Origin of the sequence: Streptomyces sp. NPDC093261, from assembly GCF_044753645.1 — a bacterium.
Taxonomy (GTDB): domain Bacteria; phylum Actinomycetota; class Actinomycetes; order Streptomycetales; family Streptomycetaceae; genus Streptomyces.
Map to the genome: position 1 here is coordinate 57,672 of NZ_JBIVNO010000025.1, position 56,239 is coordinate 113,910.

A 56,239-nucleotide genomic window follows, 5' to 3' on the forward strand; every position below is an offset into this window, starting at 1 on the left:
ATCACCGGTCCGGGTACATTCCGCTCCTCGCTGCTGCTTTGTGGGCTTCGGAGCAACCGGGGCCCGGTGGTGACCCGGCAGATGCCACAGCTTGGCAAAACGGCCGTCTTCGTCGAAGACGACAAACGTGTCGTCGGTCGGGCCGAAGGACACCATTCCGGTGGAGGAAGGTAGCGGTATCTCGGTTGACGCGCCGGAGGCAGCGTCGCGCACCTCCCACCTGTCCGGGGTACGGATCAGCAGCCGCCGCGCGTCGGGGGACGCCTCCATCAGGCGGTCGTCCTTACCGATGGACAGCCTACGCAGCAGGCGGCGGGTGGTCAGGTCCCACAGCCGTGCGCGTCCCGTGCCGCCCGTCACCAGCGTGCTGCCGTCGGAGCTCAAGAAGGGGACCGAGGCGTCCTCGCCGGCCGCGCCTGGTTCGGCGAAGGCATCTTGCTCGGGCTGAGTGGAGGCGCCCCAGAGAGCCGCCCTGGCTTCCAGCGTGGGGCTGATGCGCCATGCGGCCACGCTAAGGCGTAGAGCGGTGAGCGGGTCGGCGTACCGCATACTTTCCGCCAGCGCCGCGACGCGCTGGGATGCCGCGTCGGCGAGGCGCCGTTGCTCCATGCGGTCCCGCTGCCACGCCACCAGGCCGGCCACCATCGCCAAGGCCGCGACCGCGGAGACGGCCACCCGCAGTCGCCGAAGCCGTCGGGCCGTTCGCCACGCCACGCGCTGTTCCTGTTCGCGTGCGGCGATGCTGGCGTCGAGGAAGGCCCACTCGAGTGGGATCAGTTCCGCGCGACGCCCGGCGAAGCACTCCTCAGCCGCGGCCAGCCGCGTGCCGCGGTACAAGGCCCCCGGGTCTTGGCCGAGGGTCTTCCACGTGCGGGCGGCTTCGGTCAGCTGGTGGTGGACACGGAGGCGCTCCCGGGCATCGTCGATCCATTTCCGCAGCCTGGGCCAGCCCGTGATGAGGGCTTCGTGCGCCAGGTGGACGGTTTCGCCGTCGAGCGTGACCAGTCGTGCTCTCACCAGCCGCTCAAGCGTGTCGCCGGTGTACGGAGAGCGGGCGGCGCCCAGTTCCCCACGGTTTGCCGGGCGCCCTGTGTCCTGCGCCCCTTCACCTGGAGTGATCAGGCGCAGCAGGATCCTTCGCGCGCAGACTGCCTGGTCTGCGGACAGCTGGGTGTAGAGCTCTTCGGCGGTACGGGACAGGGCCCCCTGAACGCCGCCCGCCGCCTCGTAGGCGGACAGGGTCAAGGCGCGGCCTCTGCGACGACGCCAGGTCTCCAGCAGGGCGTGGGACATCAAGGGCAGCCCGCCGGGTTTCTCAGCGACCTCCTCGACGATCCTCCTGGTCAGTTCCCGCTCGACGATCAAACCCGCGGTCATCGCCGGCTTGACGATGGCCTCTCGAAGTTCTGCTGGGCTCATCGGGCCTACGAGCACGGTGGCCTCACGCAGCGCCGCGGCCAGTGCGTGGTGTTCGGCGCAGCGGCCGAAGAAGTCGGCGCGCACCGCGAGCAGGACCCGGACTCTGTGCTCGGGTTCCAGCGCGGTCTGGAGCAGTTCGATGTAGGCCTCGCGTTCAACTGGGTCGGCGCACAGGGTGAACAGTTCCTCCAACTGGTCGACCACGACGACCGTGTCCCCGGGCTCCTGGCTCGCCCTCATCACAGCGGCTTGGGCGGACATGGGCCGGGGGCCTGGGGTGAGGATGCGGATGGCCGCCGGCCGCCGGTCCGGGGACTCCTCGTTCTGGAGGAGGGGGATCAACCCGGCCCGCAGCAGTGAGGACTTGCCACTGCCCGAGGGGCCCACCACGGCGACCAGGCGGTGGCCATGGACTCGCTCGGCGAGCTGAGCCGTGAGCTGGTCCCGGCCGAAGAATACGTCCTGATCGCCGGTCTCGAAGCGGGCCAGACCTCGGTACGGCGACCGCGCGTCGTCGGCATGCGTCGCACCGGCGGCCGTTGCCTCGGCCGCCGCGTGCCAGCGTTGTTCCCACTTTGCGGCGTCACCGCCGCAGGCTTGCGCATAGGCGAGTGCCACCGCGAGGGACGGCAACTGCTCACCTGCGGCCGCCCGTGACAGCGTGGCCGCCGAGTACGACGTGCGCTGCGCCATGGCTCGGTAGGTGAGACCTCCCGCGTCCCGGCGCAGCTTGCGTAGCTCGAAGGCGAAGGCGTGAGTCGGGCCTGACGCCGGGTCCAGTTCCCCTTCACGGCGGCCCATTTCCGCCTCGCCTCCCCGTCCGTACATCGCGGCGGGCCACAACCTACGCGCGGTTTTCGCGCGGCTACAGGCCTGTTGACCTGTGTTTTTCAGCCAACTGCTCCTGTGATCAGCGGGCTTGGGATTTTGGTGCACGCGATGGAACGGGGGTGCGCAACAACCGGGCGACCCGGAAGCCTGATGCCTGGCCGGCGACGGACAGCGTTTCGGGGGGCGACGTCGGCCATCCACGCCCGTTTCCCCGTCCGGGCCCCGACGCCTGCGCTCGGGTGCCCGGCCTCTCCCATCGGAGGTACGCATGCCCTCGTTGCGCTCTCGCACCGCACTGCTCACCAGCGCCGTCCTTCTGGGCGGCGGCGGCCTGATCGCCACCGCCCCGGCGGCTACCGCCGCCCCGGCCCAGCCCTATCACTTCACCTGCACCTACACCACTGCCGAGCCTCAACTCTCCGTCGGCTCCACCGGTGCTGCGGTCAAGCAAGCCCAGTGCCAGCTCAATAGCGTCCTGGACCGCCGGGTCGTCGTGGACGGCACCTTCGGCTCAGCCACCAAGAGCGCCACCATCGCGTTCCAGCAGTGCGCCGGCCTCAGCGCCGACGGCATCATCGGCCCGAACACCTGGTCCGCGCTCGACCGGTGGTGGCTGAACGACATCGACTGCCACAAGTGACCGGTGGTGCCGGGCCGGAAGCGGACAGCGCTCCGGCCCGGCACTCTCCGTCCGGATGGCCAGGACCGGGCACGCCGCAGCCCTCGCGCCCGGTGTCGGCGTGCCCGGCCCCATACAGGCATCGCGGTGCATTCCGCCATGCCACCGCACCGGCCCGTCTCAAGACAGGAGTCTGACCTTGGCCGCACAGCACCGCGCCCTGCTGACCTTGACCGTGCTGTTTCTCGTCGGCGGAGTTGCCGCCGCGCAGTCATCCGCAGCCGCACCGGCACCCACACCCCCCGCAGCAACCAGGAGTGTCGCCGGCTGTGACTACTACTCCGGCATCGGACCGGTACAGTCCGGAAAGACCTATCCAGACCGGCGGATAGCCGAAGTGCAGTGCCTGATCGACACCAACACCAGCTACCGCCCGCCCCTGCCCGTCGACGGCATCTACAGCCCCCAGACCGTACGCGCGGTCATCGTGGTCCAACAGCACGCCGGGCTCGCCCCCGACGGCATCGTGGGCCCCGCCACCTGGGCGGCCCTGCGAGCCGGCGTCTACTGGTGACAGCGGCGTGATCTGCGCGAGCCGGACGGCAGGGCGGAGCAGCGCATGGTATCCGGCGCATCGACCAGCTCATCAACCATGCCCCGACCGCTGCCTGGCGGCAGCTGTCCTGCGGGAACGAGGCAGTCGGAGGCGGGCCTACATTGGTAAGCCTGTCCGCTGCCCACCCGTCCCGTCGCATCCCAGCCGCGCTTCACGCACGACACCGTCCCAGCAGGTCAGCGGGCGGGACGTCCCGCGAAGTCCTCAAATCCAGCGCGGTTCCTGGCATCTGACTCCGGTTCCCCTGCAACCTCGGTGATGCAAGCCGGGCAGCGGGGACCACCCCGCGCCGCCCTCACCACCAAGGCTTCGATGTCATGGACCGACCTGTACCTCCCGCCTGAGCGGGTGAACTTGGGAGAGAGCATGCAACAGCTGATCAGGCGTTGTGCGGGTGTTGTTGGGACACTCGGCATCGCGGCCGCGATGATGAGTGGCGCGGCGCCTGCCGAGGCGACCACCCCGTCTGCGGCACCGCACGTGGCTGTCCAGCCGATGACCAGCCGCTCCACCACGCTGTGGCTGCCGGACGGTCGCCGCACGGCGACCGTGTGGAAGAGCTGGTACAAGAAGTCCAACGGTAAGTACCACGGCCACTACGGCTTTACCTCGGCCAGTAAGGATGTCGAGGTCTTTGTCGTTTTGTGGACCAGCGACAAGACCCGGTACCTGCCCACCGAGGGCAAGAGCTACGCGTATTCGAACGAGTCCAATGTGCAGCTCTTCGCGTGCTACCGGTACACCGTGAACGGCGAGGACTGCACCGCTACGTGGTAACGCGCTGGCCATCGTGCCTGGCGATACGGCCTGAGGCCACCTCGCCTACCCGGGCCGCCGACGCCGTCGGCGGCCCCGCCGCGCGGCACTGATCAGTGTCACCTGCACGAGCGGCACGGCGGCGGCGAAGTAGGCGGCGGCGACGCAGGAGTGGCGTGGGCCGGGCCCGAGTTCGGCGGCCAGGTAGTCCTGGGCGAGTTGGCGGCTGCCGCCCACGCGGCGCAGGGCCTGGCCCGTGCCGACGTCCCGGCCGGCGGCCAGGAGGTTGGCACGGACGTCGCGCCGGGTGGTGATGCGGCTGCGTCGCGGCAGGTCAGGGGGTTGTCTTGGCCCTGCCCGGATGCGGGTCGGCGATCCGGCGCATCGTCAGGCCCGGCAGGTAGGCGACCTGGCAGCCCCTTTCGCACGCGACCGCCGGCGGCATCACCTACTCCTGAACTGCCGTATCAGACCCGCGGTTGGGGTGACGGGCCCGCGGTTGGGGTGGCCGGTGCCGTGGACAGGCCTGTGGCCAGAGCATGTCGCCACTTTGACTCTGACGTCACCTTCAACGAGCCCAGCCCCGCTCAGCGCAGAACACACAGAACCAGCGCACACACCCTGCCCCCTGCCCGGCCCCCTCGTCTCGCCTCTCCACGGACCAGCAACACACCGGGTCAGCCATCACCCCGCACACCAACCACACCAACCACCACCCCTGCGAGCGTCACGTCCGACTCGCCTCGCAGCGACAGCAAGGAGCGCACGGTGTCGTAGCGCAGAGCCAGCTTTTCGCCGTCGCCGCCTCGGCCGAGCCGCGGGGCAACCCTGCAGACCGCCGGCGGAGCCGCAGGGTACTCGCAGGCGGCCGGTCAGCGTGGAAGGAGCGGGCTGCATTCACCCTTGGCAGCCGGGAGGAATGACAGGGCTGCCAGCGCAGTTGGTCGGCCTGTTGTCGAAGATGGCCGTACCGGTCGTGTCGATGAACTGCGTGTTCGTCCAGACACCGCCCGGAGCGATGGTGGAGGAATTACGGAAGATGGTGGTACGACGAAGACTGACGGTTCCGCCGTTGTTGTACAGTCCGCCGGCGAACGCGCCGCTCATCTGCGCCTGGTTGGCGGAAATCCTGGAATGGCTGACGTTCAGCGTCGAGCCGATGTCGTTGTAGACGCCGCCTCCTACGGCCCCCGGACCGCTGGTGGTGTTGCGGATGACCTTGGTGCCCGTGACCGTCAGCGAGCCGTGGTTGTAGAGGCCGCCCGCACCCCGTACCCGGGCGAGGTTGTCCGCAACGACGCTCGCTCCGAGAGTCGTGGTTCCGCTGTCGAACTCCGCACCACCACCGAGTTGACCGGCAGTGTTGCGCGTGATGTCGGTGCCGCTGATGCGACCGGTACCCGACTCGACGTCGATGCCTGCACCGAACTCGGCCGTGTTGCTTCTTACGGTGGTTTTGGTGACGGTCAGGCTGCCGGAACTGTCGATGCCGCCGCCGCTGGCGAATCCGGTCGTCCCGGCGTGGTTGTCCCAGACGGAGGAAGACGCGATCACCGCGGTTCCGCCGCTCCTTACGCTGATACCGCCGCCGGAGTGGTCGCCTGTGACGGTGTTGCCGCGGATGACACTGTCGCGGGTGATGAGAGTGCCACCGTTGTCCACGAGAATCGCGCCGCCGTCGTCGGCGACGCGGCCGCTGGTCAGCGTCACACTGCGCAGCGTCAGTCGGCCTCCGGTCGCGACCTCCGCGATGCGGAAGTCGGTCGTGGCCGACGGCGCACGGCGAATGGTTGTCCGCTTGCCTTCGAGTGTGATGCGGCTGGTGATCAGCGGGAGCCCGTTTTCGCCGCTGGCCGCCTTATAGAGCGTGTAGGTGCAATGCGCGGCGAGGCGCAAAGTTCCGCCACCAGCCGCATTGGCCGCGCTGATCGCCGATACCAGCGCCTTGCCTCTGCAGGGAATACGCGCGCCCGCATAAGCGGGAGTCGTGACAGCCGGCAGGGAAGCCATGGTGGCGATCAGGGCCGCTGCGACCGCCGCCTGCGGCGCCCTTACGTTGCAATCAGACATAAAGGGTCCTCCAGTCGATCCGCGTATGGACGAGTTCCGTTCGCAGCGTGTGGTGCGCAGGCCTGGCGTGGCGGGTGCCCCGGGCTGCCCCACAGCGCGGTTCCACAAGCACCCGACAGTCTGCTTGAACTGATAACCCGTCAACGGAAGCAAGGTGCTGTTCAGAGAAAAAATGCCCTCGTACGGCGGATTCGGCGTGGTTCCCGATCCGGCCGCCGAGCGCAGAGTTGGCTGCGGCAGCCTGGGCACCCTCAGAGCCGGATGTGGACCTGGGACACGGCCTGAGGCGACTGCCGTTCACGGCGGCACTCGCAGCGTTGCGCCACAATGGCGCGACGCTGCCTGACGACGCGCCGGCCTAGCCCGGACATTAGGCATATTTATGTCCCGGCCGCCCCGCGCTACTGCTGCCAGGCGGCGGCGCTCTGGTCGAAGTCCTCCTTGCAGGCACGGCGCTGGGTCAGGTCGGATTCGGTCAGCTGCGGGTGTACCGGCGGCTGCTGGAGGGCCTCAGAGTGGGATCAGGTGACTTTGGCCGCGGTCGCCGACGCCGGGCTCGAGGTCTGCGGTGCGGCAGTACAGGCGCATCCGGATCCACGCCAGCACGTGGTCGGTGGGCAACTGGAGCGGGCCGTCTTCCGGTTCGGCTTCCTCGAAGCCTCCGCTGCCGAGGATGTGGATGACGGGGGTCTCCTCGGTTGCGTGCAGGCTCATCTCTTCCGCGCGCCTCCAGACTGTACTCGCTGATGCAGGTCGTGGCCGGGCAACTAGGTCCTGTCCGGCGGATCATGTTCGGCCAGGGCTCGGTAGGTTGGCTGCATGTCTTCTGCACTTGTTGTTGGTTACGACCCGCAAGCGATACCTGGCGTCGACGGAGAGGCTCTTCGTGCGGCGCTTGATGCGGAGCTGGCCCGGTTCGGTGACCACGGCATCGACGCGGCCATGACGCTGATCGTGTTCGACGAATCAGCCGAGCCCACCCTCGTCGCATCGTTGACCAAGCAGCCGTGGGATGTCGTGGTCGTCGGCGGCGGGATCCGCAAGGCTGAGCCGCTGCTTCCGCTCTTCGAACAGCTCGTGAACCTGATCCGGCGCCATGCGCCCCAGGCCGCGATTGCGTTCAACACCAGTGGCGGGGACAGCGTCGAGGCGGCACAGCGGTGGCTCTGAATCCCGGCCACCCCATCATGTCCTGAGCCACAGTCGGAGCGCGGCAACGGTGGCGGTGCCGTGGAAGACGTAGGCGCGCTTGCCGAACCTCGTGGCCGCATCCCGGACAAGTGGTGAAGCCTGCCGTCGCCCCCATCGGACGGTGGCTCGCGGCCGTCAGCGCCCGCAACGTGCTCGCCGTCGTGGACACGGCTCACCCGACCTCCTCCGTCATCCCGCTGCGGCATCCTGACCGCCTCTACGACGGCATCGAGGCTCTACGTTCCGATGACGCCGGACCAGCTCGCCACCGATCCCACCGGCAGCCGCGTCGCCGCGCAAACGGACCAGATCGGCATCTACGATCTCCGCGGCGGCGGCCCCCGCGCTGGGCACTGGCTGGCCATGAGATACGAGTGTTCCGGTGCCGACGACGTCGCCTTCATCGGCACCAAGTTCGTCGCGGCGTTCGACTCCTGCGTGAACGTCTGGACGCACCCACCCGCGCATGGAGCGCCACGTCTTCTTCCCCAGCACCGGCTACACCGTTGGTCGGTCACGCTCGCATTCTCTACGGGACGTTCCGCCGCTGATCACCGGCTACTGCCCGCCGCCCAACGACACCGACTCCAACTCCCAGGGAGGAATCGGGTGTACCGGCGCCGGATACACGACTACCCCTCGCCCTGAGCGACTGCCCCACCACCTCGAGAGGCTGCCCCGGCACTTGGCCCATGGGGCGGAACGAGGACACGTTCGCGGCCCCTCAGTCGATACAGAACTCGTTGCCCTCGATGTCCTGCATCGGGATGCACGAATCATTGCCGTCAAACAGCGTTCGCACGTGTACCGCGCCGAGCGGGACCAGTCGTGCGCATTCGGCCTCAAGTGCGGCGAGGCGCTCTTCACCCACGAGTCCGGTGCCGACCCGCACGTCAAGATGCAGCCGGTTCTTGGCGGCCTTCCCCTCGGGGACGCGCTGGAAGTACAGTCGCGGGCCCACACCTGAGGGGTCACTGCAGGCGAACCATGAATCCCGCAGCTCAGGTGGCTGCGAGCGGTTGAAGTCGTCCCAAGTGGCAAACCCCTCCGGGGGCGGCGGTACGACGTACCCCAACACCTCGCACCAGAAACGAGCGAGGCGCTCAGGTTCCGCGCAGTCGAAGGTGACTTGGAACTTCTTGATCGACGTCATCGGTCCACCATATGGGCGCGTGCTGTTCGCCGAAACCCTGGGGTTTCAGCGCCGTGCGGGTCGAGCTCTCGTGTGACATGGCACCAACGGACCAGATCGCCTGAGACGAAGAGCAAACCGGACCAGATCACCCGAGCGGGTCTCAGGTTTCGTGGCGGGATATCACGGCTGGTGCCGGACGGAAGTCGGATCCGACGTGGCGCTGAGACATGCCGGTCGCGCCTGTACCTCGTTCGCGTTGAACGCCGACACCTGGAAGGCCAATCGGCCGCGCCGGGAACAGCCGGTACCGCCGGCACGGTTGCATCGACCGAGGGACCGGCGTCGCACGGGCGGGGAACACGGAGACCACAAGGTCGTCCGCCCCACCACGATCCGGGGCCTCGGGATCGCGGTATGCCCGCCGCGCACTCGGACCAGGACGTATTTCTGCAGGAGGACTGTTTCATGACTGACCGGCCCTTGACGCTCATGGCAGTACACGCTCATCCCGACGACGAGGCCACCGGAACCGGAGGTGTCCTCGCGCGGTACGCGGCCGAAGGCATCCGCACGGTTCTCGTGACGTGTACCGACGGCGGTTGCGGTGACGGACCGGGGGGTGTCAAGCCGGGCGAGCCCGGGCACGATCCGGCGGCGGTCGCCTTGATGCGCCGTCAAGAACTTGAGGCGAGCTGTGACGTCCTGAAGGTCAGCGATCTGGAGATGCTGGACTATGCCGACTCCGGGATGATGGGCTGGCCGAGCAACGACGCCGCCGGATCGTTCTGGCGGACCCCCGTGCAGGAAGGCGCGGCCCGAGTCGCGGAACTCATGCGTCACTACCGACCTGATGTGGTCGTCACCTACGACGAGAACGGCTTCTACGGCCACCCCGACCACATCCAGGCCCACCGCATCACGATGGCGGCCCTGGAGATGACCGCGCTGGCACCGAAGGTGTACTGGACCACGATGCCCCGCTCCATGATGCAGCGGTTCGGCGAGATCATGCGCGAGTTCCATGAGGACATGCCGGAGCCGGATCCTGCCGAGGCCGCCGCGATGGCCGAGATCGGCCTCCCCGACGATGAGATCACCACGTGGGTGGACACCACCGCGTTCAGCGGTCAGAAGTTCGACGCGTTGGCCGCGCACGCCAGTCAGGGCGAGAACATCTTCTTCCTCAAGATGGGCAAGGAGAGGTTCGGCGAGTTGATGGGCATGGAGACCTTCGTACGTGTCCAGGACGCCACCGGCGCGGCCATACCCGAGAACGATCTCTTCGCCGGACTTCGCTGATGCGTCCGTCCGACCAGCCGGGAAAGCGCATCGACCACACGGCGCGATCGAGCGGGTCACACACCCGGGAGGCTTGTCCACGCGAGTTCCGCTCCGGCAGCCCGCGTCCAGGTCCTGGCCGGCGGCGTCGACGGGTGCCCGCGCTTCCGACCGGCACCGCGCTCGTTCCCAAACCACCAGGCAACGCACAGGAGGGAGACCTGCGGGCTGCTGACTCGGAGGGTGCGCGACAGCCCAGGTCACAAGCCCGGCGGTCTGCTCCGATCAAGACAGACCGCCGAGGAAGCGACACGAAGCTGAGGCTGCGATGTCCGGCACGCCGTGAGGCAACGGAAGAAGCAGCAGGTGACGAGGGCGGTCTCCGACGCCAACCGCGAGACCCTGCAGCAGTGAAGCCAGTCGCCCTGGCATCCAATCGAGGCGTTTGACACCGAGCCGAGGCGTCCACGCCTCACGCCGCCCCGACCGCCCGGTACCGCCGTTGGCCGCTACCGCCGCGATCGGGGCGGTTGTGCATCTGCCCGGCGCCGTCATCGAGGAGGGCCGGGGCCTGTCCCCGATGACGGCATCGTGGCCGACGCCGCTTACCGTCTGCCGCCGGCCTGACGGCCCGGCCTCACTTCAGGTGTCGGCCGAAGAACCGGTCCCCGTCCTCCACCTCGAACCATGGGGTACCGACGTGTCCGCCCAGATTGGCGTGCAGCGTCTTCTCCTTGCTGCCGAAGGCGTCGAACAGGTCCAGGGCCCGCTGCCGGGGGTTCCCTTCGTCGTCCCACTGCAGCAGGAACAGCAGCGGAACGGTGACCTGCCGGGCCTCCTCGCGCTGGGCGCGGGGCACGTAACCCCCGGCGAAGAAACCGGCGGCCGCGATGCGCGGCTCGACCACGGCCAGCCGAATGCCGACGGCGGTCCACCCCGAGTACCCGACCGGGCCGCCGATCTCGGGCAGCGCAAGGAAGGCGTCCAGGGTGGTCTGCCATTCCGGGACGACCTTTTCGACCAGCGGGCCGATGAAGGACTCGAAGATCTCATCGACCGGCTCGCCGGCCTGCATCGCCCGGCGGAGGTCGGCACGAGCCTGCTCATCGAGGGCGGAACGGGGCCGGTCACCGCACCCGGGGGCGTCGATGGAGGCCACCGCGTAGCCGTACGCCGCGGAGTGCCGGGCCCGGGCCACCAGCCGGGGTTCCCCCTTGGGCAGGCCGTTGTTGTGGGCCATCAGGATCAGCGGGGCCGGTGCGGGGGATTCAGGCGTCCACAGCGTACCGGGGATCTCGCCGAGGGTGAATTCGCGCTCGAGGACGCCGTCGTCGAGGCGCTGTTCAGAAGTGAACTGCATGGTCGTGCCTTTCGGGAGTGCTCTTGAACGGCGCTCCCGGACGACCTATCGCCCGACCGTGACCCCGGAGGAGAGCACCCATGTCAATACGTTCACGGGTACCACCTCCTCGTTCTCTCGCACGGCCTCCCGAAAGTTAGCAGCGGTCGCCGTGGTCCGCCAAGCGGGTTCTGCGGAGGCACTGTGGCCGGACGCCACGGAGCCACGCGCCTGAGAACTCCTGACAAAATGATCTCCGAGCTGATGGGATCCCCCTGGCCTGTTGATGTGGCGGTGTGAGGTGGCGCGGCCGAAGCCATGGGGCGTCCACGATGAGCCGGCAAGCACCATCTGATCACCGACGCCACCGGTATTCCGCTCGCAGTCACTCTGACCGGTGGCAACCGCAACGACGTCACCCAGTCACGCGAACGGCGCCAGAGCACCGTGCCGCCATGGCGATCGCGCAGCGCCACACCGACGGGCACACCGTGCCTGGTCGCCGCCGCGGCGGCGACCAGGCTGAACACGGCGACGGCTACGGCCGAGCAGCGTACCGGGACGGGAACCAGGGGCAGGCGCTGGGTGGGTGCCGGGACAGCCAGCGCAGGGCCCAGCCGCCTTGGTACCACTCGACCTGGACGCGGTCCGGGTGTTCGGCAGCGACCGCCTGCAGGAATGCTTCGCGGTCGTCCCAGTCGACGATCGAGCCCTCAGCGCCGCCCCGCACAGTCGGCTCCGGTCGGCCCGGACGCGGTTGCGGGATGGTGTCGATGCGAGGACGGTCGCGGTCTGGGTGCGTGGTCGCCAGATCGTCCAGCAGGCCCTGCAGCCCGGCCAGCAGCAGTTCGAGCTTTTCTGCCGGCGGCCGTTGGTCCTCCAACCACTGAAGGGCGCGCTCACTCGCGCGGACCCGCACGCTGAAGCTGTCGCCGCTGCCGTGGAAGTCGGAGCCCGGGACGCATCCGTAGTCGGCGAGCTCTTCGGTGGCCGCCTTGATGACACGGGCATCCCTCTCGACTGGCGAGCCGGCCGCAACCGTGGCGGGTACGGTGAAGCTCAGCGTGTCCACGTAGGTGGCGTTACCCGGCAGGCCCAGATCGTCGTACAGCTCGATGGTGTACTCCCCCGGGCCGACGTTGGTGATGTAGGCGCTCACCCATCCGTAGACGCCGCGAGTGTCCTCGCCGTCGTCCTGGTCATCGCCTTCGCCGTCGCTTCCGTCGTCCGCCTCTCCGTCGTCCTCATCCCCTTCGTCCAAGGGACTGTCCACGTGGTCCTCTGCCCACGCCTCCCAGGCCGCCTCCGGATTGCCGCCCACCACTTGCAGATAGTGGTTGGGGTCGGCCAGATCGTGAAAGACGACGGCGGAAGCGAAACCCACGGCGTCGCGGGCATGTGTGCCGACGATGTCAGGATCGATACCCGCGCTCACCAGGGTGTCGGCGTCATCGGGACTGCATCCCAGCTGAAGGAACCTCGTCCTGGCCGCTTCCTCGTCGTACACGTGCACGGTCTCCTTGTCTGGTGCGCGCCCTGTGGGTGGCCTCATGAACCGGCATCCGCTCGGCAGGCCAAGCTGCCCCTGGCCGCGAGGCTGACTGACGGACGTCTCGTGCCCGAGGCGCCGGCAGGGCCGAAGGTCTGCTCACGTCAGCTGTGCAGGCACGACCCCTGCGCCTCGACGCTGTCGGGTCGGATGCAGGACGTACCCGCGGTGTATTTGCGGCCCCGGTCGAAGACCTGGATGACCGATGGCTCATCGATCTGCCACCATGCGGCGAACGCTTGGGCGATGTACTGGGACTGCTCTTCGAGAGCGAGAGTCTTGTCGACGGCGTCGTGCGCCTCGTAGTCGACCCGGGTTACGCGGCCGGCGATGGGGCCGGCCGGTGGGATGGCGGCGCAAGCAGGGTGGCGTGCCAGTCGGTGATGACCGTGTCGTGGGCCACCTCGGCGCAGTCCAGCAATCGCCATGAGGCCGGCGACCATGCGAACACGGCGTCCTGGCCGAACCTGCGGCCCAGTGCCCGGGCCTGAGCGTCGTCCAGGCCGGCCACGGCTGCGCTGATTTCGGCATGGGTTCCGGCCGGGTCGCCTCCAACAGCCGGCCACCACCGTAGGCCGCGAAGACCGAGGATCCGCAGCAGCTCGTGCTGTGCCCGGAGGTTGGCATACGCGGTGGCTTGACGTCCGCCGGGGTTGAAGGCAGTGACGATGTGGACCGTGTGCCCGCCGACGAGCGGGGACGCAAGGCCCGGCGCGCCGTCCCCGGGGCCCGGTGTGACGCGGATGCTGTGCGTAGCGAAGGCGATGTCCACGACCGCGTCCAGATAGTGCGACCACGGTGCGGACTTGGTGCAATGAGAAACGGCAGGCACAGGAGTCTCCTTCGAAAGGGGACCCCCTTACCTGCCGGCAGGGAGATCTATAGGGCCCGCTGATGCGGGACTGTAGAACAACTACCAGGTTTCGAACACCTGATGGCTGACATGCTGCCACGTGAGCATGGTCGAAGTCCAGTGACTGCGCGGGAATTTGTCCGTCACCGGTCCATGCTTGCGGCCATCGCGTCTGGCGCGTCCGGCAGGACACTCGGGCCGGTTCTCCACGACACCGCACTCCCTGGTTGGAAGTCACCCTTGTCGGCGCATCCGCCCGGCCTGGACCAGGCCACAGCCGACCGACTTGTGCAGGCCACACACCAGGTATGCCCATACCTCAACGCCACCCTCGGGAACATCTCCGTCTCCCTCGACGTGACGGTCTGAGCCGGCGCGGGCCTCCTCACGGATGATCAGCGAGCCACTCGCGAGGAGGCCGTCAGCCTCACGCTCCGCTACCACCGAAAGTGAGCCAGGTCCGTTCACCGGACAGACCCCAACGCCGCGTCGCCATGGCCCGACCTGGCGGTAGGCGAGATGCTGCTCCACCGGATCCGGCGGCGGCCCCCGTCCGCGGTTGGCGCGGGCAGAGGCCGTCCGGCCGGTCGCCTGAACCGCTTGATCAGGTCACCGGCCGGGGACGCACCGGTACAGCGTCTGTGCGGTGGCTTCTCCCCCAGCCGCGCCGGATGAGTCCGCGCCTCCGTAGGCAGTGTCGGGGACGTGGGTGCAGGTGGACCGCACCCAGTTGGTGATCTGCGTGCCGGCCGTCGTCCCGCCGCCGAACAGTGGGCCCATACCGCGGTCGCCGCCCACCAGTATGTACTTGAGCTTGCCGGAGTTGACCAACTGCCGAAACTGCGACTCGGTCGGGAACGGTACCTTGCCGCTGAACCCACCGAGCGGCAGGACATGGGCGCCGGCGCCGAGGATGTAGGGAGATGCGCTGTTCCAGCTGGTGGTGGCGAAGACATAGGCGGCCGAACCCTGGCGTGCGGTGGTGTAGTCGAGCAGCCTTCGTTGGCTCGCGGTGAGTTTGCCGTTCTCGCTGAAGCCGCCCATGCTTCGGCGGCCCGCGCCGATGCTCCGCGCCGTGCCGCCGCCCCAGGGCATCCGGCCGATCCGCGGGGCCGCCGAAGTCACCGAGCGGTGGCCGCCGTTCGCGCGGGAGGGACCGACCGCACCCATGCCGGAGCTTCCGTACGAGGGGTTGAAGATCTGCACTGCCCACGCGCTCGGCGCTATCAGTACGGCCGCGAGGGACGCGGCCAGTCCGGCGCGGGCCAGCCGCCCGCCGAAAGCGGCGCGACCGGGACGGGACAGCACCAGCAGGACGACGGCGACGAGACCGAGCACGCCCACCGCCGGCGCCAGCCACGGCAGGAACGACGGGAACTCGCCGGCCAGGTACGCGCTCCACGTCGCCGTCGCCGCCACCGCGGCCGGCAGCACCCAGGCGCGTCGGCCGCCGGCCCGGTGGGCGCGCCACATCAGCGCGACGCCGCTCCCGGTAAGCGCGGCGAGCGGCACCGCGATCACGCCCATGTAGTACGTGTGGCCGCCGACGCTGCCCGCGCTGAAGACGATGAAGTATGTGGTCAGCCAGGTGCCCCACAGCACGAACCCGGAGCGGACCCGGTCGGTGCGCGGCTTGCCCCGGCGCCAGAGCAGACCGCAGACCAGGGCGATGGCGGCGATCGGGTACAGCCAACCGGTCTGCGAAGCGAGCGACGTGCCGAACATCTTGGACCAGCCGTTCTGGCCCCCGCCCAGGCCGCCACCGCCGCCGGCCTGGCCTGTGGCGCTCGCCCAGGATCCGCCGGCCTGACCGGCAGCTCGGCCCTGGGTGGCCTGGTTGCCCTGAGCGCCGGCCACATCCGTGTGACGGTGGTGGGTGCCGCGCTTGGCTCCGGTGCCGGTCTTCTGGTCAGTCGGCTGGAGGGCTCCGCCGTGCCGGCCGCTGCCGCTGTACCGGCCGGCACCGGACTGACCGTTCAGGCTGTACTGCTCTGCCGGGCCGCCCTGTCCCATCCGGTCGGCGCCCGCGGCCCCGTTCAGTCCGCCGTGGCCGCCCCCGCCGCCCTGCGTCGCGGTGACACTGCCCGTGGAAGCGGCGCTGATGCCGAGCGACGAGAAGCGATTCAGGAAGTTGTAGCCGACCACCATGCTGAACGCGGAGTTGTTGGTGGTGCCGTCCACGTAGGGTCGGTCCTTGGCCGGGGTGAGCGTGACGGCGAGCATCCAGGACGCCGACACAGCGGTCATCACCAGGGCCGACAAGCCCAGATGCGCGAGCCGCTTCCGCAGCGCGACCGGCGCCGCCATCAGGTAGACCAGAGCGAGTGCGGGAAGCACTGCCCACGCCTCCAGCATCTTGGCCTGGAAGCCGAGCCCGACCCACGCACCGGCGAGCATCAGCGGGCGCAGTCGGCCGTCCCGGGCCGCGCGTTGCGTGGCCTCAGCCGCCAGCAGCACACACAGCGTGAAGGCAGGGTCCTCGACCGCGGTCCGGAAGAGTCCCACGGCGACCGGCGTCAGCAGAAACGCCGTACTGGCGATCAGCGCCGCGGGTACGCCGGCCCAACGGCGCACCAAACGATGCAGGACCAGCAAGCTCGCCACTCCCTCAATGACCTGAGGCAGAGTCAGCGCCCACGGATGAAATCCGAAGATGCGAGCGGACAGTGCTTGCGGCCACAGGAATCCCGGCAATTTGTCCAGCGTGATGGAATTGCCAGGGTCGAAAGAGCCGTAGAAGAAAGCCTTCCAGCTCTCCGTCATGCTGCGAACGGCGTCCGCGTAGAACGTGTGGTACTGACTGTGCTCGATCCCCCAGGTGTAGAGCACGGCCGCGAGCACGGTGATGACCAGCAGCGCCGGGCGCGCGTACACGGGTTGGCCCACCGGCGATCTCCAGGGCGCGCGACGATCGGCACTGGCAGGGCGGGCGGACAGGTCGAGGACAGTCGTTGCCATGCCCAGCAGTCTTCGATACCAGGCGAGCCCGCCACACCAAAGAGGCCAATCTCAAGAAAATTCTTGTGAGATTCAGGGAAACCCTTTGACTGGCCTGGGCAAGATTTCAATCTTCGCAGCACAGTTCATTACCTGCCCCACGACCCGCCGAACACAGCAATTACACAGTGAAGACACAGCTCATGTCCTGCGAACAGAGGGAGTGGCGAGTCCGGGTGATGGGCCGCACATCGCGTTTCGCGCGATGCCGGGCGACAGACCGCGGCTCCCGTCGGACCCGCTGCCCGAACCCCTCGAGTGGACCCACGACTGCACATGCGTTACGAGCGCAGAGCGGCCATCCACCAAGCCCTGCTGGAACTGGCCCGCAGCATGATCTGCCTTCGCCGCCTCCGCAGATCCCGTCACAGAAGCATCAGTAGAGCGGTGACAGGACGCCGATAGGGTGGTCCGTCATGGACACGGGGGCAGGAAACGAGATGGTTGAGGTCCCACTGGGACGGGTGACGCTGTCGGACCGGCGGACGCAACGCAGTTGGCCGGTCGAGGTCGCGCCGTTCCTGATGGCGGCGTTCCCGGTCACGCAGTCGTTATACGCCCAGGTCACCGGTCAGCGGCCGAGTACCGCCCAAGGCGATCGACTGCCCGTTGAGAGCGTTTCATGGTGGGACGCCGTCTGGTTCTGCAACGCGTTGTCCCAGCGCGAGGGGCTGACGCCCGCATATCACGCCCATGCTGACACCGAGACGGTCGAATGGGACACCCGTGCAGAGGGGTACCGGTTGCCGACTGAGGCCGAATGGGAGCACGCCTGTCGTGCGGGCACCACCGGCCCGCAGTACGGCCGGCTCGACGAGGTCGCCTGGTACGAAGGCAACTCGCAAGGGCGGATACACCGTGTGGGCCGCAAGCAGCCCAATACCTGGGGCTTGTACGACATGCTGGGCAACGTCTGGAACTGGTGCTGGGACATCTACGACGCCGAGGTATACGGCACCTATCGGGTACTTCGCGGCGGTGGATGGGCCGACGAGCACTGGAGCTGCCGGGCCTCGGTGCGGCGGCGCAGCCACCCGACCTTCCGGATTGACGACGTGGGATTCCGCATCGCGCGCTCACCGCTGTCTGGGCCGTGACAGCCCATTCTGGAACGATCAGCTATTGCAGAACGGAATTCAGCCGAAAGGTATTCGCTTCCGCCGGTCGCTGTGCGTGATGCAACCGGGGTCAGGCCAGGGCTTCGGCAGAGTCGCGTGACGTCCGTTTCATCATCATGTGAATCCGAGGTGGGCGAGCGGTCGGCTGGCGTCGCGGGCGTTGTGCCGAAGCCCGGCGGCGATGCTGCTCTTCCCGGCGAGGCGAGCGGCGCCGATGGCGAGATTGCGCCAGGTCGCCCAAGCGACTACGGCGAAGCCCTGGCTGCCCGCCCGACGACGAACCCCCGCCCTTCCGCGCTGGAAGAACGGGGGTGTGCGGTGGGGAGGCCGCGTTCGCAGGTCGCGATCGTCGACAGGACGATGCTGTGCGGGTCAACCTGAATCCACCCAACGGGGTCGGAACGGTGCTGCGGGTGATCAGCGATCCACGTCCATGCGGTCCACGTGCCGTATCAGGCTGGTGGTGCCAGGCCTTTTCACGCCCGCCCTGGGGCACGTCATCCGCCCGCGGCGTCCTCGGCCTCCCAGCGCAGCAGGTCGCCCGGCTGGCACTTGAGCACCTCGCAGAGCGCGGCGAGCGTCGCGAAGCGCACCGCCTTGGCGCGGCCGTTCTTGAGTACCGCCAGGTTGGCGGGCGTGATCCCAACGCGGTCCGCGAGCTCGCCCACGGACATCTTCCGCCTGGCCAGCATCACGTCGATGTCGACGGCGATCGGCATCAGATCACCTCGTCCAACTCGGCCCGCATCTGCGCCGCTTCGGCGTCGCGCGCGACAGCCTGGGCGAGCAGCATCCGCAGCACAAGCACGATGAGCGCGACCCCCAGGATGGCCAGGCCAACCCCGCCCATGATGACGCTGACGCCCGGGTCGTCCCGCTGGCCCGGCGCATTGACGGCCGTGACGGCGAACCACAGGAGAGCAGCCGCCACGATCGCGCCGATCACGGCGTCCACGTACCGGAAGGCGGCATGGGAGAACACGGTTCCACGTCGCACCATCGCCACCAGCCGCCAGACGCTGACCAGGGCGACCTGGGCCGCCACCATGCCCAGGATCGTGATCACGCGCAGCGGGGTCAGCGGGAGCGACCCGTCCTCCGGGTCGCTCCCGCTGACCAACACCCACACCATCCCTGCCTGCACCAACACGGTGCCGGCGAGCACCACCACGAGCACGGCGCGAAGCGCACGCACCGCCAGCTTTCCCATGACCCACCCTTCCATCGATTTTCGATGGAAATCTATTGAATCTCGATAGGTTAAGCAAGGGCTGAGGCGGAGGCAGGGCGGTGGTGTCGCACCGTGGCGGGACGCCGTCGCCCCCTCTCATGGCGTGGCGATCGCGTGAACCGTATTGATCTTGTGGAAGTCGGCCTCGCTTGAGCACAAAGTCGGACGGCACCGGAGTACGCCGAAGCCCTGGGCTCCAGGCCGCCGCGGCCATGGGCCATCCGCAGCGCGTCGACCACCGGCTCGGCGCGCTGGTGGTCGGCCATCGCGTAGCCGACGATTCTCGGGTCAGCGAGCCAGCAGACAGGCCCCGGCACCGGCCACGGTGGAGCCGACGATCAGGAGGCACGCACACACGGCGTGCCGTCTGAGCAAAGTGCGACGCAAGGCGGCGTAGCGGGTCTCGTATTCTTCGCGCAGGCGCTTGGCCCTGTCGGCAGTGGCCTGCAGCACTTGCCGTGTCAGACAAAGGCGCTGCTCGGTGTAATGGTGGACCAGATCCTCGGCCTGCTCACTGGTGAGCCAGGGCAGACGCGCGCAGAGGGCTTCGGCGTCGCGCTGGGCCTGCTCTCGCTCTGCTTGCAGGAGGAGGTAGCCCTCGACCTCGTTGGCGAGTGTGCCCCTGCGTCGGTCCGGCAAGGACCCGTGACGGCTCGATGATGTCAAGGCCGCCCCCTTTTGCGCCCCGGCGCTTCAACCGCGGCGTGTCTGCCGAGGTAATCCTGGTAGTCGAGTTGGGCAAGGTCTGGGTGGTGCAGGTCGAAGGCGGGGGATTCGGTGCGAATCCGCGGCAGCGTGAGGAAGTTGTGTCGTGGCGGCGGACAGGAGGTCGCCCACTCCAGCGAACGGCCGTAGCCCCACGGGTCGTCCTCGCCCACCGGCTTGCCGTACTTCGCCGTCTTCCACACGTTGTAAAGGAACGGAAGCATGGACAGCCCCAGCAAGAACGATCCGATGGTGGAGACCGTGTTCAGCCAGGTGAAGCCGTCGGCGGCCAGGTAGTCGGCGTAGCGGCGTGGCATGCCCTCGGCGCCCAGCCAGTGCTGGACCAGGAACGTCGTGTGGAACCCGACGAACAGCGTCCAGAAGGTGATCTTGCCGAGGCGCTCATCGAGCATCTTGCCGGTGAACTTGGGCCACCAGAAGTGGAATCCGGCGAACATCGCGAAGACGACGGTGCCGAACACGACGTAGTGAAAGTGCGCCACCACGAAGTAGCTGTCGGAGACGTGGAAGTCCAGCGGCGGCGACGCCAGGAGGACACCGGTCAGACCGCCGAAGACAAAGGTGACCAGAAAGCCCGCCGCCCACAGCATCGGGGTCTCGAAGGACAGCGATCCCTTCCACATGGTGCCGATCCAGTTGAAGAACTTCACACCGGTCGGAACCGCGATCAGGAACGACATGAAGGAGAAGAACGGCAGCAGCACACCACCGGTCACGAACATGTGGTGCGCCCACACCGTGACCGACAGGCCCGTGATGGCGATCGTCGCGCCGACCAGGCCCATGTAGCCGAACACCGGCTTGCGCGCGAAGACCGGAATGACCTCCGTCACGATGCCGAAGAAGGGCAACGCGATGATGTAGACCTCGGGGTGGCCGAAGAACCAGAACAGGTGCTGCCACAACAAGGCACCGCCGTTGGTCGCGTCGAAGATGTGGGCACCGAACTTGCGGTCCGCCTCCAGTGCCAGAAGCGCCGCGGCCAGAACCGGGAAGGCAAACAGCACCAGGACACTGGTGAGCAGCACGTTCCAGGTGAAGATCGGCATGCGGAACATGGTCATGCCGGGGCAGCGCATGCAGACGACCGTGGTGATGAAGTTGACGGCGCCCAGGATGGTGCCGAAGCCAGACAGCGACAGTCCCATGATCCACAGGTCGCTCCCGATGCCGACCGAGTGCTCAGCGTCCGAGAGCGGGGAGTAGGCGAACCAGCCGAAGTCGGCCGCACCCTGCGGGGTGAGGAAGCCGCCGAGGACGATCAGCGCGCCGAACAGGTACAGCCAGTAGGCAAACATGTTCAGGCGGGGGAAGGCCACGTCCGGGGCGCCGATCTGCAGCGGCATGATCCAGTTCGTGAAGCCGGCGAACAGTGGCGTGGCGAACAACAGCAGCATGACCGTGCCGTGCAGCGTGAACGCCTGGTTGTACTGCTCCTTCGAGATGATCTGCAGCCCCGGACGGGCCAGCTCGGCACGCATCAGCAGCGCCATCACGCCGCCGATCAAGAAGAACGCGAACGACGTGGTCAGATACAGCGTTCCGATGGTCTTGTGGTCAGTCGTCGTCGCCCACTTCACCACGACATTGCCGGGTCGCCTGCGCCGGACCGGCAGCTCGTTCGCGTGTGACTCCGCAGCCGCCTCGGCACCGGAGGGTTCGTTGAGGATGCTCACAAGTGGGTGTCTCCCGATGCTCGCGGTTCGCGTCGTCAGTCAGCCGCCATCCTTGCTGCGCCAGGGGCAGGGCTGCCGTCCTGATCGGCCAGAATGCGGCCACTGGCATGACGATCGGACCCCAATGGAGCAGCCGCGGCGTGTCGCCGCCAGCCCTACGCGCCGGAGCCTGTCAGGCGTTGCAGCGGTCGGTGGCGCTTTCGTTGCGGCGTCGGCCGAGCGGGTGAGGGCCTTACGAACCGGTCGCGCCGTTTGGGCTTGCCTTGACCGGCCCCTCGACGAGGCGGTCACGGATCCGGCGGCTGGGCACAAGGGCGGGTACACCGGTGTGCCGGCCCGCCCCAAGGGCAGGCGCGGACCGCCTCGCATCCTCATTGCCGGCCGCTCAAAGCGGGGCCTGGTACCCGGCGGTGTGCTGGGGCCGTCCTGGCGCCCTCAATGGCCGCACGCCCGGCACGGGGAGCCTGTGCGAAGCGAGCCGTGACCCGAGCCTGGCCGAAGAGGCACGGCGGCTTGACGAAGGCGCTCAGATCGACAGCGGCCCGGGTGGTGTGGCGAGACGATGGACAATCACTGCTCGGGCTGTTATCCAAATGATCATAGGAAATCGATCACCCGGGGGATACTCGTGCACTCAGCCGCAGCCGCGCGTCGCGCAGCGCCGATACTGCTGGTGGCCGCCCTGCTGGCGGCCTGCTCGCCCGGGCACGACAGCACTTCCCGGCACGGCGGTACTACGGCGGCGACCGCCAGCGGTGCCCCTTCCTCGACCGCGCCGAGCCCCTCTGCGAGCAGCGACCCCACGCATCCCGGGTCGTCGGCGGCAGCCCCTCCGGGGCGTCGGCCTACCCAACCACAGAGGCCGCGCCGGGAGCGTCGGTGCCCCAGGTCCGGGATGCCTTCGCCGTGCTCCAGGCCACCTACAACGACGGCTGCACCACTCCGGGGAACTGCGAGTACTTCCTCACCCGGGTGCTGAACAATCTCGACGACCTGTACGACTCGATGAAATCCAGCCCGAAGGGAAACGGGCACTTCGCCGCTCCCCTCACCTGGATCGACGCGATGCAGGAAGCCCTCGGAGGCGACTTCACCTTCCCGAACCTCAAGCGGCACCAGAAACTCCTGCTGAACACCCGGGACAAGGTCAACACCTGGATGCAGTCCCACCCCGACGACTACCGGTAGGGCCCCCACAGCGACGAGGTCGGCCCAGGTCGACCGCTCGCTGGTGATCCCTTCGCCGCCGCTTCGGCCATGCCTCACCAGCTACGCCCATTGCCGGTTTGGACAGGTTTCCGTGCGGGGCACGGCAAGGACAACGCGGTCTCCTGGGAGCCGATGAGGGCGATAAGCGGTGTCGCTGGTTCCGCATGGTGCGTGCCCTGAGAATGAAGGACCCCTGTGGCGGCCGAGCACGACCTGCGGTCGAATTTCGTCCAGCGGCGCCGCCCGGAATCGGTCAGTGCGTCAGATCCACCACAGCCGTACAGTGCGGATCGTCCTCCGGCTCCCCGAACAGCTCGCGCTCCTGCGCCCGGGAGAGCACCTCCGAGATCACTGCCGGTCCTGCCTCCGCAAGCCTCACATCGCAGGCCCACCACATCGGGACCACCCTGATGCCGCACGTAGAGCCAACGATACGGCGGTGCGTATGTTGTGGTTGCCGGAGAAGTGGGCCCAACCGAGTTCGCTGTTGCCGACGCGGGTGGGTATGTTCCGGCCGGCCACGTCCTTCTGGTGGCACTTGATCTCTTGTTCCAGTGCGAAGCGTCGGCCTGCGCGGCTCCGGTCTGGGCCGGGGCCACGACGCCAGCCGAAAGAGTGACAAGCGAGACTTTCGCGATCTTCTTCGTCGTCCCGCCCCTGCTCACGACCGGCTGCGTGCGAAGGTCCGCATGAGGCTGGAGTGGGACGCGGAGCCGACCGCAGGGTGATCGACTCGCAGTCCGTCAAGGCGGACGCCGTCGTCCTCGAGTGACAGCCGCGGCTTCGACGCTGGCCAGCTCGTCAACGGGCACAAGCGTCATGTCGTCGTTGACACGCTCGGTCTGCTGCTGGGGGTGATGGTCACCGCTGCGGACATCGGCGATCGTTCCGCCGCTCGGGTCCTGCCGGGGCGGGTGGCCGACGCACACCACCGTCTCGCCCTCGTGGGCCGACGGCGGCTACGCCGGCAGCCTCGTCGAGCACTGCCTGGCGGCGTTCGCCCTCGTTCTGGCGATCGTCAAGCGCAGCGGCGACCAGCAGGGGTTCGTGGTGCCGCCCAAGCGGTGGATCGTTGAACGGTCCTTCGCCACCTGATGCGCACCCGCCGCCTGACCCGGCCACACCCCCGGCGAGGGTGAATCGACCCCGCGGCTGCTCGGCCGGCCAGCCGCGGGCGACCAGGCGCTTCGCCGTCGACCGCAGTACCTCCACCCGCGCCGGCACCACGTCCATGCCGAACAAGGCGGCCATCTCCTGTCAGGTCAGCGGTCCCGCCCAAGCCGGACACGGTCGGCGAGAACCTGCAGGATGCGCTGGTAGTCGATCGACAGTGCCGACCACCTCAGCCCTGACGCCACACCGGCACCTGCGACTTCGGCTTCGCCGCATCCCCGGGCGCCGCTGGCGCGTCCGCATTCTCTGGGTCCGGGGTGACTGCCATGGCGGCGGTGTTGCCGACGTCCGGGGCCAGCACCGCACGACCCGCCTGCGGCGATCGCCCACTCCTGCCATTCCTTCTCGGCCGCGGCCAACTCGGCCTGAATCCGGTCGGCCTCCTCCCGAAGCCCGTCGACTCGACGACGAGCGGCGAGCTCGTGCTGCCCCAACAGTCCGACCACCGACGGCATCCGCGGCTTCCCCCGGAGCGAGGACACGATAGGCCACCGCTCCCCCACGACCGGCTGGCGGGCATCGGCCGGAACCATCGATCCCATGCCTGACCAGCGAAAACGCCGCCCCCGGATTCGGTACGACAACAGCTACTTAAGGTGACGGTCGCCCGCCGGGTTGCTCAACTTACATCTTGAGCGAGAACTGCTGGTTGGTTCCGTTGCTGCAATCCCATTGAAGCAACACGGCTCCATCGCGCTGGTCACCGTCTGCGACGGTCAGGCACTTGTCGCTGTGCCGAGCCTTCAAGGTGTAGAAACCGTCAGGTGCTTGCTTGACGTCCCAACTCTGGTTGGCCCCACTATTACAGTCCCATAGGAGTACGAAGGCGCCGTTATTCCTGCTAGCGTTGGCGACGGTCGCGCACTTACCACTGCTGGTGGCGCGCAGCTGGTAATGTCCGCCGGTCGTCTTATACAAAATGAACTTACTATTCTGGTTGCCGCCACACGTCCATTGAATCAAAGGCGTCCCGTTCTTGAAGATTCCGTCACGGACCGTCACGCACTTACCGCTGTTACGAGCCTTCACTGCGGTGGCAGTACCTGTGACGGCCGAGGCATGCGCACTAACAAATAGGCATGCGACGGCACCAGCCATGACTGCGCGGCCAATTCGGAAACGCATGAATCACCCCTTTGACAGAGCCTGATGAGACATCACTTTTCTAGCACGAGCCAGCCAAATTTTCTCTTGCCGCCGGGCTCGAAAGGTCAGGCGTTTGGGTGAATCTTGGAGCTAAATGCGTTTGGCTTATTTACCCGAAAATGCTGGAGTTCTGATTCATCGATCGCCACGTGAATTAACCTCGAACTTGCATGACGGTCCGCCGACGGAGCCGGCGGACCGTTCGTGTTCTGCGGCTGATGCTGGGAAGGTCAGTGGCCCGGCTGACGTGCCGGGTGAACGCCGGGTTCCGCTGCTCCGGGACCGTCGTGTTGCTCGTCGGCGGGGAAATCTGCCGGGCGGCCGGGATTTGGCAGCATGAGGAAGCGGCGGCGGCCGGTGGTGATGTGTTGGCCGGCCGTGGTGAACGGGCGCGGGAACCGCAGGCGGCGGGGTTTCCAGAGCCGTGCTGTGCCGGTGACTGACGCTCGGTGCAGCACTGTTGGCGGTCAGGCCAGTACGGCTGCCAGCAGCGTGGCGGTATCGGCGACCAGCGGTTCGTCCGCGGGTGCGGCGGAATCATGCTTGGTGGACAGGAGTGCCATCACGATCGGTCCCCGGCCGGGCGGCCAGGTGACGCCCACATCGTTGGTGGTGCCGTAGTCGCCGGTACCGGTTTTGTCCGCGACCGTCCACTCCTTGGGCAGTCCGGCACGGAAGCGGTTGCCACTGGTCGTGTTGGCCAGCAGCCACCCGGTCAGCCGCTCCCGGTCCCGCGCTTCAAGAGCGTCTCCCAGGGCGAGGCGGGCGTAGGACCGGCCGATCGCGCGGGGACTCGAGGTGTCACTCACCCGCCCAGGCTCCGCAGAGTTCAGCTCGGGCTCCCACCGGTCGAGCCGGGTGACATCGTCTCCGATCGAGCGGCAGAAGCGGGTGACTGCACTCGGGCCGCCGAGCTCGCGCAGCAGGAGGTTCCCTGCGGTGTTGTCGCTGTAGTCGATGGCGGCCGCGCACAAGTCGGCGACGGTCATGCCGTCGGCGAGGTTCTCGGGCAGGCCCGTGATCGGCGCGTAGCCCGACTTGGTGACGTCCGTCTCCGTGTACCGGATGCGCTTGGCGAGGAACTCGCCATCCCGGTCGAGGTCCCTCAGGACCGCGGCCACGGCGATCGTCTTGAACGTCGAGCACATCGGGAACAGCTCGTCCGCGCGGTACAGCACGGTCCTTCCCGTGACCGTGTCACACGCGAAGACCCCCAGCCGCGCGGAATGCGCCCGCTCAAGAGCACGCAGCTGCCCAGCGATCCCCTCATCGTCCGTGCCCTGCGCGAACGCCGTACTTCCGGTGGGGAGAACAACAGTGAGAGCCGTCGCGGCGCCCCCGGCAAGAACCCCGCGCCGACTCGGACGTAATTCCATGGCCATGTTCCTCTGCTCGTGCGGTCGCCGGACATGACGGCCGTCCCTTTCAGGTCACCCAAACTCATTCTTCCCTTCTGAGGACGCGGCTCCGCACCTTCCCGTTCCCGCCGGCTGCCACATACCACCGATCCGTGCAGTCGGTCACCACCCCCGCGCGACCGCGGAGCCCGCGGCCCGCCCTCCTTCCGCGTCCGCCGCCACCGCTGCACCGACCGGTCACTGACCCACAGGTCCTTGGCCATCACCGCACGCGCCTCACCCAGGACGAACCGATCCGCAGCCTGGAGCCGTAACCCCGCGCGGAACTCCTGCCGTTCGACGGTCAGCCCGCCCCCTCGTCGATACCTCATGCCATGCCCGGGTGATACCGGCGATACCCCCCGGAAGGTGATCACCCGTCAGCTTCCACGACGCCACGAGTTCCACTCGTTAATTGTTGGAATGGGACAATCTCTCGCTTTCGAATCGGTCGACTCCTACCCTGATTTCCCTTCTGAACGCTGGCATGATCACCATGAGGGCAAGTCAGGCACTATGTAGCATCTACACAATTCAAGGAGGATCGTGTGACCCGTAACGGTCGTGTGCTGGTGACAGGCGTCGGCGCGATGACGCCACTGGGAGCCGATGCGCCGTCGTCGTGGTCGGGGCTGCTGGACGGTAAGTCGGGGGTGCGTTTCCTGGAGGAGGAGTGGGCCGCGGACCTGCCCGTGCACGTTGCGGCCGGGCTCACGGTGGACCCTGCCTCCCTGCTTCCGAGGGCCGAGGCCAGGAAGCTGGACCGCGGTGAGCAGGTCGCCATCCTCACTGCGCGCGAAGCTTGGCAGGACGCCGGCGCTCCGCAGGTCGAGCCGGAACGATTCGCCGTCGTCATCGGTACGGGGACCGGTGGTGTCCTCACCACGCTGGGGCAGGACGACGTCTTCGAACGCGCCGGGATTCGACGGCTGTCGCCGTTCGCGGTCCCCATGCTGATGCCCAACGGGCCGGCTGCTCGGGTGAGCATGGACCTGCGCGCCAAGGCAGGCGCCAGGACTCCGGTGAGTGCCTGTGCGTCCGGGGCAGAGGCCCTCGCCCTGGGGCAGGATCTGATCCGCAGCGGGCGAGCGGACGTGGTCGTCGCAGGTGGGGTGGAGGCATGCCTGCACCCCTTCACCATCGCGGCGTTCGCCCAGATGAAGGCCCTGTCGACGCAGTCCGTGGACCCAGAGACCGTGTCCCGGCCGTTCGACGTCAAGCGGTCCGGGTTCGTCATGGGCGAGGGCGCGGGGATGATGGTGCTCGAACGCGCCGAGTTCGCCCAGGCCCGTGGAGCACGTGCCTACGGCACACTGGCCGGCAGTGCCGTGAGTTCGAGCGCGAACCACATCACGGCCTCCGACGCGGAAGGCCAGGCCTTCGCCATGGAACTGGCGCTGCGCGACGCCGGCCTGACCCCGGCGGATATCGGAGTCGTGCACGCCCACGCCACTTCGACGGAGTCCGGTGACCTGGCGGAGGCCGAGGCGATCGGCCGAGTAGTCGGCAGCCACTCTGCGGTGACGGCGACGAAGTCGATGACAGGTCACATGATGGGCGCCTCCGGAACGGTCGGCGCTATGGCCGCTCTGTTCGCGCTCAAGGACGGCACGGTGCCGGCCACGCGCAACCTCGACGAACTCGACCCGCGTGTGGAACTGGACGTGGTGCGCGGTGAGCGGCGCACCGGTCAGTGGTCTGCTGCGCTGGCCAACTCTTTCGGGTTCGGCGGACACAACGTCACTCTTGTCTTCACCACATGACGACGAGACCCTGACCGCCACGCTGGGCGGCATGTGCCCCCAGGCCCGGTTGCCGCCCACTCGTGATGTCGTGTCGTTGCTCAGACCGGCCGGTCCATCAGGCCGGTCACGACATCACGAGTTCAACCTCGGTAGCCACCAAAAGCGGAGAGGGTCAGCCGGCGATGTCGTCGGCGACGCCGGCGAACATGTGCGCGGGTAGACGTCGGCGCCGGCCACCGGGAACGTGTCAGGAACAGGCCGTGTGGCGGCGGCATCGTCGACCACGGTCCGGATCCCGTTGGACGAGGTGGCATCGGCACCGGTCGGTGACACCAGCACGATTTCGTCGTCGGCACCGAGGCAGGGCTTCGTCAGAGTTCTACCTTGCCCTTTGTGTCCGCATCTCGCTATCGCGACACCTCGCTCGTGCTGTTCAGCCCCGGGGTGTCCAATCGTTCGAGAGGAGGCCAAGGACGGCTTCGTCTGCGTATGTGCCGTACACCCATGCGGAGCGCCGCAGTGTTCCCTCCCGCGTGAACCCGACCCTGGTTGCCGCCGCGAGCATAGGGCTGTTGTCCGTGAGGGTCTCGATCTGCAGCCGCTGTAGTCCGCGTACGGCGAATCCGTACTCGCACAGTGTGTGCAGGACATCCACGCTGAGCCCGCAGCCGCGGAATGTGGGGCGCAGGGCGATGCCGATGTGAGCCGTCCGGTTGTGCGTGTCGATGCCCCAGAGGAGGGCCTCGCCGGCCAGCTCATGCGACTCCAGCTCGACGACGGAGAAGCACGCTGCCTCGTCCGATGGCTCGGTCACGGCGAAGGGCGAGTGGCCCAAACCTGGTGAGATGGGTCGCCACGGGCGAGAGTCGGCGCGTGACCGTGTGGGCACATCGTCGTACAGCTCGGAGTGGAGAACTGGGACGTCGCTCTCGTGCCGGGCACGCAGCCCGATCTTTTCGCCACGTATCACAGGGCATTGCTATACGAGGGGCCCCAGCCGATCAACCAAGTTTCCCCGCCTGATCCACAGGTGGCAGTCAGGAGAGCCCGAGGAGTGCGAACGGTCGCCGGGAGTCGCGAGCGTTGCGGCTGACGGCTGACGGCTGACGGCTGACGGCTGACGGCTGACGGAAGGGGGAGCCCCGCGGCGCTCAGCGCGAACGCGCTTGTGAGACCGGTTGTGTTCCTCCTTCCAGGCTGGAAGTTCCTCACTCTTGGCCCGCCGGTGCGGGATGACGAGTCCGGTGCCCTGGTAGCCACCGTCCGCGATGGTCATGGTGTGGCCGACGGCGGCCTTGGCACCGGATTCTTCCCAGCCGCGGGAGTCGTGCCGGTTGCCGGGCAGAGGCCGACCGGCCACGACGACCAGGCGGGTATCGGCATCGATGACGACCCGATGAGCCGTGGCATAGCGATAATTCTTCGACTGCTCGGCGATCGTGCAGTCGCGAGTGGGCACCAGGGTGCCGTCCCCGATGAGTACGGCGTCCTTCGCGAACCGCTTGCGCGGCTGAAGCGCCGGCAAGGGCTCGAGATGGACGATGACCCGATCGGCTGCGGACTTCCAGATGCCGAACCGCGGAGCCAACTGGCACAGCGTCAAGGTTGTGGGCCAGTACGCAGTGACCAACAGGACCCGATCTTCAAGCGGCAGTCCCCATGGTCGTCCTCGCTGAGTCGTCCTCACCGACTCACGGCGCACAGCGGCTACCAACTTGGCGAAGCAGCGCGGGCTCAGCCCGGTGAACGGACCTATCCAGGACGGCACCGACGCCGTGATGACACCAGCCACACCGAGATCGTCTCAGCTGTGGTCACCTGCTACGGGACAGGCTATAGGCAGGCCGCTCCCCCAACTACCGTTGCTACACATGACGGCCACCGAGATGGACATCACAGAGGACCTGATCCGGGATCTGCTGCGCGAGCAGCACCCCGACCTGGCGGATCGCCCCCTGAAGCTCGGAGCGCTCGGCTGGGACAACCAAGTGTGGCGGCTCGGCGATGACCTCGCCGTCCGGTTGCCTTGGGCGACGCAGTCCGCGGACGCGCTGCTACGCAAGGAACACGCCTGGCTGCCCCTCCTCGCCCCGCACCTTCCTCTGCGGATTCCCGTGCCGCAGCGCCTCGGTGAGCCCTCCGAACGGTTTCCGCGGCCCTGGCTCGTCACCACCTGGGTACCGGGCGAGCCCGCCGACCGCGCCCCCGCGACGCGCGCGGCGGAGGCGGCCGTCAGCCTCGCCGCCTTCCTGACCGCTCTTCACCGCCCGGCGCCCGACGGGGCGCCGGCGGGCCGAGACCGCGGTGGACCACTGGCCGACACCGCCGAACACTTCGCCCAAGGGCTCGCCTCGGCCACCGAACTGGGGCTGATCGGCGACCCGGACGCTGTCCGCGCGGTCTGGGAAGACGCCGCCGCCGCGCCGGACTGGGCAGGCCCACGTCTCTGGCTCCACGGCGATCTGCACCCAGCCAACATCCTGACCACGAACGGCACTTTCTCCGGCGTGATCGACTTCGGCGACCTCTTCGCCGGCGACCCGGCCTGCGACCTCGCCGCCGCTTGGATCCTGCTGCCGGACGGCGCCATCGACCGCTTCCACGAGACCTACCAGCCAAGCCCGGACGCCGCGACCCGACGCCGCGCGCGGCTGGGCGGTGCTGAAAGCCCTCGCCTGCATCCGCATCGGAGACGCCGGCGTCCACGGCCGCCCCGGAGGCAAGCCCACCTGGGGCCCACCTGCCCATGCCGCACTCCAACGCCTCACCGCAACAGTCCACCAATGACCAAATCCCGGTCGACTGGATCGGCGCGAGCGGCCTGACCGCCGAGGACACCGACGGCATTCGCGCCCTACTCCTGGGCGAGTACGCCCACTGGTCGCCCCGCATGCGCCAGATGATCACCGAAAACGACGGACCCTACGTCGACCGCCGGATCTTCGCTCTCCCGGTCCCGCATACCTGGGAACACGATGCGACGGTGACCCTGCTCGGCGACGCCGCCCACCTCATGCCCCCGCTCGCGGCCGGCGTCAACCTCGCCATGCTCGACGCCGGCGAACTCGCCCTCGCTCTCCCGAACGCCGCCACCGTCGACGACGCCATCCGCACCTACGAGAAGACCATGGTCCCCCGCTCCACCGAGACGGCCAAGGGCCTCGAAGGCCGCGCCGGGCACCTGCTGTCCACCGGCGTACCGACTTCGGCAGCGACAACGACGCCCGGCCCCAAGGGCTGGGATCCCGCTCACGTCTTCAGCCGTCGCCTGGCTCGCCACCCTGTCCGGCTACACCCGTCCGGTCGCCTTCAGGTGGGCCGTGGCGAGCACGGTGCCGTCCGACGACGTGAGCCGGACTCCGGAGACCGACGAGGGGTCGACAGGAGCGGGGCCGCCCCAGTAGCCATAGCCGCCGTGCAGGGTGAAGCTGCCGATACGGAGCGTGCTGCCGTCGCTGCGCTCGAGCAGACAGGAGACCTCACCGTTGTACGGAGTACCGACGTCGGCGAGGTCGACGGTCATGTACACCCAGCCCGGGGACCCTGGATGGGCGTAGATCTCACCGCTCTGCTTCCCGGGAGCATGAGGCGAGGCCAGCCCTCCCCACAGCATGCCCTTCCCGGCCTCGGCGGAGAGCGAGGGGCCGGCCGTCATGCTCTCGATCGCCGTGCCGATCGCCCAGCCGCCGAACCCGAAAGCGAGGGCGAGTGCGGCCGCCGCGGCGGCGACCCGCAGCCGTATGCGGCCCCCGAGCGTCATGCGCGGGACCCCGAGGCCGTGAACGTACGGGTGCCGCCCCACGCGCGCCGATGCCTCCCGCGTCAGCGACCGCGCCACCCTGGTCTCGAACCCCACCGGCGGCTCACTGCCCGGCAGCAGTCCGATCAGGTGGTCGCCCACGAGGGTCATCTGCTCGATGTACTCCCGGCAGTCCGCGCACCGATCCAGATGGGCGACCGCCTCGGCCCGCTCACGGCCCGGCAGCACGCCGAGAGCCAGCTCGGCGCCGATCTCCCGGAGAGTTTCGCAGGTCACGTCATTGGACATGGTCGCCTCGCTTCGGAGATGCGAGTGTGGTGCGCAGCTTCCCCATCGCGGTCCTGATGCGTGTCTTGGCGGTGCCCAGCGGGATCTTCTCCCAGTCCGCGATCTGCTGGGCCGTCATTCCGTAGATTCCCGCCATCACCAGCGCACGGCCTTGTTCGCGCGGGAGTTCCGCCACGGCGGCCCGCAGCCGGGACGATGCCTCATCGGCCAGGGCATACTGCTCGGGTGTCTCACTGACGACGCCCAGGACCGCGTCGAGTTCTTCGGGCGCCACGGGCTCCGGCCGCCGTGTGCGAACGGCGTCGATGGCCAGGTTGTGCGCGATGGTCGTCAGCCAGGTCGTCACCGAACCGCGGCGGGAGTCGTAGATCTGCGCGTGGCGCCACGCACGCTCGAACGTCTGCTGGGCGATGTCCTCGGCAAGCTGTGGATCCCCGGTGACGGCGACGGCGACGCCGAAGACCGTGTGCTGGAACCTCCGTACGAAGGTGACGGCAAGCTCCGGGTCCCCGGTGGCCAGTCCGGACAGCAGTGCCTCATCCGGGACGCGACCGACGGGGAACCGGTACCTCTGCATACCTCTATGTACGGTCTGTCCCGGCCAGGGGATTGCACGGCCCCTTCGGGAGATCACACTCCGATTCTCTCCCGACTCCGCCCCGGCGGTCATGCCGAGGCCGCGGAGTAGCCCCCGCGCCGAGCCCGCGTACGCCGTTCCGTTCACCTGGCGAGACGAATGTCCACCTAACGAAAAAAGCTCCGATTATCCAATACATTCAGCTGGGCGCTTCGTATACACGCTATGACGTCAGAACCGAGGCTCGCGGGCCGTGTGGGATCTCCGCGGACTTCCCAGTCGCCTCGTTGTGGTGAGCCGGTCGAATCCCTTGAGCACGCTCTCGCGGAGGTGCTGGCGGACGTCGTAGGCATGGAGCAGGTGCCGGTCGACCGTCACTTCTTCGACGACCTGGGTGCCGATTCCCTCGTGATGGCGCATTTCTGCGCGCGGCTTCGCAAGAGGGCGGATCTGCCCTCGGTGTCGATGAAGGAGGTTTACCAACATCCCACCATCAGGGAGCTGGCGGCAGCGGTACCGGGGACCGCACCGCCGCGCGTCACGCTCCCGCAGACTCCGGGCCGGGAGCGGGAGGCGCGGGCCGCGGGGCCGCCACCTGGTTCCACGGCGGGCGTGACGGAGTATGTGTTGTGCGGATGCCTTCAAGCCCTCGCCTTTCTCGGCTACACCTATCTGGCGGCGATGGCCACCGCATGGGGGTATGACTGGATCTCCGCCGGGTCGGGCATGGCCGATGTGTATATGAGGTCGGTGTTGTTCGGCGGGGCCTGCTTCGTGGGGCTGTGCGTCGTTCCGATCCTCGTGAAGTGGGCGCTCGTAGGTCGGTGGAAGCCGGGGCAGATCCGCATTTGGTCCCTGGCATACGTCCGCTTCTGGGTGGTCAGGACGCTGATCCGCTCGGATCCGCTGGTGTTGTTCGTCGGCTCGCCGCTGTACGTGCTCTATCTACGGGGGCTGGGCGCCCGCATCGGGCGGGGCGTCGTGATCCTTTCGCGCAACGTGCCTGTGTGCACCGATTTGCTCACTGTCGGTGAGAGAACCGTCATCCGGAAGGACTCCTTCTTCGCCTGTTATCGGGCACACGGGGGCGTGATCCAGCAGGGCCCGGTCAGCATCGGGAAGTCGGTGCTCGTCAGCGAGGCCACGGTGCTCGACATCAGGACGGCGCTGGGCGACGGAGCCCAGCTCGGCCATGCCTCCTCGCTGCACAGCGGACAGGCGGTGCCCGCCGGCGAGCGCTGGCACGGATCCCCGGCGCAGCCGGCCGAGGCGAACTTCCAGGTCGTGGGCGAGCTGCCCCACGCCACCGTGCGCAGAACCCTGCACAGTGTCCTGCAGCTGGCGACCGCATTCTTTGCGTACGTGCCGTTCGCGGTCGGTGGCGCGGTCATCCTCTTGGTCGCGGTTCCGCAACTGAGAATGGTCGTCGAGCCGGGGCCCGCGGTCCTGGCCAGCGGCACGTTCTACCGTGATGTCGCGGTGGCTGCCGCCGTTCTGGTCTTCGGCGGTGTGCCGCTCGGCCTGTTGCTCATCGGCGTGATGCCCCGTGTGCTCCGGCGGGTCGTCGTTCCGGGCCGCGACTATCCCTTGTACGGATGGCGCCACTCGGTTCACCGGGCTGTTGCGCGGCTGACCAACAGGAGATTCCTCACCCGTCTGTTCGGTGACAGCTCCTGCATCGTCCACTATTTGCGCAGCATCGGCTACGACTTCTCGTCCCTTGAGCAGACGGGGTCGAATTTCGGTACGGAAGTGAGGCACGAGACCCCGTTCCTCAGCTCCGTCGGCAGCGGAACGATGGTGGCCGACGGGCTGTCGATCGTGAATGCCGACTTCTCCAGTACCGCGTTCCGGGTGTCCCGGGCATCGATCGGGGCGCACAGCTTCCTGGGCAACCGGATCGCCTATCCGGCGCGGTCCCGTACGGGTGACAACTGCCTTCTGGCGACGAAGGTCATGGTCCCTGTCGACGGCGAGATCCGGGAAGGCGTGGGGCTGCTGGGCTCACCCAGCTTCGAGATCCCGCGGTCGGTCCTGCGCGACAGCCGGTTCGGCCGGCTGAGGAGCGGCGAGGGTCTTCGCCGTGGTCTCGCCGCGAAGAACAGGCACAACGCGGCCACCATGGGCTGGTATCTGCTGGTGCGATGGATCTACGTCATGGGTGCCGTCCTGCTCGCCGCTGGGGCGGCCGACCCCTATACCCTGCTCGGCGCGCTCGCTGTCGCGCTGGCCGATGTGCTCGTCCTGGTCTTCACCGCGGTGTATTTCGTGCTGGTGGAGCGTGTCGTCATCGCGGTGCGCCGCCCAGGAGCGCTGTACTGCTCGATCTACGACCCTCGGTTCTGGTGGCGCGAGCGTTACTGGAAGGTGCCGTCGGAGACGTATCTGCGCGTCTTCAACGGCACTCCGTTCAAGAACGTGATCTGGCGCCTCCTGGGTGTCCGGATCGGGCGCAGGGTGTTCGACGACGGCTGCTACGTGACCGAGCGGTCGATGGTGGCCATCGGCGACGCGTGCGCGCTGAACGCGGGGAGCATCATCCAGTGCCACTCGCAGGAGGACGGCACGTTCAAGTCCGACGGCACCACGCTCGGCCGCGGCTGCACGCTCGGAGTCGGCGCCCTGGTCCACTACGGCGTGACAGTGGGCGACGGTGCGGTGCTCGCCGCGGACTCGTTCCTCATGAAGGGCGAGGCGGTTCCACCGCGTTCCCGGTGGGGCGGGAATCCGGCTCGGGAGCTGGATCGGGGCCGTGACGAGGCGAGGAGGTGCGGCCGATGACCGTCGCACCCCACGTGCCGGTGTCCCAGCCCGACGACGAGGACTTCTGGAGTTCCTCGGCCGCGGGGACAGCCAGGTCAAGATCCGCGGCTGCCGTGTCGAGACCGAGGAGGTCGAGGACGCTCTGCTGTACGTTCCCGGCGTGCACGCCGGCGCGGTCGCGGTCGCGCGGGGCGATCGAGGCCGGCGTCGCGTCGTCCTCTCCCGTTTTGTGAACCGCCACCGGAGGCGATGCGCGATGTCGTCCTCATTCACCACACGTCCGGTCGGACCGGCGCTGCGAGTCGGCCCCCTACCGGTGCTGACCACCGGCCCGACCGGTGATCCACCCCGCTGGGCGGCCGAACACCGGGACCTGCTGCGGAACCTTGTCACCGAGCACGGCGCCGTCATGGTGCGCGGTCTCGGCCTGCACGACCCTTCCGAGACCGCCTCCGTCTTCGCACGGCTGGCTACCGGCCTGATGATCGAAAAGGAGGCATTCGCCACACGGCGCTCCTACGGCGGCGGCGTCTACTCGTCGTCGAAGTGGCCGCCCAACCAGCCGATGTGCATGCACCACGAACTCAGCTACGCCCTCCGGTTCCCGGGCATGATGCAATTCGCCTGCCTGAGTGCGCCCACCAGGGGCGGCGCGACCGCCCTCGCCGACTCGCCGACGGTACTCGACGCACTGCCCGGCGACCTCGTCGAGCGGTTCGAACACGAAGGCTGGCTGCTCACCCGGAACTACATCGACGACATCGGCGCCTCCTGGGCGGAGGCGTTCGGCACCGACGACCGCGCGGCCGTCGAAGACTACTGTCGCGCCGCAGCCATCGAGTTCGCCTGGCGCCCCGACGGCGGTCTGGGCACCAGGCAACGCCGCAGCGCCGTGGTCCAGCACCCCCGCACGGGGCGGCGCTGCTGGTTCAACCAGATCGCGTTCCTCAGCGAGTGGACACTGGATCCGGAAATACGGGAGTACCTGGTGGATGTCTACGGCGCCGACGGGCTGCCGTTCAACACCCGTTACGGCAATGGCGACGCCCTCTCACAGAAGACGGTCGACCTCATCAACCAGGTCTACCAGGCCCACACCGTACGCGAGCCGTGGCAGGACGGCGACCTGCTGCTCGTCGACAACCTGCGCACCGCACACAGCAGAGAGGCCTACGAAGGAGCGCGCAACGTCCTGGCCGCCCTGGCCGACGCGGTGCAACTGACCGACTGCTCACCGACCGTGGAGGTGATCACTCCATGACCACCACCTACTCCCCCTCCCCCGTCACCCGGCTCACAGCGTCCGGGGCACAGCGAGTGCCTCCCTTCGCCGTCATCTCCGGCGCACAGGTGCAGCGCGCGCTGCTGGGACAGGAACGGCACATCGTGGAGCTGGTCGAAGCCGCCTACCGACTGCACGCCGCGGGACACTCGGTGAACCCGCCCTCCTGTTTCCTGCGTTTCGACGATCGTCCGTCATCCCGGATCATCGCGCTGCCCGCGTCGCTCGGAGGCGAGACACGGGTCGACGGCCTCAAGTGGATCTCGAGTTTCCCGCAGAACGTGACGGCCGGCATTCCCCGGGCATCGGCGGTGCTCATCCTCAACGACCATGACACCGGCTATCCGTTCGCATGCCTCGAAAGTTCGATCATCAGCGCCTCCCGGACCGCGGCGTCGGCCGCGCTGGCCGCCGACTGGCTCAGTCGACACCGGCCGCGCCCGACCCGCCTCGGCTTTGTGGGAACGGGGCTGATCGCCCGTTACATCCACACGTTCCTGGCCCGCACCGGCTGGTCGTTCGAGAACATCGGCGTGTTCGACCTGTCGCCGGACAACGCGGCGGCCTTCCGCTGTTGCCTGGAGCAGTCCGGGGCCATGGGGCCCGTCACCGTGCACGACAACGCCGAGCAGGTGATCCGCCTGAGCGACCTGGTGGTCTTCGCCACGGTCGCCGCCCGTCCGCACGTCCACGACCCGGAATGGTTCGCGCACGGTCCGCTCGTGCTCCACATATCGCTGCGCGACCTGGCACCCACGGTGCTGCTCGCCTCGGCCAACTTCGTCGATGACATCGAGCATTGTCTGCGAGCCGACACATCCCCGCACCTGACCGAACAGGTAAGCGGCGGTCGGCAGTTCCTCGACGGCACTCTGGAAGACGTCATGGCCGGGCGCGTCATACCGCCACCGGGCCGTCCTGTGGTCTTCTCACCCTTCGGCCTGGGGGTACTCGATCTGGCCGTCGGCAAGTACGTCTACGACCAGGTCGCCGAGTCCGGTGACCTGCAGGTCGTCGGCGACTTCTTCCACGAGCTGAACCGCTACGGATGAGTGGCCTGCGGCACCACCGGGCACCGAGCCGCTCTGCAACCCACGGAGGCCATCGTGCCAGTCATTTCCGACCCCTACAGCTTCAACGAGGAGGACCTCTACGTCGACCTGCGGTCGATCTTCGGGCAGCCGCTGTTCCTGAAGTGCGAAGGCTTCAACTTCGCCGGCTCTATCAAGCTGAAGCCGGCCACGGAGATGGTCGAGGCCGCAGCGCGGGCAGGGGTCATGACGCCCGATTCGGTCCTGGTGGAGTCCTCGTCGGGCAACATGGGCGTGGCCCTGAGCGTGGTAGCGGCCAGCAAGGGCTACCGGTTCCTGTGTGTCACGGACTCGCGCTGCAACCTGTCGACCCGGTTGTTGATGGGGGCGCTCGGCGCCCAGGTCCACGTCGTCACCGAGCCCAGCCCGCACGGTGGTTTCCTCGGCGCGCGTCTCGACTACGTCCGTAGGCAATGCGCACGCGACGAACGGTATGTGTGGCTGAGCCAGTACACCAACGCCAACAACTGGAAGGCTCACTACCGCAGGACGGCGCCGGCGATCGCACGCTGGTTCCCCCGGCTTGACGTTCTGTTCGTCGGGGCGGGCACCACCGGAACGCTCATGGGATGTGCCCGCTGGTTCAGGCACTGGCACCGCCGCGTACGGATCGTTGCGGTCGACACCGTCGGCTCGGTGACCTTCGGCGGAGCACCTGGACGCCGGATGCTCCCCGGACTCGGCATGAGCATGCGACCGCCGCTGCTCGACACGTCGTACGTCGATGAGGCGATACAGGTAGAAGAGGCCGACACCGTCCGGGCCTGCCATCGCCTGGCCAGGCACGGCTTTCTCTTCGGCGGCTCGACGGGCACCGTGGTCAGCGGGGCGATCGACTGGCTGACCCGATGTGACACGCCGTCCCCCACCGCGGTGGCCATCGCCCCGGACCTCGGTGAGCGCTATCTCGAGACCGTCTACCAAGCCAACTGGATCCAGGATCTCTACGGCGACGATGTCCTGACCGACGACGTGGAGCCCCATGCTGATTCCCGAGAGACCCGCTCAGCACCCTCGGCGTGGTCGCCGGGCAGGCGGCCGCAGATACCGCGTTCGTAACGTACGGTAACCACGCGATGGCGACGAGCAGCCGGCGCCCGCCGCCGTGGGCAAAGGACCCGGCCACATGTGGATCGGCGCCGCCGACGGTCTGCGGATCAGCCAGACCGCGCTTCGACGTACGACGCCAGGTTGGCCAGCGACGAGGCGATCCCGGCCTCGTGGACGGCTTGGTCGATGCCGGGTGGCACGTCCGTGGCGGTGACGGTCACCTCGGTCCCGTCACCGGCGGCAGTGAGGTGCCAGGTCATCGTCATGGTGCCCGCGTACAACGGGTCGTCAGCCTCGAACACCGCCCGCTGCACCAGGCGCTCCGGTGGCACCAGGGCGGCAAACCTGACGTCTACGACGTCCGTCGTACTTGACGTCTTGCCGGGGCTGTCGGCGGGGTCGAGGTAGGTGAGGACCATCCGGAACCCGCCACCAGGCCGGGGGTCCCACTTCTCGACTCGGCCTCGCATGCCGTCCGGCGGCAGCCAGGCTTCGAGGGACTCCCGGTCGAGGAGGGCGCCGTAGACGGTCGCCGGTGGTGCCCCGATCACCCGGCTGGCGCGGTCTGTCCTGCCCATAAGCCGATTCTAGAACTGAGGTCCCCGATGGGGGTCCTCATCGACCAACTCGCCGGAGAGCTACGTGTCATGACCAGCGCGGCTTCGTCCGCCTCGGCACCGTCACCGCTGCCCACCCTGGTCATCTGGCTCCGCACCTGATCGGCACGACCGAGCGACCGGACATCAACCCACGGCCCTCTCCACCGGCCCGGCGTCGGTCAGCACGGTCCTACCGCGTTTACCGTTGCGTGAGTCGCCGCCGTTCCTGCCGGCCCGATTCCGCGACTCGGAGTTACACCGAACGATTTACCGCCCCGACACGGAGGGCCGATGGTGACGGTCAGCGGGATGTGGGTGGGGGCGGTCCGCTGGGACGGGCCGAGAGGTCCGGCAGGTGCAGGTGGCGCGGGGCAGTGCGTTCGATGACCAGGACAGCGGCGTCGTCGGAGAGTTGCTCGCCGGTGTGCGCGAGCAGGTCGCGGTGGATGTGGTGCAGCAGGGCGTCGGGGCCCGAGGTGGGGAAGGCAGCGACCCGTTCGGCGAGTGGGTAGAAGTCTCCGTTCGGTGAGCGGGCTTCGATCACGCCGTCGGTGTAGAGCAACAGCATGTCACCGGGTTCGAAGGTGAACCGATCGGGGCGGTCGCTTCGTACGCACAGGGCGCACAGGCCCAGTGGTGGCCCGGGGCGGCGGGAGTTCAGAACGGTGATCTGGCCACCGTGGACCAGCAGGGGCGGCGGATGACCGCAGTTGATCACCTCAGCCTGCGCGTCCTGGTCATGGATGTCGAGGACGATGGCGGTGATGAAGTGCTCGCCGGGGTCGTGCGCGGTATCGGCAACCTCCTCCAGGTTCCGGCAGACGCTGTCCTCGACGGCCTTGACGAGCTCGGGCAAGGTGGCGTACCGGTGAGCGCCCTCACGGAACGCGCCGAGCACCACCGATGCCTCACCGATGGAGGCCAGGCCATGGCCCCGGACATCGCCGATGAGCACCCGGGTGCAGGCGTGCGCGGCGCGGGCGACCGCCAACAGGTCGCCCCCGATCTGGGCCTCGTCCTGGGCGGCCAGATACAGCCAGGCCACCCGCAACGGTCCGACCCGGCGAGGTGGAGGCCGTAGCAGGACCCGCTGTGCCGTCTCGGCCACCGACCGCACCCGGCTCAGCTCCCGGGTGCGCCGCTCCCGCGCGTAGCAGATGAAGACCACGAGAGCTGACAGCACGGCCAAGGCGATGAGCTGCGCCACGTGGTTGGTCGTGGTCAGCCCGCCGTGGAATATGGAGATGATGACCAGGGCTGCCTGCGCCAGAGCCCCGATCAGAGCGGTCAGCCGGGGGCCGTGGAAGGAGGCGGTCAGGGTCGGCGCGATGACCAGCAACGGGCCCAGGTGAACACTGGTTCCGATGCCGATGTCCGTCAGAGTGATGGCCACGATCAGTGTGAGCGCGATCACCAGCGGTCCGCGCCCCGCACGCCGCTCCAGGCGGTCCCCTGATATGCGCAGTACGCCCATATTCCCCGTTTGCCCCTTTCGCGGCGGTATATGCGCAGGGGGTCGTCCGCCCCGGGACACGGGTGCAGTCCCACTCTGCTGCCAGTGATCGAACTGGGCAGCGATGATCCGGGCTCGTCGACGTCCCAGGTGCTCGTACGACAGGCGACTGGACTCATCGGCGGCGGCGACCGGCCTCACCGGCGGCCGCGCTCTGGACGGCGGGGTCGACCTTGTGAGCGACGCGTCCCGTTCTCCTGTCGCCCCCGATGCTCGGCGCCGGGACTCCGTCCTCCTCTCCGCACTCCGGGGCGGTCGTAGGCCGGACCCGCGTCGGCAGCCCGGGACGCCCGCCCCCCGCCTGTAGTGGGGAGGGGTCGGGCCGGCATCCGCTCGATGAGGTCGGCAGCGAGCTGCTGGCCGAGGATCTCGGCATCGCCCCCTCGGCCGAGCTGCGTGATCTCAACTCCTCGATCCTGGCCGAGAGCGGCCGGGTCCGGACCGCCGCCACTCCCCTTCCGGCGCCCGCGACGCCCCGTGCCCGGCGCGGTCACCGGGCCCGCCACCTCGACCGGATCCGGGGCCCGAGGAGGAGCTCCCGCGCTCCGGCGTACACCCGCAGTGGCCCGAGAGTCTCGACCCGCAGCCGACCGTTCTCCGTCACCGTCCGTCCTCCCGAGGAGTACGGTGTTCCGACTCATCCCCCGGCCGAACCCGCCAGGGCGTTCTGTCGTCCCGGCCCGAGGATCCGGTGCTGCCGCTCCGCTTCCCGCATCCCCGTCCCCCGGCCCCGTCCCCTTGGTCCCCGGTTCGCACTCGGTCCGTTCGGGCATCGCGGGCCCGGTTGCTGTGCGTAACAGAGCCATACCGCCCCACGCGTACATGGAGGCCGCCCGTAATCGACCTCAACGGCCCCGATGTCTGCCCGTTTTGAGCCCCCCGAGGCCGCAGATTATGTCCCGAACAGGGCCGATCCGGACCGCGCCCGAATGCCCGAGTGCCCTCTTTCAGCGCCCGTTTCCACTCGGCCCCCTCAGCTTGCCCTGGACGGCTTGCCTCTCAGACGTCGCCCGATTCGAAAAACGAACGTTTCCACTCAGAATGATCGTTCGTATCTAGCTTAGGATCGCTCAAGCCCGTAGGTTCGAGGGCAGTGCGCACCCTCAAGCCACAGCCAACTACCGTCACTCCCTGGGAGCTTGACACGTGAGTGAGCCTTACTCTCCGCTACACCGAACCCTGGCCCGCATCGAGGAACTGCGGGAGTTATGCGACCTCGACCGTGACGATGTCCTCGACATGGCTCGCCTGTCCTACCAAACCGGCATCCCCGAGGACGGTGTGCGCGCCCTGCTCGCCGGTGAGGAACTGAGCGACCAAGACGCGGAGGCACGGGTGCGGCACCGCGTGACGTTCCTCTACGAATCCCGCAAGAGCAGACAAGGCGCCTCTTTCGATATCCGCGAGATCGCCGCCGGCATCGGCGCCACCACCGCATGGACCCGCAAACTCGTGGCAGGGGAGGCCAAGCCCAGCATCGTCACCGGTCACGATCTCGCCAAGTTCTACGGTGTGCCGGCCGGCTTTCTCACGGACTCACCGGCCGACGCCCTGAACCGGGAACTCCAGCAGGTCCTCTTCGATCTGGAGATACGGGCCGATCCCGAGAAGAAACTGAAGGACCTCGGTGTAGCGCATATCGCCGGCAGAACCTCGGAGTGGAGCAGGGACCAACTGGTGGAGGTCACCAAGATGGTCGCGAGCATTGCCAAGGACCTCCAGCGCGTCGCCAGCACCGTGGCCCGGATGGAACAGGAGGAGACCCGGTGAGGTCCGCCATGCGGTCGGTGGGCAAAGCGCAGCGCAAGCTGATGTCCGAGCTCAGCACGGCAGTCACCCAGCAGATCGATGTTCCCGCCGAGCCGAGGACCATCTTCGAGGCTTTGTGCGCAGCCATGAGCCACCGCCGGGGCCGACCGGTCGTACTGCATATCCGAGAGTTCCCCAAAGAGATCGCCAACAGCACCACCGGTCTGTGGCTCGACCTGGGTGAACAGGATGTGGTGGTTGTCGAGGAGAGTCTCGCCCCGGATCACCAGCTCGTCGTCCTGGGGCACGAGCTGTGGCACATGCACGCCGGGCACTGCGGACACGAACTCGGCGGCGCGGCGGTGGCCGCCCGGGCGGCGCTGGCGGCTGAGGTCGACTGGCCGGAAGTGGCCCGCCGTGTCGCGGCCCGCAGCCACTCGCAGCAAGAAGAGGAGGTCGCCGCCGAGACGTTCGGCCTGCTCCTGGGCAGTAAAATGCGCACCTGGCTGGTCGAAGCCGCCGACATCGGCGTCCGGCGCCTGGACGACGTAGCGCGCCGCATCAATGCGTCGCTGGGGTATCCCGGGCCGCAGGTCTGATCATTGTGAACATACGCGACATCACCTACAACCCGTACAGCGTCACAGCGGTCGTCCTGGTCGTCTCGCTCGCCTACAAGCTGCCGGCCGTCATCCGGGCAGGACGCAATCCCCTGCTGCGCCAGGTGGGCGGATTGCTCCTGGCTGCATGCGGTGTCTTCATCTTCGCCGCGCCGCCCACCATCGCCGTGGTCAACCGCATCACGGGAGTCACGAACTTCTCGGCGCCCTGGGTCTACAGCCTGCTCACCGGCTTCTGCGCCTCGTGTCTGCTGCTGATCATCAAATGGCGTGGCGGGCCACCGGAGAACATCCGCCGCGCGAAATACTGGGTCTACGGCAGCTATGGAACCCTCCTCGTCGTCCTGTGGATCCTCTTCGCGTTGGGCGACCACCACGTCGAGCGGCTGCGCGACCTGGACACCTACTACGCCACCACCCCGTACATGCGCGAGATGATCGTGCTGTACCTCCTCGGGCACACCGTGGCCGTACTGATCACCTCCGCGCTTCTGTGGAGCTGGGAAAGCCGCGTAAGGGGAACCGGCTGGCTCCACAAGGGCGTCGTACTCCTCGGCGTCGGCTACGCCATGAACCTGATCTACGACGTGGCCAAGCTGACGCCCGTGGTCGCCAGGTGGACCGGCCGCGACGACCTGGACTGGATGAGTACCGACCTGGCCCCGCCCATCGCCGCCCTGGTCGGCCTGCTCATCGCTCTGGGCTTCATCCTGCCCCACGTCGGGGAGCGCCTGTCCCACCGCTTGACCACCCACCGGGAGTACTGGGCTCTGGGCCCGCTGGCCCGCGCGCTGCACTCGGTCCCTGCCGCATCCGCGCCTGTGGCTCTCGGCCGGTTTGCCCCGCTCAAGCTGCGCCTGACTCTGCGGCAGACCTTCATCCGTGACGCGCTACGGCAGGCGGCTCCCTTCATGGACGCCGCCCTGCGCGAACAGGTGAGAGAACATCACCTCGCCGCCGGCAGCCAACCTGCCACGGCCGAGGCCGTGGCAGATGCCATCACCATCACAGCCGCTGTCTCGCATATGCGCGCCGCCGGCCGACGGCCCCCCGAGCAGCCGCTGCGGCTGCCGACCGAGAGCATGCAGGATCTCGTGTCGATCTCCCGCGCGCTACGCCGAAGCCACAGCGTGCAGCGGGCTCACTGGACCGCGACCACCCAAGAAGAAAGCGTGAGGTCATGAGCGCGAGCACCACGGAACCCACCCCCGGAAGTCCCGGACGCGCGATCGTCATCGGCGCGAGCCTGACGGGGATGCTCGCCGCGCAGGCACTCGCCGACGAAGCGGACGTCGTCATCATCGAACGGGACACCTTGCCCGACGGTCCCACATCACGAAAGGGCCTGCCCCAGGCGCACCACGCTCACCTGCTCTGGTCCGGCGGCGCGAACGCCATCGAAACCCTCCTTCCGGGCACCGCCAAGGCCCTCGCCGCGCACGGCGCACGCCGAATCCCCCTGACCACCGGGATGGTCGGCTACAGCCCACAGGGGTGGTTCCGGCGCTGGAACGAGAGTCACCACGTGATCGGCTGCAGTCGTGACCTTCTGGACTGGGTCATCCGCGACCAGGTGCTGATGGGCGTCCGCAACCGCGTCACTGTCATGCAGCAAACGGAAGTACTGGGCCTGGAAGGCGACGCCTCCGCCGTCACAGGCGTCCGTATCCGCCGAGACGACGGACAAGAGCAGACCCTCCTCGCGGACATGGTCGTCGACGCCGGCGGCAGGGCCTCCCGCACCCCTGCGTGGCTGCGTGACCTCGGTGTTCAGGCACCAGCTGTCCGTGAAGTCGACTCCGGGCTCGTGTATGCCAGCCGGATCTACCGCGCGCCCGAGAAGACGCACCGCATGGCGTGGCCCATCATCAGCGTTCAGGCCACCGTCCGCGGAGGCGGCCCTGGTCAGTCCGGCGTCATCCTGCCCATCGAAGACGGCCGCTGGCTCGTCACGCTCTCCGGCACCAGAGGCGGCGAACCCACCAGCAGCAAGGACGACTTCCTGCCCTTCGCCCTTCAGCTCCGCCACCCCATCGTCGGCGAGGTCATCGAGAAGCTCACCCCCCTCACCGATGTCAAGGTCACGCGCATGACGGTGAATCGCAGACGATTCTACGAAAAGGTCGCCATGCCGGACAGGCTCGTCGTGGTCGGGGACGCCGTCGCCGCGTACAACCCGATCTACGGCCATGGCATGTCCGTCGCCGCGCTGAGCGCCGTCACGCTGAAGAATGTCGTACGCCGGCACGGCTGGGCCACACCAGGACTCGCCCGACACATCCAGAAAGGCATCACGCGTCACATCAACACGGCCTGGACCTTCGCAGCCGGGTCGGACGTCTTCTATCCCGGCGCCACCCAAGACGGGCCCACGCTGGGGGAACGCATCGCCGCCCGCTTCGTGGACCGGCTCATCTACACAGCCACCGGCTCCGGTCGCGTCGCCCGCGATGTCACCGACGTCATGACCCTCGAAGCAGGCCCGCACACCCTCGTCCGGCCCAGCACCCTCGTAGCGGCCATCTGCGGCCCGCTCAAGCCGCAACTGGCTCATCCGCCGCTCACCGATGAAGAACGGCAGGCGATCACCATCGCCTGACCTGTGGGCAGCGCACCCCGTGGGCCCCGAACGAGTGACGTGAGGGGCCCTCCCGTACACAGCCCCACACCAAGCGACCGGGGTGCCACCGACGCACCGGCCCGCCGGCTTGTCCCTCGCGGAGACGGACCGGCGCAGCTTCCTCCGAATCCGCCGGGCCTGACGATGTTCCGACCGACGCGCGGTCCACAGACTTGGACCTGATCATCGTCTAGCACTCCTGGAGCCGGCGGACTTCGCCCGTGCCCAGGGCGATCACGGCCCGGGGCTGCATGGGCCCCTCGCCGCGCCGGGAGAGGAGGACCACCTCCTCGACCACCGCCGACAGCGCGCCGAGCCGGACGGCACACTCGGCGGCCAGGCGCTTCGGATCCTGGGTGCGGCCGAGGGACAGATGCGGGGTGAAGCGGCCGCCGCGCCCACGGCAGAGCGGGAACCGCATCCCAAGCTCCTGGTGGAGACGGGCCCAAGGCGCCGGCCCCGCCGCGGCGGGATCGAGCCACACCGTCGCGTAGTGCCGGTGCCGGAAATACCGCACTCCGGCCAGGTGCGCCGTGAACGCCGTGGTCTCGGCCGCCCCTGCGGAAAGCAGCGGCACGGCTCGGGTGAATTCCGCCTCCGGCACAAAGCCGAACAGCAGATTCACATGCGGCGGCCACCTCCGTACCTGCGGATCGTGTTCCCAGCGGATGTCCTGAATCACCGGACAGAGCTCACGCGGCGGAAGCCACGCCACCGCCGTCCGGGCCGTCGGCGCCACCTCAAGCGCATCCACCGGCTCGGCCCCGCCGAAATCCGGATTCCCGTCCACATGGTCATGGTCTCAAATGGGCCCGGAACCCGTTCGGAGCCTCGGTGACGACCGGTTCGGCGAACGGTCGGATTCGCAGGAGCGCCCGCATCGGGTCTGCCGGGCAGCAGCGGTCCGGCGTCTGGCCGGTGTCATCCGGCCCACCGGCCGCCCGGACCGGGGTCCCCGGTATCTGGCGTACGGCCGGCCCGGCGCGGCGGCCGCAGGACTTCGTCCTGGGCACGTACTGGGCCTCCTACCGGGGCCTGGCCGACATGGTGGGCGTACTCGCCAGAGCCTACGGGACGCCTGACGATGCCCGGCGCCCGGGCGTTCACGCAGCCCAGCGTTCCCGGCTCGTCGACTCCCCCCGGGGTCGGCACGGCTCAGGTCAGCGGATGAGGTGGACGGTGACGCGTGGCAGCCGACGCCAGGGGCGCGTAGCACAAGGCAGCGGCCAGGCCGGCGACCGCTTACGGGCGAAGACGTTCGATGTGGCGCACGGGATTCTCCTGGTGAGAGTCAGGGCGCGGCCAAGTGACCTTGTGTCACGTGGTGCCGCTTCCAGGTCAGCATCCGGTGGGCAGCGCGCCCCAGCTACTCCAGGGGGGCATCCAGGTGACGAGGTGTCCCGCTTTCTGACAGCGGGGTGGCCCGGGCCCTGAAAGCCGCCGCCCCCGCCGGGCGCCGGACCCCGTCGGCACCCGGTACTGCTGGTCGCCCTCATGTGAGCCGACAGCGCCGACGAGTGGCACCGCATCCGGCCGCACTACGGCAACGTTCAGCCATCGGCCCTCCCATCAAGGTTCCGCCATCTTCCGACGAAGAGCGGCACCGAGAGCAGGAGCAGGGCCCCTTCGACGGCCAGGCTGGCCAGCCCGAGCGGTTCGGTCCAATTGCCGATGTCGTCGCCGTAGTCGGGCAGTCCCGGCCCCCTGGAGAGGATGTAGCCCAGCAAGGGGCCTGCGGCGACCCCGATCGCCAGCAGCCATCCCAGCCGGACGAGGCCGATGAGGAGCAGCACGGCGGTGACCACGGCCGCGATCTCCAGGACGTGGTAGGCAATGCCGATGTAGTAGGGGGCCCTTGTGGCGGTGACACCGCCTTGGTCGATGACATGGATGGCAGCCACCGCGAGGGACAGCACAGCTCCCGCCCACCTGGCCGGCCACGTGGTCCCCCGCGCTGCCGCGGCGTGGTGTGACATGCGGACGTATCACTCCCTTCCTTCAGCAGCGCATCGCTGTGGCGCCACGCTCCCATCCATGCGCTTGGCTCCCGAACAGACGGCGCACCCGGTGTCAGATCCCAGCATCAACGGACGGCTGCTTGCTGTCCTCCCCAACGGTGCAGAGGTGTGACGCGGAGCGCTCGGTTCAGGTACCCCGCCCCGAGCGGGCACGGCGATGGTCAAGAGTGTGTCATGTGATGTCAGCGGCTGAGAGGACGGGAGATGCACGACGTAATAAGGGAGCAAGTTGATGCAACCACCAACGAAGGGCTTCTCCTTGATCCCGCGACGCATCGTCCCCAGCCTCGTCGTAGGGCTCGCCTCCGCGCTCCTGCTGGGGGCGTGCGGCTCCTCGAACGGCACGAGCCCGGGCAGCGCTGCCCCGGCCGCGTCGGCCGCGTCCGATCCCGCGACCTCCGCACCGGCTACCTCCGCACCGGCTACCTCGGCACCGACCGACAGCGGCGACTCCGTAAGCGGGCACATGGCCACCACCACCATGGTGATGGCCAAGGCGATGAAGGGCATCGGCACCGTGGTCACCGACGGTAAGGGGATGCCCCTCTACCGCTACGACAAGGACCAGGCGAGTCCCTCGAAGTGGACGTGCTCCGGTGCATGCACAAAGACGTGGATGCCTGTCATCGTGCAGGACTCCGTGCAGACTTCGGGTGTTGAGAGGAGCCTTCTCGGTACGGTCCACCGGAACGGCATGAAGCAGCTCACCCTCGCCGGCTGGCCGCTGTACCGCTACATGGGCGACACAAAGGCCGGGCAGGCGAACGGCCAGGGAATAGACAGGGAGTGGTACGCCGTCACCCCGTCCGGACAGAAGTCCGCTATGACGGGCTGACGCCCACAGCCTGATCTCCACGGGGGCCGGCCGCTCGTCGTGGAGCGGACCGCTGGCCCGCTCGCCGAGACGGTACTTCGTTGTCGTCTCGACCAGGCGCTCCCACGACTCGCACGCAGGCAGGCGCGCCGGCAGCGCGGGCCCGGATGTCCTCTGCGCGCGAGCGGAGGTGATTCGACGGTCCCGCTCGCGCCGTGCGTGTCCCGGCCTGGCATAGGGGCAGCACGCTACAGCTTCCGGCTCCGCAACTGTTCGGCGACGTCCCGCACGCTGACGCGGGTATCGCGGATCTCGCGGACGATTGAGACAGGACGATCTACCCAGGTCTCGTCACAAGAGCAAAACCGCAGATTGATCACGACTCGATGCTCGCCGTAGCAAGACGATGCGTTGGGAGGCCCAGCACGACCGCGACGCCCTCGAGGAACGCTGGCTGCGCATCACCCGCCGCGCTTCCCGCCGGAGGGGCCAGCCCGCCTCCCAAGAAGCCGCACGGGACTGACCGTCCTCAAGGACAGCGTCATGTCCTCGGCCCGCACCTGCCCAAACCGCGACATCTGCACCGATCCTCCCACCGGAGAACCAGCCGAGACTACGTCCTCGCGATCTCCTGCCGGAGCTGATGGGTGAAGCGGCGCAGGAGATCCTCCGTTTCCCTGTGCTCGGCCCTTCGATCGTCCCTGCCCTCGCTGGGCCGGGAACTCCAGACCCGACGCGCGAGAGCGGCGGCGAGATCGACGGTGTCGTCGGCGCACAGCAGGTAGAGGGCTGACCGGGCTTCCTGCATCCGGCCCGCCAACTCGTTAGCCCCGGCGCCATCGTCACTCAGCTGTGTTTCCCGAAGGTAGTCGATGAGCTGGACCACGGCTGCGTTGAAGCCGATCCCGGCTTTCAACTTCTGTTCGCGCAGCCACATGCGGTCCTGCCGGCGCGCAGTGAACCAAGAACCGAACACGGCCCCTATAAGGCCGAGACAGGCCCCGATGGCCACGGACACGATGTTCTCCACGTCAGCTCCCCCCGACACACAGCCAAGAGCAGGCTACAGAAGCCATCGAGGGCCCGACTCGATGGACGAGCCGAACGAAACGACCTAGCTCGCTCAACGACGGCCGGCCGCATCGGCCGAGGGCTCCGTTCGACTCTGAGCCGTGCGAACTCAGCGGGGGACTTCGAAAACAGGTACTGGGTCACGTCGAGGTTCGTCAAGACGAGCAGTGCGCGCTGGTTCGCAGATGAGCGCTCCCCCGACAGGTCGTCGGCACGGGCCGGCTACGCCAGGAGGCATGTTCGGCGCGCGGGAGCGGTGGTTGCGCCATACGTGGGTGACAGGCGACACCATGGCTCGATCCGCGCCCGGCGGTCTCAGCAGTTCGCGCTATAGCGGATGCATCCGGGTTGCGGGCTGTGGCTGTGGTCCCACTCGTGCTGCGCGGCCGTCAGCGATCCACCTGCCAGGAGGGCCACCAGCAGATGTGCGATCACCGTCCAACGGGCTCGGAAGATGGCCGCGAGGACTGCCAGGATGAGAACGGCGATCAGCAGCATCCGCAGCCGCCCCATGTGTGCGAGGCTGGCCGCGTCGATCTGTGCTTGTTCGCCTTGCGCTGCCCATACCTCCAGGCCGTAGCCGTATATCCAGTCCAGCACGAGCCAGGCGGTCTCCAACAGGAACAGCGGGATCGCCAGGGCGAGGTCCACGCCCGGGCGTGTTCGGTGCGACCAGGGGCGCCGGCGTTCCGGGGCGGGAAGGGTCTCGGTCATGAGTGCAGGATGCCGCGGCTGGTGCTGACGCGCATGAGTACCCGTACCCAACTCTGCTCCGGTGGAGCGGCCAGGGCCTGTCCGGCGGATCTTGTGACCGTTCGTGGGTTGGCTCGTTGGCATGGTCATGGGGCGGAGAGATCTCACGAATGAGGAGTGGGCCCGACTGAAGCCGCATTTGCCCGAGTCCGGGCCGGCGTGGAGGTCGTTGGGTCCGTCATCGCAGGATCATCAACGGGATCCTGTATCGACAGCGCACTGGGGTTCCCCGGCGGGATCCACCGGTGCGTTTCGGTCCGTGGAAGACCGTCTACGAGCGGCACCGGCGGTGCTCGGCGGACGGCACGTGGGACAAGATCTTCGCGGCCGTGCCGGCCGACGCTGATGCCGAGGGCCGTATCGACTGGTCGATGGTGAGCGTGGACTCCACGTTCTGCCGGAGTCATCAGCATGCGGCGGGAGCGCGCAGGAGACCTCCGCGGGTGCCGGGAAACCTGGGCGGCGATAAGGCGTATTCCTCCCGGTGTAACCGCCGCTGCCTGCGACGTCGCCAGATCAAGCACACCCTTACCGAGCCCCGAGATCACCGGGCCCACCAAGAAGGACGCGACAGCAGGGGCGGACGGCCCGACGGCTTCGACAAGACGATCCACGAACGCAGGAACGAAGTGGAGCGGACGATCAACGCGTCGAAGAACTTCCGGGCCGTGGCCACACGCTTCGAGAAACGCGCCTACGTCTTCCACGGGACCGCCACCCTCGCCTCGATCCGGCTCTGGCTCCGCCCGTGATCAGCCGGTCAGGCCCTGGGCCCGACCGGCGAGGGGACGCCTTCACGTCTCGGCGCGGCGGAACTTACGGTTTGTGGGTTACCCAGAGCAGTTCCGCCGGCCATCGGTGTGCCCAGTCGGGTGGGTCGGTTTCGTTGTAGCCGTTGAGTGTTCCGAGTTCGGGCCGCGGCTCGATGAGGTCGTCGATGATGAGACCCGCGCCGCGCAGGACCTTGACCCAGTCGCCGTAGGTGAGCTGATAGCTGGTCGCGCCGTCGCCCTCGGCGATGGTGTTCAGCCCGAAGTAGTCCTGCTGCAGCATCGTGGTCACGCGGCCGGCGGCTTCGTCGTAGCAAGCTTCGAACCATGGGCTGGCGACGTTGAACACCAGGCGCCCGCCTCGGCCCAAGACCCGTGCGGCCTGCGGGACGGCCAGGTGCGGGGGCGCCCAGCTGAGCCCACCGAAGTCGCAGAACACCAGGTCGAAGCTATCGGCGGCGAAGGGGAGTTGTTCGGCGGCGCCTTGCACCAGCGGGTAGCGGGCCGCTCCCATCGTGCGGGCCGCTGCGGCGAGTTGGGCTTCGGACAGATCGAGCCCGACCACGGTGGCGCCCTCGGCGGCGAGCGCCCTGGACCACTGGCCGGCGCCGCAGCCGAGTTCGAGGACGCGCTTGCCGGTGACGTCGCCCAGGGCGTGCAGGTGCGCGTCGGGGATGGAGTACATGCCCCACAGCCGGGGTGTGGCGCCGATTTGCGGGTCGTGCTCGTGCTGGTAGGCGCTGCTGATCTGGTTCCAGAGCCGCCGGTTGGCGGGGATGCTGTCCACGTGCCGACTCCAGCATTGCCTGCCGGGGGCGGTCAACACGATTAGGGCACTGGCCGGCCCTCGCCTCGGTCCGGCCCTGGCTCGGCCCATGATCCGCCGGACGAGCCCTGGGTGATGGCAGACGCGCTCGCAGACTCCTGGGCCTTGGCGCCTCCGGGAGGCCGGTCAGACCCGGTCCAGGGCCCGGTGCGGACCGCTGGGGAGTTCCACTTCGATCGTGTCGCCAGGGCGCACCACGCCACCTTCCCTCACGATGCTCATGATTCCGGCTTTGCGCACGATGTTCCCCGCCTCGTCGCGGCCGACGACCTGCTTCAGCAGCCCGCCCTGGAAGTTGTCGATCTGCAGGCAGGGGTTGCGGAGGCCGGTGACTTCCAGGACCGCGGAGTCACCGATGCGCAGCAAGGTGCCGACCGGCATACCGAGCAGATCGATGCCGCGCGTGGTGATGTTCTCGCCGAGTTCGCCGGGCGCCACCTTGAAGCCTTCTTCGCCGACCTCGACGAAGAGCTCTTCATGAATGAGGTGGACTTGGCGCAGGTTCGGCCGGGTGGGATCCTGTGCGACGCGCGAGCGGTGCTTGACCGTCACACCGGCGTGCACGTCCCCCTCCACACCGAGGCCGGCGAGCAGTCTGATGCTGTCACGGTTCGGCTTGGTGAACGAGTACTCGTTGTTACTGCTGACCGCCGTCACTCGCCCGCTCATGCCTCGGAACCCCCTCGTCAGTGGTCAATGGTCAGCCAGGAGCCTAACTCTCGCGCCTCAGGGCGCAACAGTCACGATCAGTAGGGCCGTTACTCGGGCGCGCACGCGACGTCCGGTGGTCTTGCCTTCGTTCAACTCTGCGACGGCGCAGCGCAGGCGTGGAGCCGCCGGATCGAAGGGCAGTGTCTCCGGCCTCGCCCGGCAAGAGGCACCGGCGGGCTGACCATGCCCTGGGCCGTCCGCTCCGCGCCCCTGGATCCACCCGGGGCAGTGCTAGCCGGGCACGGGAAGCCGTGCGGGGACGGTGTTGCTCACCTGCTGAAAGATGACCGAGGTGCGGAAGCCGGTGATTTCACCGCGCTTGCTGAGCCGGTCCGTGAGGAAGGCGTGCAGATGGTCGAGGTCCTGTACGGCGACGTGAAGCAGGAAGTCATCGCCTCCGGAGAGGACGAAGGTGTGCAGGACTTCGGGGCAGACCACTGGCGAAGCCCTTGAAAGCGTCGATAATGTCGCGACTGAGGGGGCGCACCTGAACAGAGACGAGCGCCTGCACGCCGCGGTTGAGGGCAGCGGGGTCGATGTCGGCGTGGTAGCCGCGAATGACGCCCCGGCGGTGGAGCGCCCGGACCCGCTCCAGGCAGGTCGAGGGCGCGATGCCGAGCTGCCGGGCGAGTTCGCGGTTGGACTGCCGTGCATCTGTCTGGAGGAGCCGGACAATCGCCGAATCAAGTTCGTCCATGGTCGACGACCGTACCCGAATATCAGCCATGCGTTCGGTCGGGTGAGCGGCGAAGGAGACGTTTGCGCAGCATGGCGTCATCGAATCGGATGAATGAAGGGCGGAGGTCCCATGCTCGATCACGAGCAGGTCGCCATCCACACTGGTCGGCGCTCCCGTCTGCCGGTGATCGTGGCCGTGCACTCCACGGCACTCGGTCCGGCGGCCGGCGGCCTCCGGCTCTGGCACTACGCCGACTGGCGGGACGGTCTCACCGACGCCCTTCGCCTGTCTGCCGCGATGACCTCGAAGTTCGCCGTGGCCGGGCTGTCCAACGGCGGCGGGAAGGCCGTCGTAGCGCTGCCTCAAGGGATGGAACTCGGTGCCGGCCGGCGGCACGACGTCCTGTGTGACGCGGCCGAGGTCATCGCATCGCTGGACGGTGCATACGCCACCGGACCGGATGTCGGGACCGGACCCGCCGACATGGCGGTCATCGGGAAATCCACCCCCCACGTGTTCTGCAAGCCGACGGAACTGGGGGGAAGCGGCGACTCGTCCCCGCACACCGCGCAGGGAACGCTCGCTGCCCTACGGGCCGTCAGCCGACGGCTGTACGGCACCACCAGCCTGGACGGCCGCACTCTCGCCGTGATCGGCCTGGGCCGCGTGGGCGCCGGCCTCGCCCGCCTTCTCGCCGCAGAGGGAGCCGCCCTGACGGTGACCGACATCGACCCCGGCAAGCGGAAGGTCAGCGAGGAACTCGGCGCTGTCTGGCAGTCACCCGAGGAGATCACCGCCGCGGACGTGGACATCGTGGTCCCCGCGGCACTCGGCTCCGTCCTGACCCGGCAGACCGTGGCGGAGCTGCGCTGCCGTGCCGTGGTCGGACCGGCGAACAACCAGCTCGCCACGCCGGATGTCGCTGATCTGCTGCACCAGCGCGACATCCTCTGGGTACCGGACTTCGTCGCCGGCGCAGGCGGCGTCATCCACGCCATCAGCACCGAACTCCACCACATCGGTGCGGACGACGCCCGTGCACGGGTCGATGCCATCGAGGACACCGTCGACAACCTGCTGGACACCGCGCAGCGCCGTGGCCAGACCCCGGCGCAGGCGGCGAGCGAACTGGCCCGGCGACGCCTACGTGCCGCCGCCGGCCCCACCGGCTCACCCACGACCCCGTTGCGCTTCCGGGCAGCGGAACCCTGTGACGCCGAGAACATGGCACTGCTGCACGCCGACAACTGGCGTCGGCACTACCGCGGTGCGTACTCCGACGCGTTCCTGGACGGGGATGTCGTAGCCGACCGGCGGTCCGTCTGGTCCTTGCGCCTCTCCGACCCGAGCGGCAGTGCGACGGTCGTGGCCGAGGACGACACCGAACTCGCGGGATTCGTCCACGTCGTCTTCGACGAGGACGGCCACTGGGGCAGCCTCATCGACAACCTGCACCTCGTCGAGCACCGCCAACGCATGGGCCTCGGCACCGCGCTGCTCTCCCGTGCCGCGCAGGCCGTTGCCGAACGCGCGAGTGGCAGCGCCCTCTATCTGTGGGTGCTCGAACAGAACACAGCGGCCCAGGAGTTCTACCGGGCCCTGGGCGGAACCTGCGTCGAAAGAGCGCCGGTGTCGCCCCCGGCGGTGTACCGTCCCGGCTCGCCGGTTCCCCTGCCAAGCTCCGCTTCACCTGGCCCGACGCCTCGCTGCTCGCGCAGAGCGAGGGACGGCGAGGCGTACCGACAACCCGGAGGAGCACGCCATGACCCCCGCCGCGGGTAGCGCCGTCGACCACTACGACCGGCTGCTGGCCGAGCACTACACCTGGATGCTGGGCGGCGACGTCCACGAGGTCGCGGACCGGCAGGCCGCGCTGCTCGCGGAACTCGGCCTGTCGGGAACCGTGGACGGCGGGCCGGCCATCGACCTGGGCTGCGGCTCCGGCGCGCAGACGCTGGCCCTGGTACGCCTCGGTTTCTCCTCGGTGATCGCCGTGGACACCAGCCGCCGCCTCCTCGACGAGCTCGCCACGTACGCCCAGGACACCGCCGCCGTCCGGCCGGTGCACGCCGACATCCGCACCGTACTGCCCGAGGCGGCCGAGCCGGGTACGGTCGCGGCCGTCATCTGCATGGGGGACACGCTCCCCCACCTCCCGTCCAAGGCGGACGTCCCCGTGCTGCTCGGCCACATCAACCGTGCCCTCGCCTCGGGCGGCCACCTCGCCGTCACCTACCGCGACCTCACAGTGGAGCTGCGCGGCACCGACCGCTTCATTCCGGTACGCAGCAGCGAGGACCGGCTGCTCACCTGCTTCCTGGAATACCGTGACGAGGACACGGTGATCGTCCACGACCTGTTCCACACCCGCACGAACGGCTCATGGCAGCAGCAGGCCGGCAGCTACCCCAAGCTGCGGATCGCGTCCTCGTGGCTGGTCGAACAGTGCCGAGCGGCGGGACTGGACGTCCGCCACGACGCCGAAGACACAAGGGGGCCTGCGGATCCTGCACGCTTTGACGTGCTCCCTGGCCTAAAGTCCAGGGATTCCGGCCTGGGTCATCTGACCCTTCCGGGGGCTTCCTGCTTCAACGCGCTGTGCGGGCAGGTG

At 68.3% G+C, this 56,239-nt stretch carries 45 protein-coding genes and 8 pseudogenes (1 of these 53 running past the window's edge); 24 read left to right on the forward strand and 29 right to left on the reverse strand.

Annotated features, from left to right (window positions below; translation table 11 throughout):
• A protein-coding gene (locus tag ACIP94_RS33990; RefSeq protein WP_402434472.1) for a helix-turn-helix domain-containing protein crosses the window boundary here: on the reverse strand, nucleotides 1–2,220 show its 5' portion. The gene continues 990 nt to the left of window position 1, outside the view; the window shows 2,220 of its 3,210 coding nt (coding positions 1–2,220); the start codon lies at nucleotides 2,218–2,220; its stop codon lies beyond the left edge, outside the window.
• A 298-nt stretch (nucleotides 2,221–2,518) separates the two neighbouring features.
• Here ACIP94_RS33990 and ACIP94_RS33995 point away from each other — a divergent pair, with 298 nt between their 5' ends.
• The 3 genes from ACIP94_RS33995 to ACIP94_RS34005 all read left to right on the forward strand — a co-directional run bounded on the left by ACIP94_RS33995 (nucleotide 2,519) and on the right by ACIP94_RS34005 (nucleotide 4,262).
• The gene (locus tag ACIP94_RS33995; RefSeq protein WP_402434475.1) at nucleotides 2,519–2,890 is read left to right on the forward strand and encodes a peptidoglycan-binding protein; all 372 of its coding nucleotides are present in this window, start codon (nucleotides 2,519–2,521) and stop codon (nucleotides 2,888–2,890) included.
• A gap of 178 nt (nucleotides 2,891–3,068) precedes the next feature.
• Complete coding sequence (locus ACIP94_RS34000) at nucleotides 3,069–3,443, forward strand: peptidoglycan-binding protein (protein WP_402434478.1); 375 nt, start codon at nucleotides 3,069–3,071, stop codon at nucleotides 3,441–3,443.
• Between the two features lie 408 nt (nucleotides 3,444–3,851).
• Nucleotides 3,852–4,262 (forward strand): hypothetical protein, encoded by a 411-nt coding sequence (locus tag ACIP94_RS34005; protein WP_402434481.1) that lies wholly within the window; start codon nucleotides 3,852–3,854, stop codon nucleotides 4,260–4,262.
• A 45-nt stretch (nucleotides 4,263–4,307) separates the two neighbouring features.
• Here the strand turns inward: ACIP94_RS34005 and ACIP94_RS34010 are convergent, their stop codons facing one another.
• The 3 genes from ACIP94_RS34010 to ACIP94_RS34020 all read right to left on the reverse strand — a co-directional run bounded on the left by ACIP94_RS34010 (nucleotide 4,308) and on the right by ACIP94_RS34020 (nucleotide 7,025).
• Nucleotides 4,308–4,478, reverse strand: a complete 171-nt coding sequence (locus ACIP94_RS34010; protein WP_402434484.1) for a hypothetical protein — start codon at nucleotides 4,476–4,478, stop codon at nucleotides 4,308–4,310.
• Nucleotides 4,479–5,138: 660 nt separating this feature from the next.
• On the reverse strand, nucleotides 5,139–6,311 hold the full coding sequence (locus ACIP94_RS34015) for a hypothetical protein (RefSeq protein WP_402434487.1): 1,173 nt from the start codon (nucleotides 6,309–6,311) through the stop codon (nucleotides 5,139–5,141).
• Nucleotides 6,312–6,821: 510 nt separating this feature from the next.
• Nucleotides 6,822–7,025 (reverse strand): hypothetical protein, encoded by a 204-nt coding sequence (locus ACIP94_RS34020; RefSeq protein ID WP_402434489.1) that lies wholly within the window; start codon nucleotides 7,023–7,025, stop codon nucleotides 6,822–6,824.
• 105 nt (nucleotides 7,026–7,130) lie between these two features.
• Between ACIP94_RS34020 and ACIP94_RS34025 the strand changes: the two genes are divergently transcribed.
• Nucleotides 7,131–7,481 carry a hypothetical protein gene (locus ACIP94_RS34025; protein ID WP_402434492.1) on the forward strand — a complete coding sequence of 117 codons (351 nt, stop codon included), beginning with the start codon at nucleotides 7,131–7,133 and terminating at the stop codon, nucleotides 7,479–7,481.
• A gap of 745 nt (nucleotides 7,482–8,226) precedes the next feature.
• On the opposite strand, the gene ACIP94_RS34030 is transcribed toward ACIP94_RS34025, so the two are convergent.
• Complete coding sequence (locus ACIP94_RS34030; protein ID WP_402434495.1) at nucleotides 8,227–8,655, reverse strand: VOC family protein; 429 nt, start codon at nucleotides 8,653–8,655, stop codon at nucleotides 8,227–8,229.
• A 447-nt stretch (nucleotides 8,656–9,102) separates the two neighbouring features.
• Here ACIP94_RS34030 and ACIP94_RS34035 point away from each other — a divergent pair, with 447 nt between their 5' ends.
• Nucleotides 9,103–9,936 carry a PIG-L family deacetylase gene (locus tag ACIP94_RS34035; protein ID WP_402434498.1) on the forward strand — a complete coding sequence of 278 codons (834 nt, stop codon included), beginning with the start codon at nucleotides 9,103–9,105 and terminating at the stop codon, nucleotides 9,934–9,936.
• A 616-nt stretch (nucleotides 9,937–10,552) separates the two neighbouring features.
• Here the strand turns inward: ACIP94_RS34035 and ACIP94_RS34040 are convergent.
• On the reverse strand, nucleotides 10,553–11,275 hold the full coding sequence (locus ACIP94_RS34040) for a dienelactone hydrolase family protein (RefSeq protein WP_402434501.1): 723 nt from the start codon (nucleotides 11,273–11,275) through the stop codon (nucleotides 10,553–10,555).
• Between the two features lie 321 nt (nucleotides 11,276–11,596).
• On the opposite strand from ACIP94_RS34040, the pseudogene ACIP94_RS34045 reads away from it, so the two are divergent.
• A pseudogene (locus ACIP94_RS34045) lies at nucleotides 11,597–11,677 on the forward strand (IS5/IS1182 family transposase); the annotation flags it as partial.
• 115 nt (nucleotides 11,678–11,792) lie between these two features.
• Here the strand turns inward: ACIP94_RS34045 and ACIP94_RS34050 are convergent.
• The 3 genes from ACIP94_RS34050 to ACIP94_RS34060 form a co-directional block, all read right to left on the reverse strand.
• Entirely contained in the window at nucleotides 11,793–12,761 is a 969-nt protein-coding gene (locus ACIP94_RS34050; RefSeq protein WP_402434503.1) for a hypothetical protein, read from the reverse strand.
• Nucleotides 12,762–13,119: 358 nt separating this feature from the next.
• Nucleotides 13,120–13,635 carry a DUF3293 domain-containing protein gene (locus tag ACIP94_RS34055; protein WP_402434506.1) on the reverse strand — a complete coding sequence of 172 codons (516 nt, stop codon included), beginning with the start codon at nucleotides 13,633–13,635 and terminating at the stop codon, nucleotides 13,120–13,122.
• Nucleotides 13,636–14,265: 630 nt separating this feature from the next.
• A complete protein-coding gene (locus tag ACIP94_RS34060; protein WP_402434509.1) occupies nucleotides 14,266–16,542 on the reverse strand; it encodes an ArnT family glycosyltransferase in 2,277 nt (758 codons plus the stop codon).
• 527 nt (nucleotides 16,543–17,069) lie between these two features.
• Here ACIP94_RS34060 and ACIP94_RS34065 point away from each other — a divergent pair.
• Nucleotides 17,070–17,750, forward strand: coding sequence for a formylglycine-generating enzyme family protein (locus tag ACIP94_RS34065; protein ID WP_402434512.1), 681 nt, complete (start codon nucleotides 17,070–17,072; stop codon nucleotides 17,748–17,750).
• Between the two features lie 518 nt (nucleotides 17,751–18,268).
• Here the strand turns inward: ACIP94_RS34065 and ACIP94_RS34070 are convergent.
• From ACIP94_RS34070 to ctaD, 4 genes are all read right to left on the reverse strand, one after another.
• Nucleotides 18,269–18,490 carry a helix-turn-helix transcriptional regulator gene (locus ACIP94_RS34070; protein ID WP_010981499.1) on the reverse strand — a complete coding sequence of 74 codons (222 nt, stop codon included), beginning with the start codon at nucleotides 18,488–18,490 and terminating at the stop codon, nucleotides 18,269–18,271.
• Nucleotides 18,490–18,981: a DUF2975 domain-containing protein gene (locus ACIP94_RS34075; RefSeq protein ID WP_402434515.1), complete on the reverse strand. Its 492-nt coding sequence runs from the start codon at nucleotides 18,979–18,981 to the stop codon at nucleotides 18,490–18,492. Before ACIP94_RS34075 ends, ACIP94_RS34070 begins: the two co-directional genes overlap by 1 nt.
• Nucleotides 18,982–19,290: 309 nt before the next feature.
• A complete protein-coding gene (locus ACIP94_RS34080) occupies nucleotides 19,291–19,668 on the reverse strand; it encodes a hypothetical protein (RefSeq protein WP_402434518.1) in 378 nt (125 codons plus the stop codon).
• Nucleotides 19,665–21,404 carry a cytochrome c oxidase subunit I gene (gene ctaD / locus ACIP94_RS34085; RefSeq protein WP_402434521.1) on the reverse strand — a complete coding sequence of 580 codons (1,740 nt, stop codon included), beginning with the start codon at nucleotides 21,402–21,404 and terminating at the stop codon, nucleotides 19,665–19,667. The genes ACIP94_RS34080 and ctaD overlap by 4 nt, the downstream gene beginning before the upstream one ends.
• Nucleotides 21,405–22,283: 879 nt before the next feature.
• Here ctaD and ACIP94_RS34090 point away from each other — a divergent pair.
• Both ACIP94_RS34090 and ACIP94_RS34095 read left to right on the forward strand, forming a co-directional pair.
• Entirely contained in the window at nucleotides 22,284–22,592 is a 309-nt protein-coding gene (locus tag ACIP94_RS34090; RefSeq protein WP_402434523.1) for a hypothetical protein, read from the forward strand.
• A gap of 785 nt (nucleotides 22,593–23,377) precedes the next feature.
• Nucleotides 23,378–23,689: pseudogene (locus ACIP94_RS34095) on the forward strand (transposase); the annotation flags it as partial.
• 25 nt (nucleotides 23,690–23,714) lie between these two features.
• On the opposite strand, the pseudogene ACIP94_RS34100 reads toward ACIP94_RS34095, so the two are convergent.
• The 3 genes and pseudogenes from ACIP94_RS34100 to bla form a co-directional block, all read right to left on the reverse strand.
• Nucleotides 23,715–24,241 (reverse strand): annotated as a pseudogene (locus ACIP94_RS34100) (hypothetical protein); the annotation flags it as partial.
• Nucleotides 24,242–24,410: 169 nt separating this feature from the next.
• On the reverse strand, nucleotides 24,411–24,911 hold the full coding sequence (locus tag ACIP94_RS34105; protein ID WP_402434526.1) for an RICIN domain-containing protein: 501 nt from the start codon (nucleotides 24,909–24,911) through the stop codon (nucleotides 24,411–24,413).
• Nucleotides 24,912–25,399: 488 nt separating this feature from the next.
• Nucleotides 25,400–26,308, reverse strand: a complete 909-nt coding sequence (bla, locus tag ACIP94_RS34110) for a class A beta-lactamase (protein WP_402434529.1) — start codon at nucleotides 26,306–26,308, stop codon at nucleotides 25,400–25,402.
• Between the two features lie 569 nt (nucleotides 26,309–26,877).
• On the opposite strand from bla, the gene ACIP94_RS34115 reads away from it, so the two are divergent.
• On the forward strand, nucleotides 26,878–28,092 hold the full coding sequence (locus ACIP94_RS34115; protein WP_402434532.1) for a beta-ketoacyl-[acyl-carrier-protein] synthase family protein: 1,215 nt from the start codon (nucleotides 26,878–26,880) through the stop codon (nucleotides 28,090–28,092).
• 415 nt (nucleotides 28,093–28,507) lie between these two features.
• Here the strand turns inward: ACIP94_RS34115 and ACIP94_RS34120 are convergent, their stop codons facing one another.
• Together ACIP94_RS34120 and ACIP94_RS34125 are read right to left on the reverse strand one after the other, a co-directional pair.
• A complete protein-coding gene (locus tag ACIP94_RS34120; protein WP_402434535.1) occupies nucleotides 28,508–29,044 on the reverse strand; it encodes a GNAT family N-acetyltransferase in 537 nt (178 codons plus the stop codon).
• A 183-nt stretch (nucleotides 29,045–29,227) separates the two neighbouring features.
• A pseudogene (locus tag ACIP94_RS34125) lies at nucleotides 29,228–29,866 on the reverse strand (transposase family protein); the annotation flags it as partial.
• Nucleotides 29,867–29,945: 79 nt separating this feature from the next.
• Between ACIP94_RS34125 and ACIP94_RS34130 the strand changes: the two are divergent.
• Nucleotides 29,946–30,861, forward strand: a pseudogene (locus ACIP94_RS34130) (aminoglycoside phosphotransferase family protein).
• A gap of 7 nt (nucleotides 30,862–30,868) precedes the next feature.
• Nucleotides 30,869–31,276, forward strand: a pseudogene (locus ACIP94_RS34135) (FAD-dependent oxidoreductase); the annotation flags it as partial.
• A gap of 87 nt (nucleotides 31,277–31,363) precedes the next feature.
• Here ACIP94_RS34135 and ACIP94_RS34140 read toward each other — a convergent pair.
• Nucleotides 31,364–32,110 (reverse strand): anti-sigma factor family protein, encoded by a 747-nt coding sequence (locus ACIP94_RS34140; RefSeq protein ID WP_402434538.1) that lies wholly within the window; start codon nucleotides 32,108–32,110, stop codon nucleotides 31,364–31,366.
• Between the two features lies 1 nt (nucleotide 32,111).
• Nucleotides 32,112–32,699 (reverse strand): RNA polymerase sigma factor, encoded by a 588-nt coding sequence (locus tag ACIP94_RS34145; protein WP_402434541.1) that lies wholly within the window; start codon nucleotides 32,697–32,699, stop codon nucleotides 32,112–32,114.
• A gap of 351 nt (nucleotides 32,700–33,050) precedes the next feature.
• Between ACIP94_RS34145 and ACIP94_RS34150 the strand changes: the two genes are divergently transcribed.
• The 4 genes from ACIP94_RS34150 (at nucleotide 33,051) to sbnA (ending at nucleotide 38,894) form a co-directional block, all read left to right on the forward strand.
• Nucleotides 33,051–35,480, forward strand: coding sequence for a Pls/PosA family non-ribosomal peptide synthetase (locus ACIP94_RS34150; RefSeq protein ID WP_402434600.1), 2,430 nt, complete (start codon nucleotides 33,051–33,053; stop codon nucleotides 35,478–35,480).
• A gap of 238 nt (nucleotides 35,481–35,718) precedes the next feature.
• Nucleotides 35,719–36,723: a TauD/TfdA family dioxygenase gene (locus tag ACIP94_RS34155; protein ID WP_402434544.1), complete on the forward strand. Its 1,005-nt coding sequence runs from the start codon at nucleotides 35,719–35,721 to the stop codon at nucleotides 36,721–36,723.
• Nucleotides 36,720–37,796: a 2,3-diaminopropionate biosynthesis protein SbnB gene (sbnB, locus tag ACIP94_RS34160; RefSeq protein WP_402434546.1), complete on the forward strand. Its 1,077-nt coding sequence runs from the start codon at nucleotides 36,720–36,722 to the stop codon at nucleotides 37,794–37,796. The genes ACIP94_RS34155 and sbnB overlap by 4 nt, the downstream gene beginning before the upstream one ends.
• Before the next feature lie 54 nt (nucleotides 37,797–37,850).
• Entirely contained in the window at nucleotides 37,851–38,894 is a 1,044-nt protein-coding gene (sbnA, locus tag ACIP94_RS34165; protein ID WP_402434549.1) for a 2,3-diaminopropionate biosynthesis protein SbnA, read from the forward strand.
• Between the two features lie 98 nt (nucleotides 38,895–38,992).
• Here the strand turns inward: sbnA and ACIP94_RS34170 are convergent, their stop codons facing one another.
• Both ACIP94_RS34170 and ACIP94_RS34175 read right to left on the reverse strand, forming a co-directional pair.
• Nucleotides 38,993–39,463, reverse strand: a complete 471-nt coding sequence (locus ACIP94_RS34170) for an SRPBCC family protein (protein ID WP_402434552.1) — start codon at nucleotides 39,461–39,463, stop codon at nucleotides 38,993–38,995.
• A 322-nt stretch (nucleotides 39,464–39,785) separates the two neighbouring features.
• Complete coding sequence (locus ACIP94_RS34175; protein WP_402434555.1) at nucleotides 39,786–40,958, reverse strand: PP2C family protein-serine/threonine phosphatase; 1,173 nt, start codon at nucleotides 40,956–40,958, stop codon at nucleotides 39,786–39,788.
• A gap of 1,185 nt (nucleotides 40,959–42,143) precedes the next feature.
• Here ACIP94_RS34175 and ACIP94_RS34180 point away from each other — a divergent pair.
• From ACIP94_RS34180 to ACIP94_RS34195, 4 genes are read left to right on the forward strand one after another with little or no spacing between them, the layout of a single operon-like run.
• The gene (locus tag ACIP94_RS34180) at nucleotides 42,144–42,767 is read left to right on the forward strand and encodes a hypothetical protein (RefSeq protein ID WP_402434558.1); all 624 of its coding nucleotides are present in this window, start codon (nucleotides 42,144–42,146) and stop codon (nucleotides 42,765–42,767) included.
• 8 nt (nucleotides 42,768–42,775) lie between these two features.
• Entirely contained in the window at nucleotides 42,776–43,345 is a 570-nt protein-coding gene (locus ACIP94_RS34185) for a toxin-antitoxin system, toxin component (protein ID WP_402434561.1), read from the forward strand.
• Between the two features lie 5 nt (nucleotides 43,346–43,350).
• Nucleotides 43,351–44,550, forward strand: a complete 1,200-nt coding sequence (locus ACIP94_RS34190; protein ID WP_402434564.1) for a DUF6545 domain-containing protein — start codon at nucleotides 43,351–43,353, stop codon at nucleotides 44,548–44,550.
• Complete coding sequence (locus ACIP94_RS34195) at nucleotides 44,547–45,965, forward strand: NAD(P)/FAD-dependent oxidoreductase (protein ID WP_402434567.1); 1,419 nt, start codon at nucleotides 44,547–44,549, stop codon at nucleotides 45,963–45,965. Before ACIP94_RS34190 ends, ACIP94_RS34195 begins: the two co-directional genes overlap by 4 nt.
• A gap of 211 nt (nucleotides 45,966–46,176) precedes the next feature.
• Here ACIP94_RS34195 and ACIP94_RS34200 read toward each other — a convergent pair whose 3' ends face one another.
• Complete coding sequence (locus ACIP94_RS34200) at nucleotides 46,177–46,776, reverse strand: 2'-5' RNA ligase family protein (protein ID WP_402434570.1); 600 nt, start codon at nucleotides 46,774–46,776, stop codon at nucleotides 46,177–46,179.
• A 760-nt stretch (nucleotides 46,777–47,536) separates the two neighbouring features.
• Complete coding sequence (locus ACIP94_RS34205; RefSeq protein ID WP_402434572.1) at nucleotides 47,537–47,902, reverse strand: hypothetical protein; 366 nt, start codon at nucleotides 47,900–47,902, stop codon at nucleotides 47,537–47,539.
• 334 nt (nucleotides 47,903–48,236) lie between these two features.
• Between ACIP94_RS34205 and ACIP94_RS34210 the strand changes: the two genes are divergently transcribed.
• The gene (locus tag ACIP94_RS34210; protein ID WP_402434575.1) at nucleotides 48,237–48,839 is read left to right on the forward strand and encodes a hypothetical protein; all 603 of its coding nucleotides are present in this window, start codon (nucleotides 48,237–48,239) and stop codon (nucleotides 48,837–48,839) included.
• A 592-nt stretch (nucleotides 48,840–49,431) separates the two neighbouring features.
• Here the strand turns inward: ACIP94_RS34210 and ACIP94_RS34215 are convergent.
• Both ACIP94_RS34215 and ACIP94_RS34220 read right to left on the reverse strand, forming a co-directional pair.
• Complete coding sequence (locus ACIP94_RS34215) at nucleotides 49,432–49,848, reverse strand: hypothetical protein (protein ID WP_402434582.1); 417 nt, start codon at nucleotides 49,846–49,848, stop codon at nucleotides 49,432–49,434.
• Nucleotides 49,849–50,204: 356 nt separating this feature from the next.
• Nucleotides 50,205–50,603, reverse strand: coding sequence for a DUF6234 family protein (locus ACIP94_RS34220; RefSeq protein WP_402434585.1), 399 nt, complete (start codon nucleotides 50,601–50,603; stop codon nucleotides 50,205–50,207).
• Nucleotides 50,604–50,730: 127 nt separating this feature from the next.
• Here ACIP94_RS34220 and ACIP94_RS34225 point away from each other — a divergent pair.
• A pseudogene (locus tag ACIP94_RS34225) lies at nucleotides 50,731–51,394 on the forward strand (IS5 family transposase).
• Nucleotides 51,395–51,458: 64 nt separating this feature from the next.
• Here the strand turns inward: ACIP94_RS34225 and ACIP94_RS34230 are convergent.
• The 3 genes and pseudogenes from ACIP94_RS34230 to ACIP94_RS34240 all read right to left on the reverse strand — a co-directional run bounded on the left by ACIP94_RS34230 (nucleotide 51,459) and on the right by ACIP94_RS34240 (nucleotide 53,646).
• A complete protein-coding gene (locus ACIP94_RS34230; protein WP_402434588.1) occupies nucleotides 51,459–52,199 on the reverse strand; it encodes a class I SAM-dependent methyltransferase in 741 nt (246 codons plus the stop codon).
• A 165-nt stretch (nucleotides 52,200–52,364) separates the two neighbouring features.
• Entirely contained in the window at nucleotides 52,365–52,907 is a 543-nt protein-coding gene (locus ACIP94_RS34235) for an MOSC domain-containing protein (RefSeq protein WP_402434591.1), read from the reverse strand.
• 273 nt (nucleotides 52,908–53,180) lie between these two features.
• Nucleotides 53,181–53,646: pseudogene (locus tag ACIP94_RS34240) on the reverse strand (Lrp/AsnC family transcriptional regulator).
• Between the two features lie 111 nt (nucleotides 53,647–53,757).
• Between ACIP94_RS34240 and ACIP94_RS34245 the strand changes: the two are divergent.
• Both ACIP94_RS34245 and ACIP94_RS34250 read left to right on the forward strand, forming a co-directional pair.
• The gene (locus ACIP94_RS34245) at nucleotides 53,758–55,410 is read left to right on the forward strand and encodes a GNAT family N-acetyltransferase (protein ID WP_402434594.1); all 1,653 of its coding nucleotides are present in this window, start codon (nucleotides 53,758–53,760) and stop codon (nucleotides 55,408–55,410) included.
• Nucleotides 55,391–56,239: class I SAM-dependent methyltransferase (locus ACIP94_RS34250; protein WP_402434597.1), on the forward strand; the 849-nt coding region annotated here is incomplete at its 3' end. The genes ACIP94_RS34245 and ACIP94_RS34250, both read left to right, overlap by 20 nt.

Bases quoted from the DNA above. Each gene is read 5' to 3' on its own strand.
- ACIP94_RS34040 (WP_402434501.1), bottom strand. From the start codon at position 11,275: ATGCAGTTCACTTCTGAACAGCGCCTCGACGACGGCGTCCTCGAGCGC.
- sbnB (WP_402434546.1), top strand. From the start codon at position 36,720: ATGACCACCACCTACTCCCCCTCCCCCGTCACCCGGCTCACAGCGTCC.
- ACIP94_RS34150 (WP_402434600.1), top strand. From the start codon at position 33,051: ATGGAGCAGGTGCCGGTCGACCGTCACTTCTTCGACGACCTGGGTGCC.
- ACIP94_RS34235 (WP_402434591.1), bottom strand. From the start codon at position 52,907: ATGAGCGGGCGAGTGACGGCGGTCAGCAGTAACAACGAGTACTCGTTC.
- ACIP94_RS34020 (WP_402434489.1), bottom strand. From the start codon at position 7,025: ATGAGCCTGCACGCAACCGAGGAGACCCCCGTCATCCACATCCTCGGC.
- ACIP94_RS34015 (WP_402434487.1), bottom strand. From the start codon at position 6,311: ATGTCTGATTGCAACGTAAGGGCGCCGCAGGCGGCGGTCGCAGCGGCC.
- ACIP94_RS34005 (WP_402434481.1), top strand. From the start codon at position 3,852: ATGCAACAGCTGATCAGGCGTTGTGCGGGTGTTGTTGGGACACTCGGC.
- ACIP94_RS34170 (WP_402434552.1), bottom strand. From the start codon at position 39,463: ATGGGCAGGACAGACCGCGCCAGCCGGGTGATCGGGGCACCACCGGCG.
- ACIP94_RS34070 (WP_010981499.1), bottom strand. From the start codon at position 18,490: ATGCCGATCGCCGTCGACATCGACGTGATGCTGGCCAGGCGGAAGATG.
- ACIP94_RS34185 (WP_402434561.1), top strand. From the start codon at position 42,776: ATGCGGTCGGTGGGCAAAGCGCAGCGCAAGCTGATGTCCGAGCTCAGC.
- ACIP94_RS34075 (WP_402434515.1), bottom strand. From the start codon at position 18,981: ATGGGAAAGCTGGCGGTGCGTGCGCTTCGCGCCGTGCTCGTGGTGGTG.
- ACIP94_RS33995 (WP_402434475.1), top strand. From the start codon at position 2,519: ATGCCCTCGTTGCGCTCTCGCACCGCACTGCTCACCAGCGCCGTCCTT.
- ACIP94_RS34210 (WP_402434575.1), top strand. From the start codon at position 48,237: ATGCAACCACCAACGAAGGGCTTCTCCTTGATCCCGCGACGCATCGTC.
- ACIP94_RS34220 (WP_402434585.1), bottom strand. From the start codon at position 50,603: ATGACCGAGACCCTTCCCGCCCCGGAACGCCGGCGCCCCTGGTCGCAC.
- bla (WP_402434529.1), bottom strand. From the start codon at position 26,308: ATGGAATTACGTCCGAGTCGGCGCGGGGTTCTTGCCGGGGGCGCCGCG.
- ACIP94_RS34105 (WP_402434526.1), bottom strand. From the start codon at position 24,911: ATGCGTTTCCGAATTGGCCGCGCAGTCATGGCTGGTGCCGTCGCATGC.
- ACIP94_RS34030 (WP_402434495.1), bottom strand. From the start codon at position 8,655: ATGACGTCGATCAAGAAGTTCCAAGTCACCTTCGACTGCGCGGAACCT.
- ACIP94_RS34145 (WP_402434541.1), bottom strand. From the start codon at position 32,699: ATGCAGAGGTACCGGTTCCCCGTCGGTCGCGTCCCGGATGAGGCACTG.
- ACIP94_RS34025 (WP_402434492.1), top strand. From the start codon at position 7,131: ATGTCTTCTGCACTTGTTGTTGGTTACGACCCGCAAGCGATACCTGGC.
- ACIP94_RS34245 (WP_402434594.1), top strand. From the start codon at position 53,758: ATGCTCGATCACGAGCAGGTCGCCATCCACACTGGTCGGCGCTCCCGT.
- ACIP94_RS34175 (WP_402434555.1), bottom strand. From the start codon at position 40,958: ATGGGCGTACTGCGCATATCAGGGGACCGCCTGGAGCGGCGTGCGGGG.
- ACIP94_RS34155 (WP_402434544.1), top strand. From the start codon at position 35,719: ATGTCGTCCTCATTCACCACACGTCCGGTCGGACCGGCGCTGCGAGTC.
- ACIP94_RS34195 (WP_402434567.1), top strand. From the start codon at position 44,547: ATGAGCGCGAGCACCACGGAACCCACCCCCGGAAGTCCCGGACGCGCG.
- ACIP94_RS34035 (WP_402434498.1), top strand. From the start codon at position 9,103: ATGACTGACCGGCCCTTGACGCTCATGGCAGTACACGCTCATCCCGAC.
- ACIP94_RS34065 (WP_402434512.1), top strand. From the start codon at position 17,070: ATGGACACGGGGGCAGGAAACGAGATGGTTGAGGTCCCACTGGGACGG.